The organism is Bacillus sp. BPN334 (assembly GCF_008368885.1).
GTDB classification, from domain to species: domain Bacteria; phylum Bacillota; class Bacilli; order Bacillales; family Bacillaceae_G; genus Bacillus_A; species Bacillus_A wiedmannii.
The window spans coordinates 115,044-172,714 of record NZ_QOZW01000003.1; the positions used below are offsets into that span (position 1 = coordinate 115,044).

Below are 57,671 nucleotides of genomic sequence, written 5' to 3' on the forward strand. Positions count from 1 at the left end.
AAAGCAACAGCAATTCTCTTTAAACGCACTCCAGCTAATCGAATACTATAAGAGCTTGTTTCAACCGCATGAATAACAATTGTGAAAGCCATTATAACAATTAACGTAATTGACATTAGATTCACCAGTTTCTATTAAAATAATTGTAACTTTTTTACTTTATCATATGTATTACATTTTGTAACTGAAAGTATGTGACATAGAAGAAAAAATTTCGAAAAGATAAATAATGATAGTATAGTAAAAGGTGGCCATGAAAAAGCCTTCCATATAATATGTAAAGTAAATAGGAGCGGGGGATTAAATGTGTATACAACATTTCTATTTGATTTAGATGGAACATTGACGGATCCGAAAGAAGGAATTGTAAATTCAGTATTGTATGCATTAAAAAAGCTTGGAATTGAAGAATTACATGTAAATGAGTTAGACTCATTTATCGGTCCGCCCATCCAACAATCATTCGTAGAGAGGTACAATATGAATGAAGGGGAAGTTGAAAGAGCTGTTTTTTATTTCAGAGAGTATGTAAAGCAACGTGGATTGTTAGAAAATAATGTGTACGATGGTATTCGAAATCTTTTAAAACAATTAAAAGATACCGGAAATCGTTTATTTATAGCAACTTCCAAGCCTACTATATTTGCTGAACAAGTACTAGATCATTTTCAACTAACGAATTATTTCGAAAGTATCATTGGAAGTAACTTAGATGGTACGAGAATAAAAAAAGAAGAAATCATTGCTCATATTTTACAAACAAATGAAGATTTTAATAAAGAAGAGATTGTTATGATTGGAGATAGAAAACACGATATAATCGGTGCGAATTATAATGGAATTTCCTCAATAGGCGTTTTATATGGCTATGGTAGTGAAACAGAATTGACTGAAGTTGGTGCGACTTATATAGTAAATGATGTAAAAGAACTACGGCATTTTTGTGCAGAAAATAGTTTGGTAAAGAAGTAAATATAGAGACTAACAATCCCTTTATAACGTATGACGATGAAATCGTTTATGTTTAAAGGGATTTTTCATATGTAATCGAATACTTATAATTAGACATTTTTAGCATGAAAAATTTGTATGAATAAGAGGAGGGATGTCAAAATCAAAAGATTAGTAGAATTATATTTATAAAAGTTTGAATTTTCTGTTTAAACGGAGGGGTATAATTGGAGCTAGTTATTATATTATTAGCACTTAGTTTACTAATGTTTGTAGCATATAGAGGGTTTTCTGTTATTTTATTTGCACCGATTTTTGCTTTATTTGCGGTATTTTTGACAGAACCTAGTTTTGTATTACCTTTCTTTTCGAATATCTTTATGGAGAAAATGGTAGGTTTTATTAAACTATATTTTCCTGTATTTTTACTTGGTGCAATATTTGGTAAAGTAGTAGAAATGTCAGGAATTGCGGACTCGATTGCAAAAACAATTATAGAGTTAGTTGGTGAAAAACGTACGATTTTAGCGATTGTATTAATGGGTGCTATTTTAACGTATAGTGGTGTTAGTGTGTATGTAGTAGTGTTTGCTGTATATCCGTTCGCAGCTAAGTTGTTTCGCCAAGCGAATATTCCAAAGCGTTTAATCCCTGGAACAATTGTTCTTGGAGCAGTTACGTTTACAATGGATGCGCTACCTGGATCACCACAAATTCAAAATGTAATACCTACAACCTTTTTTAAAACGGACATTTATGCTGCGCCGATACTTGGTATTGTAGGGGCAATTTTTGTACTCACGTTAGGTTTACTATATTTAGAGAGTAGACGTAAGAAGGCGAAGGTAGCAGGAGAAGGGTATTTTGGTTTTAACGATGGGAATACTGAAATGGCAGCTTCTTTGCAAGTAGAACAAAAAGATATGCCGATGCTTAAAAGTATTGAAATTACAAGAGTACAGCAAGTGATTGCTTTTATACCACTTATTTTAGTAGGTGTAATGAATAAAGTTTTTACTATTATGATACCGAAGTGGTATCCGAATGGTTTTGATTTTTCTGCAATTGGTATGAGAGCATTTGGAAAAGTAGAATTAAGTGCAGTAGTTGGAATTTGGTCAGTAGAATTAGCACTTATTATAGGTATTGTAACAACGTTATTATTATATTGGAAACGAGTAGTAACAGGATTTCAAGCTGGATTGAATACAAGTATTGGTGGAGCGTTACTTGCAACGATGAATACAGGTGCTGAGTTTGGATTCGGTGGGGTAATTGCAGCACTTCCAGGTTTCGCAATTATGAGAGACGGCATTTCTGCCACATTCACGAATCCTTTAGTGAATGGAGCAGTAACGACGAATATTTTAGCTGGAATTACAGGTTCTGCATCAGGAGGAATGGGAATTGTTTTAAGTGCGATGGGAGATAAGTTTATTGCAGCGGCCAATCAATTTGATATTCCATTAGAAGTAATGCATCGTATCGTGTCAATGGCATCGGGAGGAATGGATACATTACCACATAACGGGGCTATTATTACTATTCTTACAGTCACAGGTTTAACACATAAACAGTCGTATAAAGATATTTTTGCTATTACAATTTTGAAAACGGTTGCTGTATTTTTAGTAATTGCATTCTATACTGCAACAGGAATTTATTAAGTCGGTATTTTATAAACTAAAATATAAATTAGGGTAAGAAGGGGTGGAGTACTTGCAAGATGTTGCTGAGTTTCGTATGCCGAAGTCTGTATTATATGGAAGAAATTCGCTTGAAAAGCTGGGGGAACAATCTAAGAAGTTGGGGAAAAGAGCGTTTATAGTTACGGATACAATTATGGAGGATTTAGGATATGTTGAGAGATGTATACAACAATTAAATACGAAAGGTATAACTGTTATTACATATAATAAAGTAAATGCTGAGCCTACAAATATACACGTGTTAGAAGCGTTAACACTTTGTAAAGAAGGAAAGTGTGATTTTATTATCGGTATTGGTGGTGGAAGTTGTATTGATGCTGCGAAAGCAGTTGCGGTGTTATATACAAATGGTGGAGAAGTGGAAGATTACGTCCAAAAAGATATGGAAATAGAAAACGATCCGCTACCACTAATTGCAATCCCAACAACTTCTGGTACTGGATCGGAAGTAACAAGTGTAGCAGTAATTACGAATAAACGAACAGATGTAAAAATGATGATGAAGCATCCGAGTTTTACCCCACAAGTAGCGATTATTGACCCAATTTTAACGCGTTCGGTACCACCTCATATTACAGCAGCAACAGGGATAGATGCATTATGTCATGCAGTCGAAGCATATATATCTAAAGTTTCACAATCGCTTACCGATGTACTTGCACTTTCCGCTATTGAAAGTATTATGAAATATTTACGTATTGCATATGAAGATAGAGAGAATATGGAGGCAAGAGAAGCGATGATGATTGCTTCCTTACAAGCTGGAATCGCATTTTCAAATGCATCTGTTACGTTAGTTCATGGAATGTCAAGGCCGGTAGGAGCGTTATTTCATGTACCACATGGTATATCGAATGCAATACTATTACCTACAGTTTTAGAATATACAAAAGTTAGTGCAGTAAAAAGACTAGCAGAAATTGGACGTTGTATAAATAAAGATTTGTATTCCTATTGTGATGAAGAAGTAGCCGACTACACGCTGAGGGAAATAAAAAAACTTTGTTTTGATCTTCGTATCCCAAATTTAAAAGAATACGGAATTGGTGAAGTTGAATTTGAAACAGCTATTTCTAAAATGGCATTGGATGCAATTGAAAGTGGAAGTCCAGCAAATAATCCACGTGTGCCATCATATGATGAAATTAAACAGTTGTATCGAGAATGTTTTCATTATCAATATGAAGATTCTATAAAAACATCCAATAATTAATTTCAGAATATTCTTATAAAATTCCCTTGGAAATAGTTAAAACAAGACTTTATATTATAAACGTAAAGTCTTGTTTTATTATGTATAATATACATAATAAAATGTTGTGATTAGTTTTATAAAACAGTATAAGGTGGGTTTGTTGTAATGAAAACAATAGGTTTAATTGGTGGTATGAGTTGGGAATCAACTTCTGAATATTATCGAATCATAAATGAAGAAATAAAAGAGAGATTGGGAGGGTTACATTCAGCAAAATGTATGATTAATAGTGTGGACTTTGAAGAGATTGAGCGATTCCAGTCTAACGGAGATTGGAATGGAGCAGGAGAAATATTAGGAAATGCAGCATATTCGTTACAGAGGGGAGGAGCAGATTTTATAATTATTTGCACAAATACAATGCATAAAGTAGTTGAGAAAATAAAGAAGAATATTCATATTCCAGTCTTACATATCGCTGATGCAACTGTGAAAGAAATTAAAAGGAAAGATATTCAAAAGGTTGGTTTGCTTGGAACTAAATATACAATGGAGCAAGATTTTTATAAGTTACGCATAGAAGAGAATCATATAAAAGTAATGGTTCCATCAGAAAAGGATAGAGATAAAATAAATGAAGTAATATATAAAGAATTGTGTTTAGGAAAGATAACATCCCAATCTAGAGAGTATTATAAAAGAGTTATAGAAGAGCTAGTAAAAGAAGGGGCACAAGGAATCATATTAGGTTGTACAGAAATAGGGTTATTAATAAAACAGGAAGACATATCCATTCCGGTATTCGACACAACTTATATACATGCAGTTGAAGCAGTTAATTTCGCTTTACGAAATAGATCATAATTATATTATGTAATCTAGTTCGTGTTTGTGGAAAACATTCTGAAAATACTTTATAATGTAAGTGGTTACATTTAAGGAGGAATGCGTATGTTTTCAGTTCAACCAATCGCATTTGTACATAATAAAAGAAAGGAAATAAAAGATGATGAGTGGGGAGAAGTAAGATCCTATATTACTTTAACTGAAATATATACAGAGGAAAGTATACAAGGGATTGAAGATTTTTCTCATATTGAAGTTGTTTTTTATTTTCATAAAGTAACTGATGAACAAATTCAATATTTTGCTAGACATCCTAGAAATAATAATGATTATCCTAAAGTAGGCATTTTTGCACAGCGCGGGAAAAATCGTCCGAATCGCATAGGAACCACAATTGTAAAGGTGATCAAAAGAGAAGGTAAATCAATTATTGTTGAGGGATTAGATGCTATTGATGGCACCCCTATATTGGATATAAAGCCGATAATGAAAGAGTTTATGCCGAAAGAAGAAATTGTACAGCCTAAATGGGCAACAGATATAATGAGAGAGTATTGGAAGGGGAATGGAGTAAAATGAGAATATATGAGGCAACAATTGCAGATTTAGATGGACTAGCATCAGTTTTTAATAACTATCGTATGTTTTATAGACAAGATTCCGATTTAGAAGGAGCAAAAGTATTTTTGCGAAATCGAATAGAGAGAAAAGAATCCGTTATTTTTGTAGCAGTTGAAGACGGTGAATATATAGGCTTCACACAATTATATCCATCATTTTCTTCCATTTCGATGAAAGAATTATGGATATTAAATGATTTATTTGTACAAGCCACTAAGCGCGGAGCAGGAACAGGTAAAAAATTACTAGAAGCTGCTAAAGAATTTGCATTAGAAAATGGTGCAAAAGGTGTAAAATTACAAACGGAGATTGATAATTTATCAGCACAGCGATTATATGCTGAAAATGGTTATTTGAGAGATAATCGTTATTTCCATTATGAATTAACGTTTTAAAAAAATATAAGATTAAAAGAGATGCTTTCATTGTGAAAACGTCTCTTTTAATTTGTATTATTGTTGATTTAAAATCCAATTTGTAGCATCTTCAAAGTTTTCTGCAATGTAGTTTGGTTCAATATGTGCCCATTTGTCTCGGTACGTATGTAAAGCATCATATCCAGCGCCTGTTCGAACTAATATCGTTGTCGCATGTACTGTTGCTCCTGCAGCGATATCAGTCCAGCGATCACCAATTACAGCGCATTTTGTTAAATTAAGCCCGTGTTTTTCAGCCGCTTGCAGCAGCATACCTGTACTTGGTTTACGGCATTCACAACCATCACCGTGTTTATGAGGACATACGTATATATCATCAAAACCGAAGCCTTCTAATTCTTGTACAAAATCAGCTACAGTCGCTATCCCATCTGCGATACCTGGTTGATTTGTGAAAGAGAAAATTTTTATATTTTGAGCTTTTAGTTTTTGCAGAGCTGCTTTTGTGAAAGGAAATAATGTAAAAGAGCCTGGATAATGTATTGTAGTGTCACCGCCAATTGTACCGTCACGATCAATAAAAATAGCTTCGATGTTTGTCATAGTTTTAGTCCTTTCCATTTATAAGTAGTTTAAAAATGTTTTACAAATCGATATCCATTTACTTCATATCCTAATTTTTTGTAAAAAGGATGTGCTTCTACTCTTTTTGTTCCACTGACTAGCCATGTGCCGATACAATTATGTGTCTTTGCTAATTGTTCTGCATAATCCATTAATACTTGTCCAATGCCTTTCCGTCGTATTGTAGAATTAACGCTAATAATTGAAATCTCCCCATAACGAGTTATATCTTCTAAATTTTCACGTATACGAAACCCAAGTAATCCACATATGGTTTCTTCTTCCTCATAAACATATAAAAAATCAAAAGGACTCATTTGTACGAATTGCAATCGGTTGTTCATATCTTCATAGGAAATAGAAGAACCTTTTAATTCTTTCGCTAAAGAACAAAGTGCATCTATATCGTCCATTGTAGCTTCGCGAATTTGAAAAGACATATAATCCACTCCAATAAAATGTAATCAAACATTAAATATTCTGTTAAAAAGTATGTATTCCTGCTATGAAAATAAATATTTTATAATGATATATAGATAGTTATATGTTATTCTTTTCCTTGATTTTATTGGAAATGGAAAGAAGGGGAATGTATGTTAGACGTGAATATTCGCTCTGCCGGATATGATATAGGGGAAAAGACAATTCATGATATTGCCTTTTCAATTGAAAAAGGTGAATTAGTTGCACTTATTGGTGCGAATGGTGCTGGGAAGAGTACGACGATTAAAACGATGCTCGGTTTACTTGTAAATATGAATGGTGAAATATCATTTGGTGAAAAGAAAAATCCTTATGCATACGTGCCGGAACACCCGACATATTATGATTATTTGACGCTTTGGGAACATATCGAACTATTAATGGATGCTCGCGAGAACGAAGTAGGAAGCTGGGAAAGAAAAGCAGAAGAGTTATTACATATGTTTCGAATGGATAAACATAAACATGAGTATTTATCAAAGTTTTCAAAAGGTATGAAACAAAAATCGATGCTCATTTTGGCATTTTTAACTGAACCAGATTTTTATATCATTGATGAACCTTTTATCGGTTTAGATCCAGTAGCTACGAAAGAGTTTTTAAGTTATTTATATAAAGAAAAAGAACGTGGCGCAGGTATTTTACTTTGTACGCACGTATTAGACACAGCTGAAAGAATTTGTGAGAGATTTTTACTCATTTCACAAGGTACATTAGTCGCAGATGGAAATCTAGAATCTATCCAAGCGTTAGCAGAAATGCCAGGGAGTTCATTATTAGACTGCTTTGATGTAATAGTAAGGCGTGAACAGCATGATTAAACAACAATTTTATAAAAGATTGCGCCATGAACTGGGGCGTAAATGGAAGTCCATACGTTCTATAACGGATTGGACGGTTGCACTATATATTATTATTCCTGCACTTATATTTATAGGGATTTATTATCGTTCACTATGGATGGAAGAATTATCGATGGGAGAGACAGTTTATTTCGGATTAGGTTTACTCGCATTTTATGTGATTACATATTCTAGAGGAGTTCGCTCATTTTTTGAACAAGCGGATAGTTTATTTTTAATTTCTTATCCCGCTCACATGCAAAAGTTAATCCAGTATGGCATGACATATACGTTAATTCGAATAGCGATAACGAATGTAGTGGTAGTAGTTGCTATGTTACCAGTGTTGATGAAAAGTATTGGAGTGGCGCAGGTACAAATCATATTATTTTGGCTATTTTTTACTGCATTTCGATTTATGTTGTCGTTGTTAACGAGATTTATTCATATACGTGTGGGGAAACGATGGCTACTATGGATTGTAAAAAATGTGATATTTTCTATAAGTCTATCCTTTTTTGGATTGAGTCTGTTTCTTATTTATAAAAATTCCTTTTATTCTATACTATGTATCGGTCTAGCAGTTTTATTAATTATCGTATTGATAAAAGAAAAACTAAATTATAAAAATTGCTTTTTTAAAGAAGTTGAGAAAGAGAAAGAAGAAAGTATGCGCTGGACGAGTGGGATTATGCAAGTTGGTGGTCATGCGGCTAAACCGAGTAGTTCGAATAAAAAGCCGTGGATGTTTCCATGTTCTAAAAAGTTTTTAGGGAAGAAAAAAGATTCTCGTATTGTTGAATCCTTTTTAAAAGAATTTTTCCGTACAAGTAGTGCACGAATATTTTATATTCAAATTGTATGTATAAGTACTGTAAGTATTATCATGAGTCCGAGGTGGATTGTAGCTATTATTCTTGTATTTTCTTTAGTTGCAATTTCTCGTTATGCGCGCGATTATTGGAATGAATTTACGAAAAAAATGTTTCTTCATTTATATTGTGATGAAGGAAAATTACTACTGTTAAGATGGAAGGCAGATCGCTATTTATTACTTCCAGTACTGCTTTTGTATGGAATAGTTATACTTTCTCATTTTTATTTATTACCTGCTGTAATTGCCGGGATTATTTTTATAGTATGGATTGGTTGGATTGTATTTTTACCATAGAAAAAGAGCCGGAAAATGGCTCTTTTTTTAATCTGTTACACATTGATAAAGGAAATATACTAAAACGAGTATGCTTGCGGCGGAATACATGACATCTAAAGTCATCTGATTGCCTCCTCATTGTTGTTGTACTTATATTGTATGAAATCTTACAATTTCATATTCAAGTGAAAAATATGTGAACGTTAACAAAATTGTAAAGTGCAAAAATTACAATCATTTTGTATAATAGAAGAAACAACCGTTATATAAAATATAATGAGTGAAAGGGAGGGAACATAAATGCCAAATTGGTTTAGAAAAACCTTAGTCGCATTAATTACCGTATTTACATTTGGTTTAGTGACGCCTCCTTCCATATTGCTTGATAATGCCAAAGCTGCGGACAAGCCTACGAGTACAGCTGGGCAACAAAATTTGGAGAGTACGTCCTATACATATGAAGAAACGAATGACAGGTTAACCACCGATACTTTTATTACTTATGCAATGCTAGAAGCAGAGAAGCAGTCGATGCAAAAGTTTGGCACTAAAATTGGTCCAGTAATTGAAGATGAGTTTAAAGATGTAATATTACCGAAAATTGAAGAGGCAATTGCTCAGCTTGCCAATGATGTACCAGAAGATTCGCTGCAATCATTAGCGATTTCTCAAAGGCCAGCTGGCGGAAATAATGAAAAGATTTTTCATGTGTATGACACGAAATCAGGAAATGACTTATTGCGATTTCATGTAAGAAGAGATCATCCACCGCAAGATGGTTACTATTTTAATTTCCACTATCATCGATTTGATGATGGGTACTCAGGACACCATGAGTTAGGAAATATTTATTGGAATACGAATGTACCGCCAAAATGGCTTTCTTAAAAAGAACAAGAGAAAATCTTGTTCTTTTTTATGCTTATAGAAGGGTAAGACAACTATATTGTTGAATAAAATAGGTTTAGGAAAAAAGAAGTAAGGGAGTATGGGAATGCAAAAATATATTGTTTTTGACTTTGATGGCACATTAGTAGATTCACAAAATATATTTGTACCAATTTATAACCAGCTTGCTGAAAAGCATGGATATAAAACCGTAAGGGAAGAAGAAATTGAGTATTTACGTAAATTAACGATGCCGGAGAGATGTAAACAACTCGATGTACCACTGTATAAACTACCGATATTAGCATTAGAGTTTTATAAATTGTATCAACCTGCTATAAAAGATCTCATTTTGTTCCATGGGATGAAGGATGTATTAGATGAACTACATAAGAAAGGCTACGGAATTGCAGTCATATCATCGAACTCAGAAGAGCATATTCGAGCATTTTTACACAATAATGATATAGAAAATATTCAAGAAGTGTATTGTTCAAAAAATTTGTTCGGAAAAGATAAAATGATAAAACGGTTTTTAAAATCCAAAAAGATAACAGAGAAAGATATGTTATATGTTGGTGACGAACAGCGAGACGTAGCAGCATGTAAAAAGGCTGGGGTAAATGTAATTTGGGTATCTTGGGGATATGATGTCATTGAAACAGTGAAAAAAGATGCACCAGATTATATGGTCAATACACCGATGGAAATTGTACAAGTAGTACAAGGGGCGTATTCTTAATATGAATACACTTCGAGCAGGTATTCATCATATTGAATTTTGGGTAGCAAATTAGAGGAGCCCATTTCTTTTTACGATCCGAATGGTTTTATAATAGAAGTAGCGTATACACCAAATGTAGAAATGTAAGGGGAGTATATATGAAGACAATTACAGCATGGCAAAACAATATACAAATAGTAAAGGATGCAGTTAATATTGAAGAAATCTCCAAAGGTTTCTCACCAGATAAGAAATATATAATTACGTGTGCGAATAACGAAAAATATTTATTGCGGACAGGCGATATGAAAGAGTATGAAAGAAAGAAAATAGAGTTTCAAATTTTAAATGAAATGCAAAACCGTAGTGTGCAAGCACAAAAACCAATTGAAATGGGTTTGTTGGCAGAAAAAGGTTTATGCTATGGCATTTTTTCATATTTAGAAGGGGAAGATGCGAAGAAGCTATTGCCTACGTATTCACCAAAAGAACAATATGAAATTGGTATAGAGGCAGGAAAAGATTTAGCAAAAATGCATACATATGAAGCTCCTAAGGATATCCTTCCATGGTATGAAAGAGCAATGAAAAAACATCGAAAATATGTAGAGGCATATAAAACATGTGGAATAAAAATAAAAAAAGATGATAAAATCATTAAGTTTATAGATGAAAATGAAATATATTTACAAAGCCGCCCAAATCGATTTCAACACGATGATTTTCATTTAGAAAATATAATTGTACGTGATGCGAAATATGTAGGTGTTGTTGATTTTAATGGCTACGATTGGGGCGACCCACTTCATGATTTCGTAAAAATTGCACTATTTGCAAGGGACATTAGTATTCCGTATTCAATCGGACAAATAGAAGGATACTTTAACGGGAGAATACCAGAGGAGTTTTGGAAATTATATGCGGTTTACGTTGGCATGACGGTTTTCTCTTCAGTTGTCTGGAGTTTACGAGCAGCACCGCACATGTTAGATGATACGTTAGAGCGTCTTACTATAGTTTTAGAAGATCATAAAGACTTTGAGTCATTAAAGCCAATTTGGTTTCAACCAGAAAAATTAATATGAAATAGAAAAGGTAGGTGTGATTCACATCTACCTTTATTTTTTTACCATTCTTCGTTTTGAAGCAGTTGTAATGCTAATTTTAAATCAACATCTTCTTGTAGATGTTCCGGAGTCCACGGGATATGTATATGCGGCTGTATACCAATTCCGGACATTCCTTCGCCTTTATCTATAATAGAGAGCCGTGAAGTAGGGTAGTAAAGTGCAAATGTATCAGCCCATTCCATTACCGCTAAATTAGAATAATCATTTAAACCAGCAGTAGGACGACCAATTACTTTTACTTTCAATGATTTTTTTGCTACTTCTACAAAAGAATCACCAGAACTTCCACATGTAACATCTGTTAATATAACTACTCTACAAGGTGATTTTCGTCCGTGTATTTTTAATGATTGAAGTTCTTTTGGTAACTCAGAAGTATCAAATGTAACGAATCCTTTTTTATAATTCTTTTTTAAATTTTGAATAAATATATCTGTGAATATTTTGGAAAGTTCGTCTAAAGAATCATAATCTTCCATTTCGATGTCTTTCATGCGTAAATGAAAGTTTCGTTCTGTATGATTTAATTGCATTGTATCTGAAGAATCTAAAAGGGAAATCTCTTTGTCTTCGAATAAGTAAGGAAGTAATTTAAAAAATGCATCATCACTCCCGCCACGATTCAATCGCACATCTATTATTAAGTTCGGAAAAGTATTAAGCTCATCTTTATGTAAGTCTAATAATTTATTAATAGCATCAGTATTTGCGAAATCCGTCAAAGTAATTAAGAGTGTATCTTTATTCTGCTGTTTAAATGAATAAATAGGCGTATATTCGCTTTGTTTATACTTTTGTAAAGTAATGGTTTCGGTTACGCCATTTTCATCTATAAGTGTACAATTTGATGATTTTAATAAAACATAATCCCATTTTTCACGTTCATATGTATTCTCATTTAAATACTTCTTATATTTTATTAATAACTCTGGAATTTTCATATTATCTAATGCTAGAATAGTCTGTCCTTTTTTCACTCTTATTTCTTGTGAATTGGATGTAATATATAGGCGGTCTTCGTATCTTTTCACCTGGAAGCCAACACTGTTAAGAGGTTGATTTTTAGAGTGCATTTTGAAAAACATATGATTATCTTTAAAGTCTAGTAAGTAATCACGTACAATTTCAGTAAATTGTACTGGTGTTAGTTCTCCTTGTCTCTCTAGTTTTTCAACTGTCTGTAAATAAGTAGCAGGATCGTCCCATCCTTCCTTATCTATACAACCTGAATAATCGTGATGAGTAATCGAAACAATTTCTTTGGAAATTTCTGTGTACACAGCTTTTCCTCCTGGTAATTTAATTAGTTGAATAATAGAATTCTGTATCCTTTACGTATTATCCTTTTTTTCGGATGGATAATTTAAAGGGAAATAGAGGGAAGTGTTATCTTCCCTCTATTAAAATATTTATTTAATTTTCTTAAATGCAAGCGGCTGCGTGCTTAACATAGTTGGTACATGTAACTGAAGGGATGGGAATTCACCACTAACACTCATTTCATAAGCCAATAATAAACTCATTTTCATTTGGAATAAGTCAACTTTTGCAGAGAAGATGTCGTAATGATGATGCGCTAATTGAATGTCCATCTCCATAAATTTTACAAATAATGAATCATCTCGTTTGTATACTTGTAATGTTCCATATGCAGGATGCTCGAAAGTACCGGTATAATCTTCTAACTTGTGAGAAGGTGTAGTCCCTTTAATTTGTTCAGGAATGGATTCAGTTGCTTCTTTCATCATTTCCTTCATTTTTTCAGTATCTTCTACAGCACGTTTATGCCAATCAATGGATTCTAATTCAAGTAGTTCGTCATAAATTTGATTAGCGAGATAAGTAGGTAGTAATGTACCTCCAGCATTCGTTAAAATGACAAGGCCTATGTTTTCTGTTGGTATGAATGAAACAAGCGCTGAAAATCCATCAATATTACCACCATGATGAATCACCTTATTACCACGATAAGCGCTAATAAACCAACCAAGGCCGTAACTATTTAATGGAGATTCAGGTAGTGATAAAACCGGTTGATCTGGAATTGAATTGTGCGGTGTATACATTTGTTGTAATAATTCAGGAGAAATTAATTCATGCTCTCCAAATTTCCCTTGTTTTAAGTGAAGAAGGACCCAATTGGCCATATCTTCAATTGTAGAATTAATACAACCAGCAGCGCCAACCGTATCAATATTGCGGAATGGAACTTCTTTTATTTCACCTTCATTTTCAATGTAAGGTAAAGCATAATCATCTGTAGTTTGTGAATCTGTAACAGAGAAATTTGTATGTCTCATATTTAAAGGTTCTAAAATATGTTCTGTAGCGTATTGCTCCCACGTTTGATTTGTAATGTTTTCAACAATGTAGCTAATTGTTGCATACATTAAGTTGTTATAAAGAAATGCTGTGCGGAACGGTGCATCAAGTTGTAAATGTTTTATTTTTTCAACGAGATCTTTTCGAGATAAGGAAGAGCTGTACCAAAGAGCCTCATGACGGCTTACACCAGTTCGATGAGAAGCTAAATCTCGTCCGGTAACTTGTGAGCTAGCAAGTAGTTCAGATAAAGAGAAGTTAGGTATATAAGACTGGACAGGAGTATCCCAATTAAACTTATTTTGTTGTGCTAACAAGCTTAATGAAAGTGTACCAAAAGCTTTCGTTGAGGAACCGATTGCGAACCGAGTATTCGGTGTAACAGTGTCTTTTGTCCCTAAATTTCGATAGCCAAATCCTTCTGAAATAATAACTTCACCGTCTTTTATAACAGCTACAGCAGCTCCAGGAACATTTAAATCCTTCATCATTTTTTCAACCGTTGTTTGTAAAGAAGTCATAACAGGAGTTTCAATTTTAGACATACTTCTAACCTCCAAATATAAATTTTGTTCTACCGCACTATACTTTCGGTAATAGAAAATGAAAACCTTTATAAATTTGGAAAGTTAATAATTTTGTAAGAATGAATGAAATTATTATTTGTTTAGAATTTTATTTTTATTATAATTAATTTAAATTAAGATATAGAAAAGATGGTGAAGAAGTGTGCTAACAATAAAGGGAGTGCTTTGCGATAATAAAAAAAATCCGATAGGTATAGATTCAAAAGTTGTTAAAATGAGTTGGCTGCTTGAGTCGAGTAACCGAAATGTAAAACAACTTGCTTATCAATTGCAGGTTGCGAAGGATATAGACTTTGAAATTATCATGTTTGATTCGCAAAAAGTAGAAACAGATCAAAGTTTACATATACCAATCAATTCATTTTCATACAGAGCGGAAACGCGTTATTTTTACCGGGTAAAGGTATGGGATAATTACGGAGAAGAATCATCTTGGTCAGAAGTAGCATTTTGGGAGACTGGATTACAAGGGCAAGATAACTGGAGCGGGAACTGGATTGCTGCGAAAAAAGAACGAACGCAAGTTATGTCCTTTAATAAAAATTTTACTATTAAAAAAGTAGTTAAAAAAGCGCGTTTATATATCACAAGTTTAGGATTATACGAGGCTTCTATAAATGGAGAGCGCATTGGAGATTGTTATTTTACCCCTGGATGGACAAGTTATGATAAGAGAGTACTGTATCAAACGTATGATATAACGCATTTATTAAAGGGTGAGCAGAATACTATTTCGGTTCTGGTAGGTAATGGCTGGTATAAGGGACCACTTACCATGCATCATGTACGTAATTATTACGGTAGAAGACGTGTGATAATTGCTCAAGTACATATAACGTATGAAGATGGAACGAAAGAAAAAATTGTAACAGACGAAACATGGAAGGTAACACCAAGCCCAATTTTGTATTCAGAAATTTATGAAGGGGAGGTTTACGACGCTAGGCTAGAAGAAAGTGGGCAAAGGCTAGAAGATGTTGAAGTAATTGAGCATTCCAAACAAATACTTGTTGCGCAAGAAAACGAAGCAATTCGTAAAATGAAAATTATAAAACCGATTTCTATTTCAAAACTACCGAATCACGAATGGCTCATTGATATGGGGCAAAATATGGTAGGTTGGGTTCAATTTACAGTCCGTCATGTTTATATTGGCCAAAAGATAGAATTGCATCATGCTGAAATATTGAATAAAGACGGTAGTTTTTACACCGGAAATCTCCGAAAGGCAAAACAAAAAATAGTGTATATAGCAAAAGGAGAAGAAGAGGAAACGTTTGAACCTCATTTTACATATCAAGGCTTTAGGTATGTGAAAATAAGTGGATTAACCCAGCCACCTCAAATAACAGATTTTGAAGGGATTGTATTACATACGGATATGGAAAAAGCGACTGAATTTGAAACGTCTAATCCATTAATCAATCAACTTCATCATAATGTGGAATGGTCTCAAAGAGGGAACTTTTTTGATGTGCCAACAGATTGTCCGCAGCGAGATGATCGACTTGGATGGACCGGAGATGCACAAATGTTCATTGGGACAGCTACGCAAATTATGAATGTACAATTGTTCTTTAAAAAGTGGCTCCAAGATTTATCATTAGATCAAAATGTTAATGGAGCTGTGCCTTTAGTTATTCCAGATGCTTTTGGGAAAAGAGCGGATTTTGATTTACATACTTCTGGTGGTTGGGGCGATGCAGCAATTATATGCCCGTGGGTTCATTATTTACATTACGGAGATGTATCGATTTTAAAAGAACAATATAACAGTATGAAGAAGTATATAGATTACATACGTTCACAAGGTGAGAACGAGTATTTATGGGATACAGGCTATCATTTAGGAGATTGGCTTGCATTAGATACGAAACCAGATGTATATGAAGGCGGAACAGACAAGCATTTTATTGCGACAGCTTATTATGCGTATTCTACATCGCTTTTACGAAGAATTGCTGAGATTTTAGATGAAACTACAGATGCTAAGTTTTATGCAGAGTTACATGGAAATATTGTTCAAGCGTTTCAAAATGAATTCGTTACACCGAATGGAAGGTTAATTTCAAATACCCAAACAGCCCACATATTAGTACTTCTTTTTGAACTAGTGAAAGATGATGTGAAGGAGAAAGTATTTAATCGCTTAATTGAGCTATTAAAAGAAAATAAAAATCATTTAACAACAGTTTTTTTAGGAACACCGTATTTGAATTTAATATTAAGCAAGTTTAACAGGCATGACCTTGCTTGTAAGCTTCTATTTTATGAAGATTATCCATCATGGTTATACCAAGTGAAAAAAGGTGCCACAACGATTTGGGAACATTGGGATGGCGTGAAAGAGGATGGAACACTTTGGAATGATAGTATGAATTCTTATAATCATTACGCATATGGCTCTATCGTTGAATGGATATACCGATATATTATTGGATTAGAAATGGATGAGACAAAACCTGCATATAAACATTTTTATGTACAACCACATTTTGATTCGAATTTAGAATGGATTAGAGTAAAACGTGAGACAGCTTATGGAGAAATTAAGATTGAGTGGCGTGTAGAAAATGAACAAGCCTTTCTCAAGATTTCTGTACCACCAAATACAAGCACTACATTGCGGATAGACGAAACGAATTGGAAAGCAGAACATAACATTGAAAAGGATTTAGGATCAGGCGATTATAAATTTACCTTTTGTAAAAATATAAAGGGGTAGAATTCTGTTAATATAGAAATATTTTTTATTGATTAGGATGATTAAATTTACTATTTTTCATGTTATGATAAATTTCATACACGATTGAAAGAAGGTTTTACTACATATGAAACATGCTGAAAATGAATACTTAAATTTATGCCGCCATGTAATGGAGAATGGTACGAAGAAAGAAGATCGTACAGGGACAGGCACTGTATCTGTATTTGGATATCAAATGCGTTTTGATCTAAGTAAAGGTTTTCCTTTATTAACGACAAAGAGAGTGCCGTTTCGCCTTGTAGCAAGTGAACTGCTTTGGTTTATGAAAGGTGATACAAATATTCGTTATTTATTGCAGCATAATAATAATATTTGGAATGAATGGGCATTTAAGAGCTGGGTAGAAAGCGATGAGTATACTGGTCCTGATATGACTGATTTCGGTCTTCGCTCACAACAAGATGAGGAATTTAAAGTGCAGTACGATGAGCAAATGGAATTGTTTAAAAAGAACGTTTTAGAAGATGATGATTTCTCAAATAAATATGGTTATTTAGGAGACGTATACGGTAAGCAGTGGCGTGCTTGGAAAACGACAGCTGGTGAGACACTTGATCAATTAAAAGATGTAATTGAAATGATTAAAAAAACGCCAGACTCACGTCGCCTAATTGTTTCTGCTTGGAATCCTGAAGATGTACCAAGTATGGCATTACCGCCTTGTCATACGCTATTCCAATTTTATGTAGCGGATGGCAAACTTTCTTGTCAGCTATATCAAAGAAGTGGAGATATATTCCTTGGAATTCCATTTAACATTGCAAGTTACTCATTACTAACACATTTAATCGCACATGAATGTGGTCTTGAAGTGGGAGAATTTGTTCATACAATTGGAGATGCACACATTTATACGAATCATTTTGAACAAGTAGAAAAGCAATTGGCACGTAAACCACGTCCATTCCCGGAACTTACATTAAATCCAGATGTGAAATCTGTGTTTGATTTTGAAATGGAAGATTTAACGATTGAAGGATATGATCCACACCCAGCAATTAAAGCACCGGTTGCAGTATAATTGTAGAGGAGATGAAAAAATGATTGTTTCATTTATGGTCGCAATGGACGAGAATAGAGTAATTGGCAAAGATAATAATTTACCTTGGCGTTTACCGAGTGAATTACAGTATGTAAAAAAAACAACGATGGGCCATTCACTTATTATGGGCAGAAAGAACTACGAAGCGATTGGTAGACCACTGCCTGGAAGACGTAATATTATTGTAACTCGTAATGAAGGGTATCATGTTGAAGGTTGTGAAGTAGCACATTCTGTAGAAGAAGTGTTTGAACTATGCAAAAATGAAGAGGAAATCTTTATTTTCGGCGGAGCACAAATTTATGATCTCTTTTTACCTTACGTAGACAAGTTATATATAACAAAAATCCATCATGCATTTGAAGGAGATACATTCTTCCCAGAAATGGATATGACAAATTGGAAAGAAGTTTTTGTTGAAAAAGGTTTAACGGATGAAAAGAATCCGTATACGTACTATTATCATGTATATGAGAAGCAACAATAATAATAAGGATTGATGTGAAATTCACATCAATCTTTTTATTTGTATTCGTTAATATAAGTTTATAGATGATATTCAATAGTGCTATAATGAAATCTAGCATGTAAAAATGCTAAAATTTTCAAAAGTATTCATATAGAAAGAGGAGGAGAATCGATTGAGAAAGATATGGGGGATTCTTTTTCTTTGCTTAACGTTCATGTTAGTTGGATGTGGTAAAGAAGAAAAACCACAAGAAGCGTTTGATACATATACAAAAGCATGGAATAAACAAAAATTTGCAGAAATGTATGATCAATTATCCGAAAAGGCAAAAAAAGATATTTCAAAGAAAGAGTTCACTGAGAAATATGAAAAAATTTATTCTGGCATTGAAGTGAAAAACTTAAAAGTAGAAGTAGGAGAACTAAAAGAAGATAAAAAAGATGAAGGTCCTGTTCCTTTTAAAGTAAGTATGGATACAGTTGGTGGTAAAATCACTTTTGGTCATGAAGCAAAAATGGTGAAAGAAAAAGATGGAGATAAAGAATCTTGGAAAATAGATTGGACTCCTGATTTTATATTCCCAGGTATGACAAAAGATAGTAAAGTGCGTATGCAAACAACACAACCAAAACGTGGTGAAATATACGATCGTAATGGAAAAGGTCTTGCGACGAATGGGAAAGCTTCTGAGATTGGAATTGTTCCAGAAAAATTAGATGAAACTGCTCCGCAAACGAAAGAAGCAGTAGCGAAGTTGTTAAATATGTCTGTAGAAGAGATTGATCAAAAACTAGCTGCGAAATGGGTAAAACCAGGGTATCTCGTACCAATTGGAATTTTGCCTGAGGGAGCAACGCAAAATACGTACATCAATTTACCAGGTGTTGCAGCAAAACCTGTAAATGTTCGTACATATCCGTTAGGGGAAGCAGCAGCGCATCTTACTGGTTATATCGGAAAAGTAAATGCTGAAGATTTAAAAACGCTTCAAAAGAAAGGCTATCAAGCCGATGAGCCAGTTGGTAAGGCTGGATTAGAGCAAGTATTGGAAGAACAGCTACGCGGGAAAAAAGGTGGCCGTGTCTTCATGGAAGATGCACAGGGAAAAGAAATTAAAAATTTAGCGAAGACAGATGCTGTTGATGGAGAAAATGTAACTTTAACTATCGATAGTGTTGTTCAAGAAAAAACGTATAATGAAATGAAGGGAGAAGCTGGTTCAAGTGCGGCAATTAATCCGAAAAGTGGAGAAACTATTGCTCTTGTAAGTAGTCCAGCTTATAATCCTAATTTAATTGCACGAGGAACATCAAAAGCACAACGCGAGGCTTGGAATAATGATCCGAAAAAACCGATGACGAATCGATTTACACAATTATCGGTACCAGGTTCTGTATTTAAGCCGATTACAGGTGCAATTGGTCTTGAAACGAAAACAATCGATCCAAAAGAAGAATTGAAAATTGAAGGACTGAAATGGACGAAAGATTCTTCTTGGGGCAATTATTACGTAACACGTGTAAAAGATGCGAATCCGATTGATTTTGATAAGGCAATGAAATACTCGGATAATATTTATTTCGCACAAGAAGCTTTGAAAATTGGAAAAGATAAATTTATGGCTGAGGCGAAAAAATTCGGATTTGATGAGAAATTACCAATTGAATACGGATTCCCAGCTTCTAAAATCGCAAATGATGGAATTAAAAATGATATTCAAATGGCAGACACAGGTTATGGACAAGGGCAAGTATTAATGACGCCACTCCATCTAGCATTAACGTACGCACCAATTGTTAATGATGGAAACATACCTTCTCCATATATTATTAAAACAGATAAGCAACCAAAAGTTTGGAAAGAGAATGTAATTTCAAAAGGCAATCAGGATATATTAAAGACTGCTATGACGAAAGTAATTAATGATCCAGATGGTACTGGAAAAATTGCTAAAATTGATGGTAAGACGCTTGCTGGAAAAACAGGTACAGCGGAATTGAAAGTATCAAAAGAGGCCGAAGGAAAAGAACTAGGCTGGTTCGCTGCATTTGATTTAAATTCACCAGATATGGTCATTACAATGATGATTGAAGATGTAAAAGGTAGAGGCGGAAGTAATATTCCGGCTGAAAAAGTGAAACATGTGTTTCAAAAATAACATGTAATAAAAGGCTATCTCTATAATTTGTAGAGATAGCCTTTTTGTATGAAAAAATTCTTAATATCTATATACTGAATTTTAAAGAAACAAAATAAATCATTAACTTACGAAAAAAAAGTAGCTATTTTTTATTGACATCACACACGACTTTTTGTATTATACTTACATAAGGTAAGTTATTTACTTTCGAATTATAAATCTCAAATTAAAGATAAAGTGTGTAAAAGGGAGAGAATACAATGACAAAAGTACTATTTATTACAGCAAATCCAAATTCAGCAGAAGGTTCTTTCGGAGTGGCAGTAGGGGAAGCTTTCATCGAAGCTTATAAAAACGAACATCCACAAGACGAAGTTGTAACAATTGATTTATTCAACACTACAGTACCAGCAATCGATGCAGATGTATTCGCTGCTTGGGGTAAATTTGCAGCAGGTGAAGGCTTTGAAACTTTAACTGAAGTTCAACAACAAAAAGTTGCAGCAATGAACACAAACTTAGAAACATTTATGCATGCGGATCGTTATGTATTCGTAACTCCAATGTGGAACTTTAGCTATCCACCAGTAGTAAAAGCATACTTAGATAACTTAGCAATCGCAGGTAAAACATTCAAATATACTGAAAATGGACCAGTTGGCTTATTAGAAGGCAAAAAAGCACTTCACATTCAAGCAACAGGTGGCATTTATTCTGAAGGAGCGTACGCAGCTGTAGACTTCGGCCGCAATCACTTAAAAACAGTATTAGGATTTATCGGTGTAAATGAAACTGAATATATTGCAGTTGAAGGTATGAATGCAAACCCTGAAAAAGCACCAGAAATTAAAGAAGCAGCAATTGCTAATGCTCGTGAATTAGCAAAACGTTTCTAATATAGAATACTTAAAAATGTCCAAGCACTTGTTGTTTGGACATTTTTTCTTCTTTTTCCTTCGTTTGTCTAGTATAATGAAGGTCGGAATGATAATAGGTGGGGGTTCTGTATGATTCAAACGTTTTTTAAAATCTTTTATTTAATTTTAATCGTAATTGCGATTACACCGAGAATGTGGCGTCTGAAAAAACAAGTAAATACGATGTCGCCACAAGAAAAAGATAATGTTGTGTATAAAACGACAAATTGGTTTGGTAAGAAAATGGTACGTGTAGCTGGTGGGGCAGTTGAAGTAAAGGGACTTGAAAATGTTCCTAAAGATAAGCCGGTACTAGTTGTAAGTAATCATCAAAGTAATATGGACATTCCCGTATTATTAGGTTACTTAAATAAGCCAATTGGATTCGTTTCAAAAGCAGAGATTAAGAAGTTTCCAGTTGTACCAACTTGGATGGAACTTATGAATTGTGTATTTATGGTTCGTAATGATCGTCGTCAATCTCTTCAAGCGATTAAAGATGGAATTGAACTATTAAAGAATGGACATTCTATCGTAATTTTCCCAGAAGGGACGAGAAGTAAGGGTGGCGAAATCGGAGAGTTTAAGGCTGGGAGTTTTCACCTTGCAGTAAAATCTGGTGTAGCAATCTTACCTGTAACATTAGATGGGACATATAAAATGTTTGAAGCGAATGGCAACCGTATGAAACCAGCTCATGCAACAGTAACAATTTCTAAGCCGATTACACCTGAAGAGTATGCGAATATGGATATTAAAGAGTTAACGAAACATACACAGGACGTTATCGCATCACAATTACATAAGTAATAAAAAAGGTTTCAGCTTACATTAAGCTGAAACCTTTTTATTACGCTGTAGGTAAGACATAAAAGAGTACGCAGAAGAACATCATCGCACTACCACCTAAAACGAAAAGATGCCAAATGGCATGATTGAAAGGTAATTTTTCCCAAAGGAAGAATATAGCCCCTACAGAATATAAAATTCCGCCTGCTAAAAGTAGTGAAAAACCATGTCCAGTTAGATTTTCATAAAGTGGTTTAATAGCAACGATTATGAGCCATCCCATTATGATATAACATAATGTTGATGCTTTAATAAAGCGACGTACAAAGAAAATTTTGAAGATGATACCCCCGATTGCTAGTGTCCATATAATAGCGAGTAACGTCCAGCCTAATGGTCCACGAAGTGTAATCAGTAAAAAAGGAGTATATGTGCCAGCGATTAATAAATAAATGGCTGAGTGATCTAGTATAGTAAATAATTTTTCTACTTTTGGATGGTGAATGCTATGTAACAATGTAGAAAACAAGTACAGTAAGAACATGCTTACACCATAAACCGTAAATGCAAATACAGCAGATGCGGTACCATGCTTAGAGGCATGAATAATTAATATAATTAAGGCAGGGATGCTTAAAATGGCACCGATACCATGGGTAATTGCATTTGCAATTTCTTCTTTCACAAATTGCGTCATTCGTGTCATTTTTTCAGTCATAATGCAAATCCTTTCTACTATCATAAAATAATATGTCGTTTCCCTTACCATATCATACACAAGGGCAATAGAAAATGAAATTTGTATAATTGATTATATTTTTGAATTTTTTTGACAAAAGGCAATGGATTTGTTGACGTTTTCAAACTTTTTTGACAAAATAAAATTATGCAATAGTAGGACAAGGAATCTACTAATAAAGGGGATGGAGAAATGTTTTCAAATATTGGCTTTCCAGGATTAATTTTAATTTTAGTAGCTGTACTTATTTTGTTTGGGCCGAAAAAATTGCCGGAAATCGGAAAGGCTTTAGGGGAAACGTTAAAAGAATTCAAGAAATCAACGAAAGAATTGACTGATGATGCATTTCAAGACAAGGAAAAGAAAGAAAAAATGTAATGGATTTTCCTCGAAATGGATAAATAAAGTGTGGTGAACGAGATGGAAGATCGGGAAATGAGCGTAGTAGAACATATTGTTGAGCTTCGCAAACGAGTAATATATACAGTGCTATCCTTTGTCCTATTTTTAATTATCGGATTTACTTTTACGAAGGATATTTATTTTTGGCTAGTAAAAGATTTACCAATGAAATTAACAGTTCTCGGTCCAAGTGATGTATTATGGATTTTTTTCTCGATTGCTACAGTATTTGCTATCGTTTGTACAATTCCTTTTGCTGCTATACAAATTTGGTTATTTGTAAAACCGGGTTTACATCCAAATGAACAAAAAATGACAGTAATGTATATACCGGTATTGTCTATATTATTTATTGCAGGTTTATGTTTTGGATATTTCGTTGTAATGCCGTTTTTATTTCATTTTTTAACTACGATAGGTAATGAAATGTTTAATACGATGTTTACGACAGAAAAGTATTTTCATTTTGTACTTAATTTAACAGTTCCATTTGCTGTGATTTTTGAATTACCTGTAGTTGTCATGTTTTTAACGAGTATTGGACTGTTAACGGCGGAATTTCTAATAAAAATAAGAAGGTATGCTTACGTAGCATTGATTATCATTGCATCGTGTATATCACCGCCTGATTTTTTATCTCATAGTTTAGTAGCGGTACCGCTTATTTGTATTTATGAAATTAGTATCGCTTTATCAAAGATTGTTAATAAGCGAAAAAAGAAAAGAGAAGAAGAAATACAGTCGAAAAGTGCCTCGTTATAAAGGCACTTTTTTTATTTATTTGTTATACTTTAGATATAAACGTATACAATATATAGAAGAAAAAAATTATAGAATCTCCAAAATTTAGACAAACTTTGCGCTTTGCTAAGTTTATACTAAAATTATTAAGCAATATACGGATAACGGGATTCCTGTCTTATCGGATATTTAGGACGGAGGATGAATAGAGTATAAATCTTCTAACCAAAAGGACTACAGGGATTGACTAAGGATACTTTTGTATTCATAGAAGTCTCCACTTTAAACAACGTGTTACAGCGTAAAGTAGAGGAAGTTCAAAAATCCAATGAAAAAGAGGATTGATATTGTGATTACGAAAAGTTTTTATTTCACTCATTCAACAGGGGATTGTATTAAAATATTCGAAATCCCTGTCCTACAGGCACAGCATCCATTATCGTTTCTAATTCAGTCTCGTCTTCAATTATTTATTGCAAAAATTCAAAAACAAAAGCACCCAAGATTTTCGTATTCTTTCCGTGAATATTTGCAAAATTGTTTGAAGTGGAATGATTATTTAAATGTATATAAAACAAATACCCTTGAAAAAAATGCATGATACAGAGTATGGACAGGGTTAGTAAACTCTGTCTTTTTCATTTTAGGTATAAAAATATAATTAATTTGGTGAAATTTGTTCGAAATTGTTGAAAGCACAGGGAATGCTAGTATAATAACAAGGAGAGCGTATTGGAAAGGGAAGAATATAATATGCAAAAAATTAAAATTGTAACAGATTCAACTGCGGATTTAACGCAGGATGTAATCGAAAAGTATGGCATTCATGTGCTACCATTATCAATCTCTGTAAATGGACAAACATATTTAGATCGCGTTGATTTACAACCTGATGAATTTATTGAAGAAATGATTAAATCAGAGGAATTACCAAAAACATCACAACCGGCAATGGGTACATTTGTAGAAATGTATGACAAGTTAGGTGAAGATGGAAGTGAAGTACTTTCCATTCATATGACAAGTGGAATGAGTGGTACTGTGGCAACTGCCAATAGTGCTGCATCAATGACCGACACAAAAGTAACAGTTGTTGATTCTCAATTTATTACACATGCTTTAGCATATCAAGTAATAGAAGCTGCGAAAATGGCAAATGAAGGACGCTCACTAGAAGAAATTTTAAAACGTGTAGATGAAGTGAGAAAGAATACTCGTTTATATGTAGTAGTAGATACATTAGAAAATTTAGTGAAGGGTGGGCGTATCGGTAAAGGAAAAGCGTTTATCGGTTCGCTACTTAATATAAAGCCAATTGCTAGCCTTGAAGATGGTGTTTATAACCCTGTTACGAAAGTGCGTAGCCAAGGTCAAATTGTAAAAACGTTAGCTAAGTTATTTGAGGAAGATACAGCTGGAAAAGTTGTAAAAGCTGTTGCAATTCCACACGCGAAAGCAATTCCTTTAGCTGAAAATGTAAAAGCGGCTGTTGAAAAAGTGAGTGGATTTGCTCAATCAGAAATTTTCTTTACAACGCCTATTATTAGTACTCATACAGGTCCGGGTGCGATCGGATTTATGTATTTAGCAGAGTAATAAAAAAGCTACTTGAAATGAATTTTCAAGTAGCTTTTTTATGTGAATAGAAAGTAAGAAATAAGAAGGGTTATACAGGCACTCCCGCTAATGATATAGCGAGTCTGTAAATATTCATTCATAGAAAACACCCACTGATTAAAGTTTTACTTTATGATTTTCTATAGTATATGTTGGATATAGAAAATAAGTAGTTACGTTATACGTGTAATGTTTCAATTTTTTCATTTACTTGCTTATCGTTTGTTGCGCTATTATAAGTAAAAGTTTGGCCTAAAAAGAGTACATGCAGTTGTTCCCACGGTAACATACGTAAATTCCAATTATTTCGGAGCTTTGTTACTGCCTCGCGGGGTGTTTCATCGGCGAGGGCAAAGGCTCCGTAATGCATCGGTATAAAGTGTGTAGCGTTTAAATCTAAATAAGCTTGCACTGCCTCTTCAGGTGAAACATGAGATACTTTCATAAACCATTCTGGTTCATAAGCGCCAATTGGCATAAGGGCAATATCAATTGAAAAGCGTTTGCCAATTTCTTTGAAACCTTGGAAATATCCACTGTCACCACAAAAATAAATGGTTTCTTTCGTTGTTTCATTGCTAATAATCCATCCACCCCAGTGAGATGTATTCATATCAAATAAGGATCTTCTCGTCCAGTGTTGGGCCGGTACGAAGTGAAAGGAAACATCATTAATGATTGTATTTTCCCACCAATTATGCTCTTCCACACGAGTAAATTTTTTGCGAGTAAATAGTTTTTTCAGTCCAATAGGTACAAGGTATAAAACATCATCATTTAGCTGGCGAAGCGTTGAAAAATCTAAATGATCATAATGACCGTGTGAAATGAGGACAATATCAATTTTAGGTAGTTCTTGTATAGAAAGACCAGGTTCAGTAAGTCTTGGAACTAATTTTAATTTAGTAGCCCATACTGGATCTGTTAATATATTTAGCCCATTCGTTTGGATAAGGAATGTGGAATGACCAATCCAAGTTACAGTCGTCTTTTCAAAGTTGTTTTGTAGGAATTTACTTTGTTTAACAGGTGATTGTTCTACTAAAAAAGAAAAATCCTTTTTATTTTGTTTTCGTTCTTTTCGCCAACGTATAAAGGAACGAATTGATTTTTTTGTACTCACATTATCCATGTTTTCATAACGTTTTGTCATGAACATCACCTCATTTAAAATCGTTGTAATTGTATTGTACCGAAATGTTGTTAAGGAATACAGTGTATAACATGGATGAATGTTTAAGGAATTGTTAAAAAATAGGGGGATGCGTTTACAAAAGTAACAATAAAATTAGTTTTGCAACTTCTATTTAGAGAAATAATAGTAAAAAAATAAATTTTGTCTAGTAATTAGCTTGAAATAAAGAAGTAACATACGTAAATTCGTACGATTTCGTGAACAAATGTAGTAAACAATTTTCTCGTAGTGTTAACTTTTGTTATGATAAACATAACCTATTTAAATTTAGGATAGAGAAAAGAGGTTTATAAATGAAGCGTTATCAAAAAATAATTGGTCTTATGGTTGTATTTTGTCTCTTTGTACTTGCTGGATGTAGTGGATCGGGTTCAAAGCTTCGTAAACCATTGAATTGGGATTTAGAAACTTTCCAATTTACAAATCAAGATGGAAAGTCATTTGGTACAAAAGATTTAAAAGGGAAAGTTTGGGTTGCTGATTTTATGTTCACAAATTGCCAAACAGTTTGTCCGCCAATGACTGCTAATATGGCAAAACTGCAAAAAATGGCAAAAGAAGAGAAATTAGACGTTCAGTTTGTTTCGTTTAGTGTAGATCCAGACCTTGATAAGCCGGAGAATTTGAAGGCTTTCATTCAAAAGTTTACAGAGGATACTAGTAACTGGAATTTATTAACGGGTTATTCATTAGAAGATATTACAAAGTTTTCAAAAGATAATTTCCAATCACTTGTAGATAAACCTGAGGATGGTCAAGTTATACATGGTACATCATTTTATTTAATTGATCAAAACGGAAAAGTAATGAAAAAGTATAGTGGTATTAGTAATACGCCGTACGAAGACATTATACGTGATATGAAGAGATTAGTGGATTAAAAAGAAGGGTGCACAGCACCCTTCTTTTTTTACATTAGTCTATGGATAAAATGTCATGTTGTTGTGGAAGTTTTGGTGCCCGAATTTCTAACACGCCGTTTTGATACGAAGCTTTCGCTGCTTTTTTATTAATTGAGTACGGTAATTTAATCAATCTTGATGCTTCTGAAATGGAACGTTCTCGGCGATAATAGTTATGAGATGTTTCTTCCTCGACCTCTTCAAGTATCTCTTCTTTTACAGAGACTTTTAAGTATTCACTTTGTATTTCAATTTGAATTTGTTCTTTTTGTATACCTGGTAGCTCAGCTGTAACAACGAGTTCTTCACCAACTTCATATAAATCTACGGGGAATGTTAATAAACGATTTCCTTTTTGGAAAAAATGATTTAAATCAGCGATTACATTGCGAAGTGGTGTTTGCTCGAAGAAATCATCAATTTGCTTTAAATAATTGCGAACCGGTGGGCGAGAAGAGTCTTTTTTTTCTTCACTCATGGTATTCCCTCCTAGAAATCAATTTGCAATATCATATGACAAAAGCGGAGAAAGGTGATTGCCTAGTTTTCATGTTTTCATAAAAAATTGTTAAAAATGTGAAATGGAGTGATTTTTTTATAGTTTTTGGTCGCCATATTCAATTGATTATGCTAGTATAAATAGGGTTGATATAGTAGTATATAGACAGAATGAAAACTGAAAGAGGGTAAGAAGTATGTGTGGTTTTGTAGGATGTTTATGTGAAAACCCTAGAGAGTTTTCAGAAACAGAAAAACATCAATTTGAAAATATGAACACGATGATTTTCCACCGCGGTCCAGATGACGAAGGATATTTTCGTGATGAACATGTACAATTTGGCTTCCGCCGTTTAAGCATCATTGACTTAGAGGCAGGACATCAGCCGCTAACTTATGAAAATGATCGATATGTAATTATTTTTAATGGTGAAATTTACAATTATGTAGAATTACGTGAAATGTTACTTGAAAAAGGTGCAACGTTTGCAACACAATCAGATACAGAAGTTATCATTGCATTGTATGCACATATGAAAGAAAAATGTGTAGACTATCTTCGTGGTATGTTTGCATTTATGATTTGGGATCGTGAAGAGAAGAAACTTTTCGGTGCACGTGACCACTTCGGTATTAAACCTTTATACGTCGCACAACAAGGTGATACTACATTCTTCGCATCTGAGAAGAAAAGTATTATGCATGTGATGGAAGATAAAGGCGTTAATCCAACGTCACTACAACATTACTTTACGTACCAATATGGTCCAGAGCCAGAAACATTAACAATTGATGTTAATAAAATCGAGCCTGGTCATTATTTCGTAAAAGAAATCGGTAAAGAGATGGAAATCCATCGCTACTGGAAACCTTATTTCAATGCTTCAAGCGCAACGAAAGAGGAGCATATCCAAGCAATTCGTGATGTGTTATATGATTCAGTAAAAGTGCATATGCGCAGTGATGTACCAGTAGGTTCATTCTTATCTGGTGGTATCGATTCATCTATTATCGCTTCTATCGCAAGAGAAATGAATCCAAATCTTTTAACATTCTCTATTGGTTTTGAACAACGTGGTTTCAGTGAAGTTGATGTTGCCAAAGAAACTGCTGAGAAATTAGGCGTTAAAAACCATAACGTATTCATTTCAGCGAAAGAGTTTATGGATGAGTTCCCAAAAATCATTTGGCATATGGATGATCCTTTAGCAGATCCAGCAGCTGTACCATTGTACTTCGTTGCAAAAGAAGCACGTAAGCATGTAACAGTTGTTCTTTCAGGTGAAGGTGCAGACGAGCTATTTGGCGGTTATAACATTTATCGTGAGCCAAACTCACTAAAAATGTTCTCTTACATTCCTAGCCCAGGTAAGAGCGTTCTAAAAGCATTAAGTGGTGCTCTTAAAGAAGGCTTTAAAGGAAAGAGCTTCCTAGAGCGTGGATGTACGCCGATTGAAGAGCGTTACTATGGAAACGCGAAAATCTTCCGTGAAGAAGAGAAAGTTGAATTAATGAAGTATTACAATGAAAGTGTTAACTATATGGATATCACGAAACCATTGTATAACGAAATTAAAGATTATGATGATGTAAGCAAAATGCAGTACATTGACATGTTCACATGGTTACGCGGTGACATTTTATTAAAAGCTGATAAAATGACAATGGCAAACTCATTAGAACTTCGTGTACCGTTCTTAGATAAAGAAGTATTCGATGTTGCATCTAAAATTCCAACTGAATTTAAGATTGCTAACGGAACTACGAAAGCTATTTTACGTGAAGCAGCACGCGGAATCGTTCCAGATCACGTATTAGATCGTAAAAAACTTGGATTCCCAGTACCAATTCGTCACTGGTTAAAAGACGAAATGCATGATTGGGCTATCAATATTATAAACGAGAGTAAAACAGAGCATTTAATCGACAAACAGTATGTATTAAACTTACTGGAAGCACATTGTGCAGATAAAGGCGATTATAGCCGTAAAATTTGGACTGTACTTGCGTTTATGGTATGGCATCAAATTTATGTTGAGCATAAATACGATACGAATAAGTTCCACGAAGAAACGAAACGTGCGTATAGCTTAGTTTAATTAGAAAAACCTTAAGATCGCATTTGATCTTAAGGTTTTTTTCATAAATGGAACGAATTATTGATACAATAATAGTAAAAGGATGGACAACATATGATTACGTTTGAAAAAGTAAATGTAGAAAATGAAAACGTTGTTAAAGAAATGTTTCGCTCACATAGTTTAAGTGAGAATCAGGTACAGTATTGTGTGAAAGTTGATGATACATATATTGGTGTAATAGATTATCGTGTTCAAGAGGAGAGTGCGGTTTTATCTCAGTTAATTATTCACTTTGATTATCAAAGTTACGGTTATGGGACAAATACGTATTTTACATTTGAAGCAATGATGAAAGAAAGAAATGTGAAAGAGATAAAGGTACTGCAAACGGAATTAACAGAACAAGCAAAATCTTTCATAGAGAGCTTTGGTTTTAATGAAGAAGATGGAATATATGTGAAGAAAATATAACGATGAGTAGTTATGCAGGATAAATATAAGGCAGGTGGATGTATGACGATGACTTCTGGTCTTTTATTAATTGGAGGGTGTTTTCTAGTAGCAGAGCTAATCCATATGTTCATTCGAAAAAGAATGAATAAGAAGAGAAAGCCGTATGAATTACAATATGCCCCTGTGTTTTTCCTTTTATTTTGTATGCTTATTACATTACAAAACATAACGAACTTTCCGCCACTTTTAAATGTTTTTTTAAAGTTCGGTTTGCTGTATAGTAGCACTGGAATAGCCCTTTTATTTCTTTTATTTTGCATACGTTATATTCACTATCAATCGTATATATTTATTTTAAATTGGTTAAAGCACAATGATAGAAACCGCCTTACATAAGGCGGTTTTTTTATTTGTAATTGTAATGGCCTTATGTGTTACTTATACATAATGATGGGCACGGGCTTTGAAAGTTATATTTTTCTAATTGTAGTTCCATATATCAATAACACACACAAATACGAAGTGCGATGGATGCAATCTGAAATGAAATATAAGTAATGGGATAACAAGATGTATATGTTTTTGTATATAAAGCTCAAAATCCCACTAGAATTTATAAAAATGATTAGATGATTTAACATATTATCTATTATTAGTATGTGATACTATATATTCTTGATCTATAACGTAAGTAGGTGAATAAATTTGAAATGTGAATCAACTAGTTTATCTTAAGTGCTAACAAATAGTAGAAGGTGTTTTTTAGGAGGTATCGTTTTTGTATGTTTAATATTGATATGTTATTTCTTGAGTGGATGACCAGTCTGGAGGGAAGTGTGCCTACAACATTTTTTAAACTTGTATCTAGTATTGCAAATGAGACGTTGTATTTAGTTATTATTTCGATTTTATATTGGTGCGTTTCTAAAAGAAAAGCGTTTCATATGATTGTTATGCTTTGCTTCTCTGGTTATATGGGGATAGTGGTAAAGGAGTTCATGAAAATCCCACGACCGTATACATACGAGGGAATTCAAGCTTTATATGAAAAATCAGCAGCAGGTTATTCTTTTCCAAGTACACACGTCCAGTTAGCTGCAACATTTTGGAGCTCATTCATGATTTTATGTAAAAAGAAAATCATTTGGGTCATTGGAATTATTTTTATAATATTGGTTGCTACTTCCCGTCTATATTTACGTGTACATTGGCTCAGTGATATAATAAGTGCCGTTTTAATTAGTGTCATAGTTGTTTATTTATATACGAAAGTAACAGGGGAATTAAGTGATAGGAAATTTATATTGTTACAACGAATTGTATTGGCAGTTTCACTCATTATGTATTTTATAACAGACCAAATAGATAATTTAAAGTTACTTGGAGTTGTGACAGGTTCTACGATTGGTATAATATTAGAAAATCATTTTATTAAAATGAATGAAAATGATAATTTAAAAATGCAAGTGATAAAAACAGTATTAGGCCTTAGTGTCATGCTAATAATGCAGTTTATACTAAAAAAAGTAATACCTGATATGTATTATGTACGTTATGCATTGATTGGAATTACAATTACTTTCTTATGTCCATTTATTTTTTATATGCTACGGTTAAAAAATGTGAGTAGCAAATAAGTAAAGAAGTATTTTGAATAAAGATGAGGTCTGAATTATATATATTAAAAAAGTTTTCTGATATATCTATTGACAATGTATGAGATATACATTACTCTTTAAAATGTAAATGATAATCAATTTCAACTAGGAGGACTTATGACACGCACTAAAAATATGTTTATATTTTGCATTATGTTACTAACGATCATAATTGCAGGATGTAGTAAAGAAGAGAAGAAAGAAAATGATACATCAGCTAAAGCAAAAGATTCATATACGATAAAACATGCAATGGGCGAAACGACAGTAAATGGTACGCCAAAAAGAGTTGTTGTTTTAACAAATGAGGGTGCTGAGGCACTTTTAAGTGTTGGAGTAACGCCAGTTGGAACTACAAAACCACGAGCTGGTGATGAATGGTATTCTCATTTAGCGAAAGAGTTAAAAAATACGAAAGTAGTAGGAACAGAGCGTGACATTAATTTAGAGGCAGTAATGAAGCTTAAGCCGGATTTAATTATCGGAAATAAAATGCGTCACGAAAAAATATACGAGCAGTTAAAAGAAATCGCGCCAACAGTATATGCTGAAACATTGCGCGGTGATTGGAAAGAAAACTTTACGCTTTATACAAAAGCTGTAAATAAAGAAAAAGAAGGACAAAATGCTCTTAATGATTATAAAAAGCGTATTGCAGGAATAAAAGAACAATTAGGTGATAAAATTAACTCTAAAGTTTCAATTATTCGCTTCGTCCCAGGTGATGTTCGTATTTATCAAAAAAATTCATTCTCAGGCGTTGTATTAAATGATATTGGATTTAAACGACCACCACTACAAGATAAAGATGAATTTGCGATAAAAGGAATTACAAAAGAACAAATTCCAAATATGGACGGGGACTATTTATTCTATTTCACATCTGATAAAGATGCGGATAAGAATAATGAAGGAAACACGTTAGCGAAAGAATGGATAGAAGATCCGCTCTTTAAGCAGTTACAGGCTTCTAAAGATAATAAAGTATTCCAAGTAGATGAAGTGATTTGGAATACAGCAGGTGGTATTGTAGCTGCAAACCTTATGTTAGATGATATTGAAAAATATTTTCTAAAGTAAATAAATGGTCAAGTACATCACTGTAAATGAGTGATGTACTTTTTTTATTATAAAATACAGAAAATTCCTTCTTTTGAGCGTGGATAAGTTGTACAATTAAACCAATTCTGGAATAAAGGAGTGGGAATGAATGAAAGCTACTCATAAAGATTGGATTTTGTTTAATGGAAGAATTGTAAATACGAAGGAAGAACAGCCGATGATTCCATTGGAGGAGAGAGGCTTTCAATTTGGTGATGGTATATACGAGGTATTCAGACTATATGATGGGAAGCCACATTTATTAGATCTACATTTGGAACGATTCTTTAATTCTATGGAAGAAATAAAACTAATTCCACCTTTTACTAAGAAGGAGTTAGTGGAAGAGTTGCATCAAATGATTGAAAAAAATCAATTTCAAGAAGATGGGAATGTATATTTGCAAATATCAAGAGGTGCTCAAGCACGTAATCATGTATATGAGTCAAATATGCAACCAACATATTTTGCAAATATTGTTTCGTTTCCAAGACCAATTGCTGCTATGGAACGAGGAGTAAAAGTTACTGTAGAAGAGGATATAAGATGGAAGTTCTGTCATATAAAATCTTTAAATCTGCTACCTAATATTATGATTAAAAATAAAATAAACGAACAAGGCTATCAAGAAGCGATATTAGTACGAGATGGAATTGTAACTGAAGGGTGTCATTCAAATTTCTTTATGGTGAAGAATAATAAATTGATTACACATTCGGCTGACAATTTCATTCTACACGGCATTACACGTCACTTCGTTATTACATTAGCGAAAGAGTTACATATTGAAGTAGAAGAACGAGAATTTTCACTACAAGAAGTATATGAGGCTGATGAGTGCTTCTTTACAGCGACACCACTTGAAATATTCCCAGTCGTTCAAATAGGTGATGAACAGTTTAGAACCGGCGAAAGAGGATCGATTACAAAGAAACTCCAAGTTGCATATGAAGAAAGTATTCGTTTGTTTAAAGTTACGAACTAATATTGAAGAAAAAAGCTGGTATTCCTCCAGCTTTTTTTCATGATATAATTCAAGCATAGGACCAGATTTGAAAACGCTGTAAAAAGGGGATTTAATGTATGAATTATGAAGATTTTAAAGAAGTAATTCACGGTAGACGAAGTGTTAGGAAGTTCACAGAACAAGAAGTATCCACTAGTGATATAAAAGAAATTATTGATTGTGCTCGTTATGCACCGAGTGATACAAACTCACAAACTTGGGAATTCTTGGTCATTATGAACCGAGAGAAAATTAAAGAAATTGAACAAATGACATGGGATGCATTACATAAACTTGCGGCAAAAGCGGCAGAAAACGGAGAAGAGAAAGCAGGGAAATTACTTACACGTTCTTTCGGACCATATGCAACAGCTTTCTCGGAGGCGCCAGTATTAATCGTATGTTTGGCAACACCATATGAATCAAAGTTTCGTGAAAAGATTTTTGATCCAATTGCTTTTGTTCCAGATTCAGTTTGGGAAGAAGAAGGAATTAAGAGTAGCTGTTTAGCGGCACAAAACTTAATGTTGGCTGCATATGCGAAGGGGCTTGGTACTTGCCCGATGACAGGACCGGTATTGTTAGCTCAAGATGAACTACGACAATATTTACAAATTGAGCCTGAAAAACAAATAAATATGGTTATTTCACTCGGTTTTCCAAAAGATAAGCCGAAGAAACTTCCAAGGAAAGAAGTAGATGAGATTACAACATTTGTTTTTTAAAGCCCAAAATAAAAAGACATTGAATGAACAATGTCTTTTTATTTTGGACAGGTATGTAATTCATCTGTTGGGCTAAAATGATAGATAAGAGGGAATTACTATTTATTTCATAAAAAAAATTAATGTTCTATTAAGGAAAGTATGATACATTAATCGTGAGCAATATTCTATTTGTTCATGAAAGTGTAAAAAGTAGTCTTAAAATTTAAAAGTTATTTTTGTATAATAAATTATAATGAAATGACAGGGGGGATGAATTTTGAAAAAATTCATAATCACTGGATTGTCTGTATTGTTATTAGTTGGTTGCGGTGCTCCGCAGGAAAAAGAGGGTACACAACCAAAGCAGGAAGAAAAAGTTGTAAACGCAAGTAATGAGAATATAGTTGTATTTCCTGAAGGAGCAGTGCCAGTCGGAGAAGGAAAAGTAAAAGTCATTACACCAGATGGCACTTCTGAGAATGGTAATATACCGGCTGTATTCATCAAAAAGGATACTTTAATTCAGCAAGTTGAATTAGAGCTTTCTAATTTTCAAAACGATAAAGAAACATTTATATTTGTAGACCAAGTGTATGCAGATAAACATCAAGTCACTAGTACAACACAGACAACAGTACAATTAAAAGAAAAGACGCTTGAGACAGGTAGTCATACGATTACTGCAGTTCAGTATGAAAACAATGACCCAAAAGGAAAGGTTATTAGTTTAAATCAAGCAACATTTGAAACAAAACCAGCGTCATAAGAAGAATAAAAAGTACATTACTCAAAAAGTAGTGTACTTTTTTGTTTATATTAGAGGATGTCATAGTAAATCACTTGTTTCTACTATGACAGAGAAAGAGGCTGAAGATGTGAATCGGTGTATTTGTATCGTCTTTATTCGTATAACGATGTCATTAATTTGGTTTACGATACAAGAAGTAATTCAAATTACGCTCAATTAACAAATTCATGATTTGTTAAAAGGAGCTATTTGTTTTACCATTGTTTATCTATCATATGATAAACTCAGATTAAAGTAAGTTTTGAGGGAAATATGTAGGTGTTTCATTTGAAATGTCGAATAGTACATACGATGTCGTAATAACAAATTTTCTATTGTTTACTGTGAAACAGAAGAAGGGGAGATAGTAGTTATGAAACGAGCGCTTATTAATATTGATTATACATATGATTTTGTAGCTGAAAAAGGTGCTTTAACATGCGGGAAACCAGGACAAGAAATTGAGAAGGAAATTGTCCATATAACGAAGCAATATATTGAAAATGGAGATTACGTTGTCTTTGCGATTGATAAACACGAAGAAAACGATGTATACCATCCAGAATCAAAGTTATTCCCGCCTCATAACATAGCTGGTACAAATGGGAGAGATTTGTTTGGTGAATTACAAGAAGTGTACGAAACATATAAAAATGCAGAGAATGTATATTATATGGATAAAACACGATATAGTGCATTTGCAGGAACAGACTTAGAAATGAAGTTACGAGAAAGAGGAATAGAAGAAGTTCATCTTGTAGGTGTTTGTACTGATATTTGTGTTCTTCACACAGCAGTAGACGCTTATAATAAAGGATTTAAAATCGTAGTTTATAAAAAGGCAGTTGCATCTTTTAATGCGCAAGGACATGAATTTGCACTTGGACATTTTAAGTCATGCTTACATGCAGAAGTGAAGTGAAAAAAAGAGGCCTTTAAAAAGGTCTCTTTTTTCGTTTAAATTGTGACGACGTTTTGCTCGATTAGTTTTTTTATGAATGGACTAATTTTTTCTGGTAATCCATTTAAATTAAAAAATTGTACATGCAATGATTCAAACCCATCAGCTTTTAACGTACCACCTGTAATATTTTTGCAAAGGTATGCGATTGTTATAGGGTAAAATTCATCTCCGTTCGGTAATTTCACAAAAAATTCTTTTCCGGAAAATACATGTATTAACTGTAAAGTTCCTATTTTAATCCCTGTTTCTTCAAGAACTTCACGTCTTCCGGCTTCTTCTGTTGATTCACCAAGTTCAACAAATCCACCGGGAACACCCCAAACACCATTTCGCCTTTGTTGTAGTAATATTTGTCCTTGTTCATTGAAAACAGCTACAGCAACGCCAGCTAGATTGAGTGGTCTTGATCCAATAATTTCTCTTAGTTCTTCGATATAGCCCATTGTTAGTTAACCTCCGCGAGTCAAAATATTTTCAAATGAACAATTCGGCGTTGTGTTAATATTCCCCTTTTTGTTTAGGTAAGTATTGAGGTCTTAACATAAAGGCATTTATAAAAAATTCTATTGTTATCTCCCTTTAGATAATAAAAAAGGGTATATTTATAGAAGAAAGTGTAACAAGTTTTAAGGAAATCAAAAGGTATGACAATAAATTAGTTTTTCATGAAATTTTCATTAGTTAAGGGTGTGGATGGATGAGTGTATTAACGTATACTGAAGAATTTTTTAATTATGTAAGAGAGTTTTTACTTTTAAGATTTTTACTATTTGCTTTAGTTTTAATCATTATCTCTTTTGTAATCAACCGAATTATTGATTGGTTTTTTAGGAAATCAAGTTTTTTTGATGAAGAGGTAGAGCAAACGATTCAAAGTGTGATTCGATCTATTTTTAGATATATCATTATCATCAGTCTAATCATATATTTAATTAGCCAATTTGTAGATATAAAAAGTATCATTGCAGGTGCAGGGATAGCGGGAGTTGTTATTGGTTTTGCTGCACAACAGATGTTAAAAGATGTTATATTAGGCTTTGCGAGATTAGCGGACAAAGAGTTTCGTGTTGGCGATTTTGTTACTTTTAACGGAACAAATTCAGGAACAATTGAGGAAATTAGTATTCGTTTTATGCAAATTCGTGAATGGTCAGGAAAACTCCTTACGATACCACACGGAGAGATTAGGACGATACAAAATTTTAATAAAGGATGGATGCGCGTAATTGAACGGATTACGGTAAGCTATCAGGAAGACCCTACAAGAGTTAAGGAATTGTTAGAAGAAGTTTGTGTTAACTGCAATGAAAAATTCGCTCCAAATCTTTATAAAGTAGAAGATGAAGCTGTGGAACCGTTTAAATACGTTGGTGTTACAGATTTAAATCCGAATCTTAAATACGTTGGATATGAATTTTGTATTACAGGTTTAATAAAGCCGGAAGATTATTTTGAAATTTCTAGACAAGTAAGATTTGAATTAATGTCTATGTTCCATAAGAATCAAGTGCAAATGCCATCAGCAAATATGTTCATTACTACTGAAAGTATACAGCATGCCCATGGTGGACAATCTTTATCGGACAGCTAAAATAGAATAGTTTGTTAACAAAAATCTAGCTTCCAACATTGGATAGAAAAACAATAATAAAATGATTAAAATAAAGAAAGAACTGAAGGAATTCAGTTCTTTCTTTATTTGTAGAATTTAGAAATTTCTTAATGTTATAATGATAGATGGTGATGAAAATGAACTTTGAAGAAAAAGAGATGTATCGTTTAGAAGCATTAAAAGCAATTGCAGAATTATTAAATGAAGCAACAGACTTACAAGACATGTTAGAAAAAGTGTTACATACATTGTTACAAGTTATGAATTTACAAACAGGGTGGATTTTTTTTATTGATGAAAGTGGAAAGCACCGTATGCTTGTAGATGAAAACTTACCGCCAGCTCTTACGTGGCAAGAGAAGAAGCCAATGTGTGGAGGAGACTGTTGGTGTGTAGAGCGCTTTGTGAATGGCAGATTGGAAAAAGCGACAAATATTATTGAATGTAAGCGAATAGAGGATGCGATTGAATGTAATTGGGGAGAGACCGAAGATGTTACGCATCATGCGACAATTCCCCTTAGGTCTGGATCGGAGAAATTTGGTCTATTAAATGTGGCCTCGCCTCAAAAAACACATTTTTCAGAGGAAGAATTAGCATTATTAGAATCGATTGCATTTCAAATAGGAACGACAATACAACGTATTCAGTTAGTGGAGAAAGAACGTAAATATGTAGTGGTAGCTGAAAGAAATCGATTAGCTCGTGATTTACATGATTCAGTAAAACAATTGTTATTTTCTATTATGCTAACAGCAAAAGGTACTTTAAATATGACGCAAGATAGAGACTTGCAAGAGATGTTGAGCTATATTGGAGAATTATCACAGGAAGCATTACAAGAAATGACACTTTTAATTTGGCAATTAAGACCGGAAGGATTAGAGAAAGGTTTAGCAGATGCGATTAAAAATTATGGTAAGTTGTTAGGGATTCACGTGGAAGTTCGAATTGATGGAATGGTTTCAATTGGAGATGAAATAGAAGAAGTTTTATGGCGTATTAGTCAAGAAGCAATACATAATTGTAAAAAACACGCTTTATGTGAAAAAGTAAATATTCTTTTGAAAATAGAAAATAATCAGTTGTATTTTTACATAGAGGATAACGGAATAGGATTTATACAAGATCACGTAAGAGAGTCAGCGCTCGGTTTAAAAAGTATGAAGGAACGTATTCAGTTAATGAGGGGATCATTTCAAATAAAAACTGAGCTGAAAAAGGGTACGAAAATTGAAATTCAATTGCCGGTTTAAAGGGGAGAAGAAGATTGAAGATTAAATTACTACTAGTTGAGGATCATCATATCGTTCGAAGAGGACTTGTATTCTTTTTAAAAACGAGAGAAGAATTTGAAATAGTTGGGGAAGCAGAAAATGGTGAAGAGGCATTAACATTCATTCAAACGGAAAGACCAGATGTAGTATTAATGGATCTATCAATGCCGAAGATGGATGGTATAGAAGCAACAAAACGGATAAAAAAATATGATGAAACAATAAAGATACTTATATTAAGCAGTTTTTCAGAGCAAGACTATGTTTTACCAGCACTGGAAGCTGGAGCAGATGGTTATCAATTAAAAGAAGTACAACCTGAGCAACTTGTTGCTTCTATCATTGCAGTACATCAAGGAAATGCGAATTTTCATCCGAAAGTAACACCGGCACTATTAGGACGGTCAGCAGAAAAGAAAGAAAAAGAAAACCCTTTTTCCATGTTAACGAAAAGAGAGCAAGAAGTACTTCGTGAAATCGCGAAAGGGCGAAGTAATAAAGAAATTGCAGCAGAGCTTCATATTACAGAACAGACTGTGAAAACACATGTTTCAAATGTTTTAGCTAAATTGGAAGTAGATGATCGTACGCAAGCTGCATTATATGCGGTGAAGCATGGAGGAAATAATAAATATGAATAATTATGTACCATGTAACGACAGAATACATAGGAGTATTTAAAATTTATCAAGCTATTTGCGGGCTTATAATCAGTGGGAGATGTACAATACTCTCACTGATTAAAGTTTCAATTTATAGTAGTGCCAAATAAAGGTTTTTCTTCTTTCGATAATTAGGTACAATAAAGCTACGATGGAAGGGGAAGATATGCTATGCCAGGTACAAGAAGTGGGATTGGTAAGATTCAGGCTTCGTTAAACGGTTTATCACCGAAATTGCGAAGTATTGCCGAACATATATTGAAACATCCACAAGATGTTGTACATAAATCTATTACAGAATTAGCTGAAGTTACGAATAGTTCTGAAGCTACGATATTCCGCTTATGTAAGCACCTTGGTTTTCAAGGTTTTCAAGATTTAAAGATTACATTAGCTCGTGAAATTGTACATACTCCGATGCAAAATATTCATGAAGAAGTATCGGCGGAAGATAGTATGGTAACTGTTGCTAAAAAAGTTTTTCATTCGCATATTACAGGACTGCAAGATACATTACATTTGCTAAATGATACAGCGCTAGAGCAAGCCGTAAAGGTATTACAAGACGCAAGTCGTATTGAGTTTTATGGAAATGGTGGTTCTGGTATTATTGCGATGGATGCATATCATAAATTTATGAGAACGGGTATTTCTTGTATTGCTCATACAGATTCACATTTTCAAATTATGGGTGCGGGTTTACTTACTAAAGAAGCAGTGGTCATTGCAATTTCTCATTCTGGTAGCAATAAAGGGTTACTGGAAGCGTTAGAAGTAGCAAAAGCAAGGGGTGCTAGCATTATTGCAATTACGAGCTATCAGAAATCAGCATTAAGTCAACTTGCTGATATTACATTATATACTTCAACACGTGAGACGGAATTCCGCACAGAAGCAAGTTCATCAAGATTAGCACAGTTAAGTTTATTAGATACTTTGTACGTTGGGTTATCGTTACAACGCCAAGAAGAGACGTTGCAAAATTTACAAAGTATACGTGAAACAATTTCGATGAAACGAATATAAAAAGTCCTTCAGTTGAAGGGCTTTTTATATTGGCCAATAGTCTTTTGTGAAAATTTGATGATTATAATTTCCTGTTTTAAAAAATCTTTATTAATTGAGTCTCATACTCCGCACATTGAATTCTAATAAGCTTATATATGGATGAAATTTCAGTTTTCCTTCAAATATAGTAAGAAAACATTTGGTTAATAATTCAAATATTGTTCAATATTTAACAATAGGCTTTTAAAATTACATGTTATGATGAACATGTAATGATGATTGAACACTTAAATTTGGCATAATGATTAGCCGAACCAGTGAAGACAGAAGTTGTGAGATGAACTCATTAAAATTCTAAAACACTAAAGGGGAGATCACATATGAAAGCAGTAGTAGTTAATAAAAATAGTAAAGCAAACATTGAAGTTATTGAAAAGGAATTACGTCCGTTACACTCAGGTGAAGCGCTAGTAGATGTAGAGTATTGTGGGGTTTGTCATACTGATTTACACGTTGCAAATCATGATTTTGGAAACACAGATGGCCGTATTCTTGGTCATGAGGGTGTAGGTATTGTTACGAAAATTGCTGATGATGTAACTTCACTAAAGGTAGGTGACCGTGTAAGTATTGCATGGATGTTCCAATCTTGTGGACGTTGTGAATATTGCGTAACAGGTAGAGAAACATTTTGCCGTGAAGTTAAGAACGCTGGTTATTCAGTAGATGGTGGTATGGCAGAACAATGTATCGTTACAGCTGATTATGCGGTGAAAGTACCAGAAGGATTAGATCCTGCTCAAGCATCATCAATCACATGTGCGGGCGTAACTACATATAAAGCGATAAAAGTATCAGACATTAAACCTGGTCAACCTATCGTCATCTATGGTTGTGGTGGATTAGGTAACCTAGCTATCCAATATGCTAAAAACGTATTTGGTGCAAAGGTAATTGCAGTAGATATTAATGACGATAAATTAGCGTTAGCAAAAGAGGTTGGTGCGGATATGACTATCAATCCAATTTCTCAAGGTCCTGCTGATAAGATTGTTCAAGATGAGTTTGGTGGTGCTTATGCTGCTGTAGTAACAGCCGTTTCTAAAGTAGCATTCAACTCAGCAGTTGATGCAGTACGTGCTTGTGGTAAAGTCGTTGCAGTAGGTTTACCAGTAGAAACTATGGATTTAAACATTCCGCGACTTGTACTAGATGGAATTGAAGTAGTTGGTTCTCTAGTCGGTACTCGTAAAGACTTAGAAGAGGCATTCATGTTCGGTGCAGAAGGAAAAGTAGTGCCGGTTGTTCAAACTTGTTCTCTAGATAAAGTACAAAATGTATTCGAAGAAATGGAAGAAGGTAGAATTCAAGGACGTATGGTAATCGATTTTAAACAGCATAATTGTGATTGCAAATAATTCACTTTAAATATAAAAAGCATGAGTCTAGCTAAAGACATGTAAAAAAGTTAGACAGCAGAAAGAAGATGATCCCTGCATTCAACAGGAATCATCTTCTTTTCATTCCACTACTATCAATGTCGACTAACGAGAAAGGATTAAAGGTTCACTTTATCTACAAACGAAAAAGAATCTTTACTTTTAACAAATTTTTTATGATTTGGAACGGTTTGAATTGCTACAACTTGCGAATCTCTTGCTTTCAGTGCATCTTGAATCCCGATTGTCATAAGCTTAATAAATAGAATCGTAATAAAGAATGAAACGAGAGTATACAAAATAATCCACCATGAAATATTCATTTCATAACGATTTAATCCAATAAGGCCTGCCCAATCATTCGATAGAGAAACAGGTTTGAGTACTCCGTCATAGAGTTCACGCATTTGTATCCCACCAATTATAATATCAAGCAACGCTAAATGGATAACGAGTATGAGAGTTTGGACGATATGTTCCATAAATAAAACAAATAAGCGGTCAAGTAATAAGACTCGTAAGTGTTTTTTGATAATATGAAAACGGCTAGCACCCAGTAATTGTGAACTTAAAATATAATCTTGTTTCATAAATTCATCAACCTCTGAGGATATATATAAAGAAAGTGTAGGCAGAGCGACGAAAATAAGTACAAGTACTTGATAAAATGCAAATGAAATATTTGGATCTAATCTATCAGCATTTGATATGATTACAATATTAACGGGCGTGATGAGTATAAATGCGATAAATAAAGTAGGAATATAGTAAAACACTTCTGAGCATGCCTGGAAAAATCTCTTGAATTTTGGAGCATATAAACTTAAGAGAATTCCTATACATGTTCCGAATAAAATTCGAAAGAAGCTAATTGCCACAGCTAATAAGATAGTGAATTTTGCTCCTTCTATAATTTGTAAGAAAACAGACTCTCCAAAACGATCAGATCCAAAAGGCGGTATTAACGATGGTGGAAAGGGGGCCTTTCCAAGTAATTCGTTATTGTCATTGTAAAGTAACTGAGGAGGTTTTGGGATGTTATCTTTAAAGAACCAACTATAAATAAAACTAGCTGAAACAAGTATGAATAAATAAGTAAAGCCGATTAAAAAGCGTTTTGATTTCCAAATAGATTTCATAAAGCTGCTCCTTTCAATTGCTTTTGCCATCTATTCATCATGAAAGAGATTATTTGAAAAACGGCATAAAACGGTAAGATAATCATGACAAGTATGATAAATGCAGCTGGAGGTGAAATAAACGCCTTTTTAAATAAAAATTGAATAATGCCTTGCATATTAAAAACAAATTCTAAAATAAATAAGTTAGAAAGTAAGAAAACAAAAATCGTTTTTAAATGGTGGAAGAAGTGGATAGATATATTTTTGAATAAATGAATGCATAGTATATAACTTGATGAAAACCCTTTTCCATATGCAACCTCTACGTAATGTTTTCCATGTTCTTCTTTTATGTATAACACCATCATCCGAAACATTTGTAATGTAGGTAAGACAGCTAAAGATAAAATAGGGAGTAAATAAGCTCGATTTTCATTAAAAGAAATAATGGTGACAGGTAATTCCCCGAATTTCCGCAGTAACCATATGAAAAATATTTGTAAACAAATCATCATCATCATATCAGGGACAGCTTCTAATATGAACACAATTCGGTTTATCCATTTTTTTATATAATCTTTTGCTAAAAAATAAAAAAATGCCATGCTAGATGAGATAAAGAGCGCAAGCAAAAAGGCTACAAATAATATAATAAACGAATATAGGTAAGGTTCTAAAACAGTTGGAAATAATGGTGTTGTTTTTAAATGACCAAACTTTGGGTCTGATCCTATAACCAACAATGATTCAGGTGAGAAAACCTGTTTTAACATAGTAACGATCTGGTTAAAAAAATAAATTGGTTGAAAGGTGAATCCTTGTTGAGTGATAAATAAATAAGGTAAATTTAATAATAGTAACAGTGATAAAAGAATGGATGAAAGCTTAATTGTGAATTGAGATATTTTATGTAACATTAAATCCCTCCGACATCTTTTTACAACATTATACAATAATGTCTAAAATATTGTTTTATTTTTCTGAAAAATATAAATACTATTTGATTTTATAGCATGGAACATATATTTACAAGTTAATAAAGTGATAGTAGGATACGCGCTCTAAGACTATTAAGAGAAAAGTACGAGAGAACTTAATACAATAAAAACGAGCAAAATGCACAAAGTTTCCATTGAGGAGGTAGTTGCTGTACAACTCCTTTTTCATGCAAATAAGTAGAATGTATGGAAGGAGTATATATGTGTTGTTAATAAAAGAAAAAGAGTGTGTTGCGCAACGAATAGAACGCAACTTTACCGCAGGGAAAAGCTAAATTTAGTATGTAAGTGAAATGGAATGAGGGGATTTATTTTTTGTGATGAAAAAAATTTTCTTTTTAAAACTTGATTAATGAAAAAATATTTTATATACTAATTCATGTAAACGGTTTACTAGTTCGTATTTTACTAGAAACGAAGGGAAGATTCGCATGGAAACAAGGGGGAGAGTAATCGGGATTGATATCGGTACCACAAGTACAAAAACGGTTGTGTTCACAGAAAAAGGAAAAGTCGTTGCATCACATGCAGTTGATTATCCAATTATTCAACCGAACGTCGGATGGGCTGAGCAAGATCCTGATGTAATATGTGCTGCTGTATACAAAACTGTAAGCGTTGCCATTGAAAAAGGTAACGTGTTACCAGAAGATATTTCGTCAATCGGTATTAGTACAGCGATGCACTCATTAATTGCAGTAGATGAAAACAGTACGCCATTAACGCGTTCTATCATTTGGGCAGATAATCGAAGTACGAAGCAATCAGAAAAATTATTACAACATATGAATGGGCATGAAATTTATAGACGAACGGGTACACCAGTTCATCCGATGTCGCCGCTTTCTAAATTATTGTGGATGAAAGAGGAAGAGCCAGAATTATATAGGAGCGCTTATAAATTTATTTCCATTAAAGAATATGTTATTTATCAATTATTTTCACGCTACGTAGTGGATTATTCAATTGCATCTGCTACTGGGTTATTTAATTTAGAAACATTAAACTGGGATGAAGATGTTTTAACGATGTTACATATGTCACCAGAACAATTATCAACACCTGTGCCAACTACATATATTTTATCGGGTATGAAACCTGAATTAGCACAGAAGATGGGCATTCGTGAAGATACGCCAGTTGTTATTGGTGCAAGTGATGGTGTTCTTGCGAATGTAGGCGTTGGGGCAATATCGCCTGGCTCAGCTGCAATTACAATTGGTACAAGTGGTGCAGTTCGAACAATTTCATCAAGTGTTAATACAGATGAAAAAGGAAGAACGTTTTGTTATGCATTAACAGACGAGCACTGGGTGATTGGCGGACCAACGAATAACGGCGGAATATTACTGAGATGGTTACGTGATGAATTTGGTAGCCCGGAACAAGAAGTTGCAAGGAAGCTTGGCATTGATCCGTATGATTTATTAATTAAGTATGCGGAAAGTGTACCAGCTGGAGCGGGTGGATTGCTATTTTTACCGTTTCTATCTGGAGAACGTGCACCTTACTGGAATGCAAATGCTCGTGGTACATTCTTTGGAATAAACCTTCAGCATAAACGAGAACATTTTATACGTGCAGTCATGGAAGGTGTTTGTATGAGCGTATATTCTGTTGCACTCGCAATCAGGGATTGTACAGGGCCACTTACTGAAATACGCGTTTCAGGAGGTTTTGCGAAATCTGCATTTTGGAGACAAATGTTATCCGATATGATGGGAAAAGAATTGCTTGTTCCTGAAAGTCATGAAGCATCTGCGCTTGGGGCAGCGGCAGTTGCTTTATATGCTGTAGGAAAAATTGATTCTCTTGAAGAGGTAAAGGATTGGATTGATATTGTTCATCATCATGTACCGAATAAAGAAAATACGGCTATATATTTAGAAATGTTTTATATGTATGAACGACTTTACAATCGCTTGAAAGAAGAATTTGATTGTATAGCTGCTTTCCAACGTAAACAATAGGGGGATTGGGAGAAATGGTAGTTGGAATCGTACTAGCGGCAGTTGTCATACTACTTTTACTTATTACGGTAGTAAAATGGCATCCGTTTGTCGCGTTAATATTAACAGCAATTGGTGTAGGGCTAGCAATGGGAATGCCATTGATTGGAACTTCACCAAAAGATCCAGGGATTATCGATTCTATTAAACTAGGGCTTGGTAATACGTTAGGGTTTTTAGCGATAGTTTTAGCATTAGGAACGATGCTTGGAAAAATGATGGCCGAATCTGGCGGTGCTGAACGAATTGCTACCACATTAATAGATCGTTTTGGGAAGAAACGTGTTCACTGGGCGATGATGTTCGTTGCATTTTTAGTAGGGATTCCAGTATTTTTCCAAGTTGGATTTGTACTACTAATTCCATTAGTATTTACAATTGCGTTAGAAACAGGGGTATCGCTTATTACAATTGGTATTCCACTAGTAGCAGGACTATCTGTTGTACACGGACTCGTTCCACCGCATCCGGCAGCGATGGCAGCGGTAGGTATTTTTAAAGCAGATGTAGGGAAAACAATTTTATATGCATTAATTGTCGGACTTCCAACTGCAATCATTTCAGGTCCGCTTTACGGGAAATGGATCGGTGCTCGTATACATAAAGAAGTACCATTAGATATAGCGGAGCAATTTATTGAAAGAGATAAGAAGAAGGAACTTCCTAGTTTCGGAAATACATTGTTTACTATTTTACTTCCAGTATTTCTTATGCTAGGTGCATCGATTGCGGAAGTAGGGCTAAGCAAAACAAGTCAACTTGCACAAGTATTGCACTTCATTGGAGATCCAATAGTCGCGTTATTAATTGCAACGATATATTCTTTCTTTAGTCTTGGTTATGCAAAAGGTTTCTCAAAAGATAAAGTATTACAATTTACAAATGATTGTTTAGGGCCAATTGCGAACATACTGTTAGTTATTGGTGCAGGCGGTGCGTTTAATAAAGTATTATTAGATTCTGGAATTGGAACGACAATCGCAGAAATGGCGAAAGAATCTCATATTTCACCGATATTATTAGGTTGGGGAATTGCGGCACTTATCCGAATTGCGACTGGATCTGCTACAGTTTCTATGATGACAGCAACTGGAATTGTAGCACCGATTGCAGCAAGTACACCAGGTGTAAATGTTGAACTACTAGCACTTGCAACAGGTGCAGGTTCATTAATTTTATCACATGTAAATGATTCTGGGTTTTGGATGATTAAAGAGTATTTCGGAATGACTGTGAAAGAAACATTATTAACATGGACTGCAATGGAGACAATATTATCTGTTGTAGCACTTGGGCTAATTTCATTATTAAATATATTTGTATAGAATGGGAGATTGATTAATATGAAACTAGGTTTAATTGGATTAGGAAAAATGGGATTCCCATTAGCAGAACATTTATATGAAGACAATCATGAAGTAGTTGTATATGACGTTAATAAAGAACTTGTTGAAAAAGCAGGGGCTTTAGGGATTACTGCTCGTCATACATTAAAAGAAATGATTGCTGAACTAGAAGCTCCTCGTAAAATTTGGGTAATGGTACCTGCGGGAGAAGTTGTTGAATCGGTACTAAAAGATGTATATCCATTATTAGAAGAAGGCGATATCGTTATTGAAGGCGGAAATTCATTCTATAAAGATACGTTACGCCGTGCTGAAGAAGCGGAAAGCTTTGGTTTACATTACGTAGATATCGGTACATCAGGCGGTGTAGAAGGAGCTAGATACGGTGCTTGCTTAATGGTTGGTGGAGAAAAAGAAATTTACGATCAATTAGAACCTTTATTTAAAGATTTAGCAGTAGAGAATGGGTATTCGTATGCTGGTCGCGTCGGAAGTGGTCATTTCTTAAAAATGGTTCATAACGGTATTGAATACGGTATGATGCAAGCAATCGCTGAAGGCTTTGAAGTGTTAGATAAAAGTGATTTTGATTTCAATTATGAAGATGTTGCAAAAGTATGGGCAAACGGATCGGTTATCCGCGGTTGGTTAATGGACTTAACTGAAAAGGCATTTGCAGATGATCCAAAACTAGATGGCATAAAAGGTGTGATGAACTCTTCAGGAGAAGGGAAATGGACTGTGGAAACGGCACTTGAACTTCAAGCGGCAGCGCCGGTAATTGCAATGTCATTATTTATGCGCTACCGTTCTCAAGAAGATGATACATTCCACGGAAAAGTAGTTTCAGCTCTTCGTAATCAGTTCGGTGGACATGAAGTTGTGAAAAAATAGGAAATGATTTTTGAAAGAAACTTGTGCAAAGGCGCAAGTTTCTTTTTTATAGTGTAAGAAATTTCTAAATTGAAAATACCAATCAATCATTATTTATTTGTACTGGATGTATCAAATATATAGTGAAGCATGAAAGATGTCCCAACATAAAAATAAGAATAAATAAAATGAAATTTTCATAAATAGTAAAAGGATGATTATGTCATCAATGTAGCTATGAAGTGGTGTTACATATGAAAAGAGCGTGTTAATAAAATATGAGGTGGTTAAATGGGAAATGAGCAAGTGAAGAATGCAGGGAAAGAAAAAAAGTTATGTCTTTGTATGATTGTTAAAAACGAGTCTAGAATTATGGAAAGATGTTTAAATGCTACAAAATCAATTGTAGACTTTGTTTCTATTTGTGATACGGGATCAACTGATCATACACCCGAAATTATTGAAAATTGGTGTAAAGAAAATGAAATCCCAGGAACAGTTCATCATGAACCATTTAAAAACTTTGGTTATAACAGAAGTTTAGCTGTTTCATTGGCACAAAAAACATATCCAGAAGCAGATTATTTATTAATATTAGATGCAGATATGATATTAGAAGTTAATCCTGAGTTTGATAAGACTAGTTTAACGGAAGACCATTATCTTACATTGCAATATGATATTCATATTAAGTATTGGCTTACACGCCTTTTGAAAGCTTCTTTACCATGGAAATCTGTCGGTGTTACTCATGAGTATTGGGATATAGATCGTTCCAAAGTTGGTGCGAATTACAATACGAGAGTAGCAAGGTTAGAGACGCTTGTCGTTAACGACCCTGGTGATGGTGGTAGTAAAGCTGATAAATTTGAGAGAGATGAGAGATTATTGTTAGAAGGGATTAATGATCCAGAAACAACGCCTGATTTGCATATAAGATATTTATTTTATTTAGCCCAAACTTATTTTCATTTAAGTCAATTTGAAGATTCGATTAAATGGTACAAAAAAAGAGTGGAAGCAGGGGGATGGGTTGAAGAAGTTTTCTATTCGTTATTGCGAATAGGATTTTGTTATGAACAATTAGCAAACCGTTCGGCAAATCAGCAACATGAAGTAACAGAAGCGGAAGAAAAAGAAACTATGAAGAAGCAAGAAGAACAATATACAGCATTAGCAATTCTTTATTTTCAAAAAGCGTGGGAATACCGACCAACTAGAGCTGAACCATTATACCAACTTGCAAGAATGTATCGATTAAAATCTCAAAATAATATTGCTTTGATGTATGCCTTGCAAGGGAAGGAAGTTCCTTTTCCGAATAATGATCTTCTATTTGTAGATTACCATGTGTATGATTACTTATTTGACTATGAGATTTCTATAAGTGCTTTTTATATACCGCATAAAAAACATTTAGGTGCAGTGTCACAAAAATTTTTGGAATCGAAAAAAGAAGAGTTACCGTTGCATATAGCAAATATGGTAGAAAGTAATGCGAAATTTTATTAAATACAATTTCGGTTAAAGGAGTAGTGGAGTAATAATGGAATTAATACGATGGGCGCTAGAACTAGGAGAATCTGTGCATGGAAATACGTATGAAGAATTGATGCCACTACTAGATTATTATTATGATCGTGATCATTTAAAAGCGTATTGTATTGCAAATCTGCTTTTAGACATGGACGTAGCAGATGAGCATCGGCAAAGGATTGAATTAAGAAGGTGCATTGCTGCTTATTATGCTGGATTATATAAAGTAGCAAAAAAACATGCAAATGAGCTTTTACTTAAATATCCGGATGTGGATTTGTATAAAAATAATTTAAGGCTAATGGAAGCTTATTTGAATAAAGAATATGATTATTGTCTTTTTATATGCCCAAAGACGTATGGTAGTTTCATAGATGTCGCGCGAGCTTTGAAATGGCGATTGGAGCAGGAGGGAAATACAGCAATTATTTCAGAAACAATACTAGAAAATGTGAAAAATACAATTGTTTTTGGAGCGCATACATATGCACATAACCCGAATCTACTTCCGAAAAATGCAATTATTTATAATTTAGAACAGCTATATGAAGGAAGCCCTTATGCGCACCCCCTTTATTTAATGTTATTAAAAGATAAGGAAATTTGGGATTATAGTAAACAAAATATAGCATGGTTAAAACAAAAAGGTGTAGGAAAAGAAATAAGACATATAGGAATGAACTATGCCCCAACTTTGGAAATAAAAAAAGATGCATTTGAAGATGAGGTAACTGAAGACATCGATATACTGTTTATAGGTGCTCTTAATCCGAGGCGGCAAGCTATTTTAGATCAATTAAAAGCAGTTGCCCCCAATTTAAATATTGTTTTTAAAAATAATGCGTGGGGAATTGTTAGAAATGAGTTGATCGCTAGGTCTAAAATTATATTAAATATTCATTTTTACTTATCAGGAATTCTTGAAACACCTCGAGTTTCTTATGCGGTGGCAAATAAGAAATTTATTATTTCGGAAAATAGTAATCCAGAGGACGAGATAGAGTGGCCAGGAATTGTGTTTACTCCATACGAAAAAATAATAGAAAATATTATGAAATATGTAGCTTTACCAGAAGAGCGTATTAAATTAGCAGAAAAAGCGTATAACCATTTTGAAGCGAAAGGAAACATTGGCATACTGTGTCATAAAGAGGAGGAAAAGTAATTGTGAAGAACTCATACTTTCGTATGAGTTCTTTTTTTCGTCTATCATACTATTTTATCAAGCTAGTTCCCTCTTTATATTGTGTTTTGTATAGAAATTTCTGATAATATATAAGTATAACTGAAAAACAAAGGAGAGAAATAATTATGAAACTAGTCGTTATTAACGGTACTCCAAGAAAATTCGGTAGAACTCGTGTGGTGGCGAAATATATTGCTGATCAATTTGAAGGGGAGTTATACGATTTATCAGTAGAGGAACTGCCTTTATATAACGGGGAAGAATCACAACGTGAATTAGAAGCGGTAAAAAAATTAAAGGCATTAGTGAAAACTGCAGACGGTGTAGTACTATGTACACCTGAATATCATAATGCAATGAGTGGGGCGTTGAAAAATTCGTTAGATTACTTAAGCAGTAGTGAATTTGTTCATAAACCTGTCGCATTACTTGCAGTTGCTGGAGGCGGTAAAGGTGGCATTAACGCATTAAACAATATGCGTATTGTTGCTAGAGGGGTGTACGCAAATGCAATCCCAAAACAAGTTGTGCTTGATGGACTTCATGTACAAGACGGTGAACTTGGAGAAGATGCAAAACCATTAATTCATGATTTAGTTAAAGAATTAAAAGCATATATGAGCGTATATAAAGAGGTGAAAAAACAACTAGGAGTTGAGTGATATGTCATCTCTGTATAAAGATTCACGCTTGTATTTCATTCTAGGGGCCAATAGTCTATCAGCTATTGGCTCCGGTATTGTTATGATAACGATTCCGTGGTTGTTAATTAAAGAGAATGGAGGAGAGACAACGTTTGGTTATGTCTCCATCATCGCAACTCTTATTATGTTTTTATTAACACCGTTTATCGGGCAGAGTATTGATCGTTTTTCAAGAAAATCTTTATTATTATGTAATGAAGGTATTGGGATAGTCATTATAGGGATGATGGCTATATGGGGATTTACTGGGCAACCTTATCATTCTATTCACTATATTCTTATATATATAGCAGGGTCATTTTACTATTTATTATTTTATCCTACAATATTTGCGTTTAACCAAGAGATATTTCAAGCAGAACATTATAAAAATTTAAGTGGAACAATGGAAATACAAGGACAGTTAACTCAAGTTATTTCAGGAGCGGCTGCTAGCTTCCTTATTGAAATCATTTCTTTAAAATGGATTTTGTTAGTAGATATGTTAACTTTTGCAGGAGCATTTTTCCTTTTCTTATGTATACCGTACGTAAAGAAAAAGGAAGTAAAAAGGAAAGTAACATTTAAGAAGCAATTGTTCGAAGGGATTCACTTTATGCAAAAGCGTCCGAAGTTCTTTTGGTTTTTACTGGCGACTTATATGCCGTTTATCGGTGTCATGATGGCAAATTATTTAATCCCGGTATATATTTCAGATCTATTAAAAGCCAGTGCCTCAGTATACGCAATAGAAGGTATGATGTACGGCGTCGGAGCGGTTCTTGCGGGAATAGGTATTCCAATTATGATGAAATATATAAAGATAGAAGTTTCAATCGTCATGACGATGCTCATTTATGTAATTTCAATTACCGCAATGATTATTGAACCTTCCGTAATGTTGTTATATGGACTTGCAATTTTTCATGCAATTGGCAATGCAGGTACAAGAGTGGCAAGAAATGTATTGATGATGGAGGAAATTCCAAACGAAGTAATGGGACGTGTAGACAGCTTATTTCGATTAATTGGTACAGGAATACGAATTGTATTATTAATGCTGTTTACAGCTGGTGTATCTAAAACTGGGGTAATGCTCCCTTTTTACGTATTAAGCTGCATATTGATTTTTTCATTAGGAATCGCAATTTATTATGTACTTTCACAACGTAAAGTAGGGACGAACGTTTCAAATAAATCAATCGTATAAAGTGAAACTTTATACCGTGGGGGTTCTGTTCACCCCTCACCAATCGGGCTTTTACGGGCAGCCCGAATCCCACCTAACTTCTTTGCTTTCGCTGAATTTTGAGTTGGGGGTCTTACTGCCCAGCAAATAGCGGGATAAAAAATACTTCTGCCTCCCTATCTTTTTCTATATAATAAAAAGAAAGGGAGTGCAAACTTATTTATGAACAAATGGATATTGCTTATAATCTTATTACTACCGCCACTATACATTCTTTATATGACGTTTCGAATGAAGAAAGTTGCTCGTGAAAAATTGAGTAATCACTCTCCATACGTTCTTATATTAGGCGCAAAGTTATTTGGAGATAGACCGTCTTTATCTCTTCAAAACCGTTTGGATGTAGCGTTGGAATATTTATATTCCCATCCTGAAGCGAAAGTAATTGTTTCAGGTGGTCAAGGGGAAGATGAAGATATACCGGAAGCTCATAGTATGAGAAACTATTTAATGGTACATGGTATAGATGAGAATCGTATTTTAATAGAAGATCAATCTACAAATACGTATGAGAATGTAAAGTTTAGTATGGATTTATATGATGTGAAACATGCGGTAGTTGTAAGTAATACGTATCATTTATATAGAACGAAAATAATCGCAAAGCGTTTAGGCATGAAGATGGAGGCACTAGCTGCTGAAACACCAATGCGCTCTAAGAAAAAAATGTATGTACGTGAATATGCTGCAATAATGAAAACAATATTGTTCGACCGTTAGAGCTCAAATGTGGGCTCTTTTTTAATTATAAAGCGTATCATTTGAAATGAATGCCGTATTCCATCAAAATAAAGGAAACAACATTAAAGGAGCTGTATTTGTGATTCAATTTAATCATGTGTCAAAAGCGTATGAAGATGGCACGAAAGCAGTGGATTCATTGCATTTAGAAATTAATAAGGGAGAATTTTTTGTTCTCATTGGTCCGAGTGGTTGCGGGAAAACAACGACAATGAAAATGATTAACCGTTTAATTGAAACGACTGAAGGATCTATTTTAATCGATGGAAAAGATATTCAACAATATAATATTAATGAATTGCGTTGGAATATAGGATACGTATTGCAGCAAATCGCTTTGTTTCCGCATATGACAATTGCAGAAAACATTGCAGTTGTTCCTGAAATGAGAAAATGGAGCAAAGAAAAAATAAAAGCTCGTGTCGATGAGTTGCTACAGATGGTCGGGCTAGATCCAGACGTATATCGCGATCGTATGCCTGATGAATTGTCAGGAGGACAAAAGCAGCGCGTTGGTGTCGTAAGGGCATTAGCCGCAAACCCGAAAATCGTTCTTATGGATGAACCGTTTAGTGCGTTAGATCCATTAAGTAGGGAACAGCTTCAGAAGGATATCGTACAATTGCAAAAAAAGATTCAAAAAACAATTGTGTTCGTAACACATGATATGCAAGAAGCGTTATCGCTTGGAGATCGTATTTGTATTATGAAAGAAGGAAAAGTTGTTCAATTAGATACACCAGAAGGTATTATACATAATCCGAAAAATGAGTTTGTAGAGGAGTTCATTGGAAATCGTGGACGACCTTGGTATGAGGGGAAAAGTATAGAAGATGTATTACCACTTGATAAAAGTATGCGGATAGAAGGGGATGCACTATCATTGCATTCTTCTTTACAAGAAGCATTAATTCGTGTACGAGCTGACGAAGTCGTTCCAGTTGAAGAAAATGGTCAATATGTTGGAGCTTTAACAAGTCGTCATATTGTTAATTACATTGTTGAACAAATGAAGGAAAGAGGCTAAACAGTGACTGATTTTATACAAACGTTCCAAGAGCGAAAAATAGAATTACTAACTGCATTAAGTGAGCATTTACAAATATCGCTTATTTCACTATTTTTTGCAGTAATTATTGCGGTGCCACTTGGCATTTTATTAACGAGAAAACAACGAATGGCTGAATTTATAATAGGAACTTCTGCAGTTATGCAGACTGTCCCATCACTGGCATTACTCGGACTTTTAATTCCGTTAGTAGGAATTGGAAAACTTCCTGCCATTATTGCATTAGTTGTGTATGCACTATTACCTATTTTACGAAACACATATACAGGAATAAGGGAGTTAGATGAATCTTTAATCGAGGCAGCGAGAGCTATGGGGATGAATAGCTGGAGAAGACTGTGGAAGGTAGAACTTCCTCTTGCTTTACCAATTATTATGGCCGGTATTCGTACGGCGATGGTATTAATTGTTGGAACAGCTACATTAGCAGCTCTTATAGGTGCTGGTGGGCTCGGAAAACTCATATTACTTGGTATCGATCGAAATGATCATGCGCTTATCATTTTAGGGGCCGTACCAGCCGCGTTACTCGCTTTATTTTTTGATGTAGTACTTAGAGTGCTTGAGAGTCCAAAACGCTCCTCTAAGCGTATTATATTGACGATATGTATTACTTGTATAATGATTGCTTCTCCCTTTCTTTGGAACACACAAAAGAAAGATATTGTTATTGCCGGCAAACTTGGATCAGAACCTGAAATTTTAATTCAAATGTATAAGCAACTTATCGAACAAGATACCGATTTACACGTAGAATTAAAACCAGGTCTTGGAAAAACAGCATTTGTATTTGAAGCATTGAAATCAGGAGAAGTAGATATATACCCTGAATTTTCAGGAACAGCTTTATCTACTTTCGTGAAAGAAGAGCCAAAAAGTACAAATCGGGATGAAGTATATGAGCAGGCTCGCATTGGAATGGAAAAGAAATATAATATGGTTATGTTGAAGCCGATGGAGTATAACAATACATATGCACTAGCAATGCCGAAAAAAATAGCAGATCAAAATAATATAAATACAATTTCTGATTTAGGAAAAATGGCACAGGATGCCAAAGTAGGATTCACATTAGAATTTGCTGATCGTGAAGACGGTTATAAAGGAATGCAAAAATTATATAACTATAAGTTTTTAAATGTGAAAACGATGGAACCGAAACTACGTTATAGTGCAATTCAATCAGGGGATGTTAACGTAATCGATGCATATTCAACTGATAGTGAACTTGAGCAGTATGGACTGAAAGTGCTACAAGATGATAAAGGGTTATTCCCACCGTACCAAGGTGCACCATTATTAAGAAAAGAGACGTTACAGAAATATCCTGAACTTGAAAAAGTATTAAATACATTATCTGGGAAGATTACAGATGAAGAAATGCGAAAAATGAATTATGAAGTAAATGTGAATGGAAAAAGTAGTGAAGAAGTTG

General features: G+C 34.0%; 57 protein-coding genes and 2 pseudogenes (2 of these 59 cut by a window edge). 48 read left to right on the top strand and 11 right to left on the bottom strand.

The genetic code is table 11. The features are described 5' to 3' along the window. On the bottom strand, window positions 1–116 hold the 5' portion of the coding sequence (locus DN393_RS02255) for a lipid II flippase Amj family protein (RefSeq protein WP_000028920.1). The gene continues 682 nt to the left of window position 1, outside the view; the window shows 116 of its 798 coding nt (coding positions 1–116); the start codon lies at window positions 114–116; the stop codon falls past the left edge of the window. Window positions 117–306: 190 nt separating this feature from the next. Here DN393_RS02255 and DN393_RS02260 point away from each other — a divergent pair, with 190 nt between their 5' ends. The 6 genes from DN393_RS02260 to DN393_RS02285 all read left to right on the top strand — a co-directional run bounded on the left by DN393_RS02260 (window position 307) and on the right by DN393_RS02285 (window position 5,717). Beyond that, a complete protein-coding gene (locus DN393_RS02260; RefSeq protein ID WP_064477379.1) occupies window positions 307–972 on the top strand; it encodes an HAD family hydrolase in 666 nt (221 codons plus the stop codon). A gap of 206 nt (window positions 973–1,178) precedes the next feature. Continuing rightward, the gene (locus DN393_RS02265; protein WP_064477378.1) at window positions 1,179–2,618 is read left to right on the top strand and encodes a GntP family permease; all 1,440 of its coding nucleotides are present in this window, start codon (window positions 1,179–1,181) and stop codon (window positions 2,616–2,618) included. Window positions 2,619–2,670: 52 nt separating this feature from the next. Next, window positions 2,671–3,873 carry an alcohol dehydrogenase EutG gene (gene eutG / locus DN393_RS02270; RefSeq protein ID WP_064477377.1) on the top strand — a complete coding sequence of 401 codons (1,203 nt, stop codon included), beginning with the start codon at window positions 2,671–2,673 and terminating at the stop codon, window positions 3,871–3,873. Between the two features lie 147 nt (window positions 3,874–4,020). After that, window positions 4,021–4,719: an aspartate/glutamate racemase family protein gene (locus DN393_RS02275; protein WP_142315419.1), complete on the top strand. Its 699-nt coding sequence runs from the start codon at window positions 4,021–4,023 to the stop codon at window positions 4,717–4,719. Between the two features lie 87 nt (window positions 4,720–4,806). Beyond that, a complete protein-coding gene (locus DN393_RS02280; RefSeq protein WP_064477375.1) occupies window positions 4,807–5,280 on the top strand; it encodes an SAM-dependent methyltransferase in 474 nt (157 codons plus the stop codon). Then, complete coding sequence (locus DN393_RS02285) at window positions 5,277–5,717, top strand: GNAT family N-acetyltransferase (protein WP_061679521.1); 441 nt, start codon at window positions 5,277–5,279, stop codon at window positions 5,715–5,717. The genes DN393_RS02280 and DN393_RS02285 overlap by 4 nt, the downstream gene beginning before the upstream one ends. A gap of 57 nt (window positions 5,718–5,774) precedes the next feature. On the opposite strand, the gene DN393_RS02290 is transcribed toward DN393_RS02285, so the two are convergent. Continuing rightward, window positions 5,775–6,302 (bottom strand): HAD-IIIA family hydrolase, encoded by a 528-nt coding sequence (locus DN393_RS02290; protein ID WP_149173290.1) that lies wholly within the window; start codon window positions 6,300–6,302, stop codon window positions 5,775–5,777. Window positions 6,303–6,331: 29 nt separating this feature from the next. Then, window positions 6,332–6,763: a GNAT family N-acetyltransferase gene (locus tag DN393_RS02295; RefSeq protein ID WP_149173291.1), complete on the bottom strand. Its 432-nt coding sequence runs from the start codon at window positions 6,761–6,763 to the stop codon at window positions 6,332–6,334. A gap of 153 nt (window positions 6,764–6,916) precedes the next feature. Here DN393_RS02295 and DN393_RS02300 point away from each other — a divergent pair, with 153 nt between their 5' ends. The 6 genes and pseudogenes from DN393_RS02300 (at window position 6,917) to DN393_RS02325 (ending at window position 11,498) form a co-directional block, all read left to right on the top strand. After that, the gene (locus tag DN393_RS02300) at window positions 6,917–7,627 is read left to right on the top strand and encodes an ABC transporter ATP-binding protein (protein WP_000887839.1); all 711 of its coding nucleotides are present in this window, start codon (window positions 6,917–6,919) and stop codon (window positions 7,625–7,627) included. Then, entirely contained in the window at window positions 7,620–8,819 is a 1,200-nt protein-coding gene (locus DN393_RS02305; protein ID WP_098103305.1) for an ABC transporter permease, read from the top strand. Before DN393_RS02300 ends, DN393_RS02305 begins: the two co-directional genes overlap by 8 nt. Before the next feature lie 282 nt (window positions 8,820–9,101). After that, window positions 9,102–9,689, top strand: coding sequence for a YpjP family protein (locus tag DN393_RS02310; protein WP_064477370.1), 588 nt, complete (start codon window positions 9,102–9,104; stop codon window positions 9,687–9,689). Window positions 9,690–9,795: 106 nt separating this feature from the next. Continuing rightward, window positions 9,796–10,431: an HAD family hydrolase gene (locus DN393_RS02315; RefSeq protein ID WP_001174998.1), complete on the top strand. Its 636-nt coding sequence runs from the start codon at window positions 9,796–9,798 to the stop codon at window positions 10,429–10,431. 1 nt (window position 10,432) lies between these two features. After that, window positions 10,433–10,542 (top strand): annotated as a pseudogene (locus tag DN393_RS32345) (aminoglycoside phosphotransferase); the annotation flags it as partial. A 29-nt stretch (window positions 10,543–10,571) separates the two neighbouring features. Then, window positions 10,572–11,498: an aminoglycoside phosphotransferase family protein gene (locus DN393_RS02325; RefSeq protein WP_098103303.1), complete on the top strand. Its 927-nt coding sequence runs from the start codon at window positions 10,572–10,574 to the stop codon at window positions 11,496–11,498. A 41-nt stretch (window positions 11,499–11,539) separates the two neighbouring features. Here DN393_RS02325 and DN393_RS02330 read toward each other — a convergent pair whose 3' ends face one another. Together DN393_RS02330 and DN393_RS02335 are read right to left on the bottom strand one after the other, a co-directional pair. Further along, the gene (locus DN393_RS02330) at window positions 11,540–12,823 is read right to left on the bottom strand and encodes a S41 family peptidase (RefSeq protein ID WP_088046796.1); all 1,284 of its coding nucleotides are present in this window, start codon (window positions 12,821–12,823) and stop codon (window positions 11,540–11,542) included. A 129-nt stretch (window positions 12,824–12,952) separates the two neighbouring features. Further along, the gene (locus tag DN393_RS02335; protein ID WP_098103302.1) at window positions 12,953–14,410 is read right to left on the bottom strand and encodes a serine hydrolase; all 1,458 of its coding nucleotides are present in this window, start codon (window positions 14,408–14,410) and stop codon (window positions 12,953–12,955) included. A gap of 184 nt (window positions 14,411–14,594) precedes the next feature. On the opposite strand from DN393_RS02335, the gene DN393_RS02340 reads away from it, so the two are divergent. From DN393_RS02340 to DN393_RS02365, 6 genes are all read left to right on the top strand, one after another. Next, entirely contained in the window at window positions 14,595–17,177 is a 2,583-nt protein-coding gene (locus tag DN393_RS02340; protein WP_149173292.1) for an alpha-L-rhamnosidase, read from the top strand. A gap of 106 nt (window positions 17,178–17,283) precedes the next feature. Further along, a complete protein-coding gene (locus DN393_RS02345) occupies window positions 17,284–18,240 on the top strand; it encodes a thymidylate synthase (RefSeq protein ID WP_149173293.1) in 957 nt (318 codons plus the stop codon). A gap of 19 nt (window positions 18,241–18,259) precedes the next feature. Beyond that, complete coding sequence (locus tag DN393_RS02350; RefSeq protein ID WP_000637214.1) at window positions 18,260–18,748, top strand: dihydrofolate reductase; 489 nt, start codon at window positions 18,260–18,262, stop codon at window positions 18,746–18,748. Between the two features lie 154 nt (window positions 18,749–18,902). Next, the gene (gene pbpC / locus DN393_RS02355; RefSeq protein WP_064477366.1) at window positions 18,903–20,888 is read left to right on the top strand and encodes a penicillin-binding protein 3; all 1,986 of its coding nucleotides are present in this window, start codon (window positions 18,903–18,905) and stop codon (window positions 20,886–20,888) included. Window positions 20,889–21,130: 242 nt separating this feature from the next. Further along, window positions 21,131–21,766 carry an FMN-dependent NADH-azoreductase gene (locus DN393_RS02360; protein WP_064477365.1) on the top strand — a complete coding sequence of 212 codons (636 nt, stop codon included), beginning with the start codon at window positions 21,131–21,133 and terminating at the stop codon, window positions 21,764–21,766. Between the two features lie 111 nt (window positions 21,767–21,877). Then, the gene (locus tag DN393_RS02365) at window positions 21,878–22,597 is read left to right on the top strand and encodes a lysophospholipid acyltransferase family protein (protein ID WP_064477364.1); all 720 of its coding nucleotides are present in this window, start codon (window positions 21,878–21,880) and stop codon (window positions 22,595–22,597) included. 40 nt (window positions 22,598–22,637) lie between these two features. On the opposite strand, the gene trhA is transcribed toward DN393_RS02365, so the two are convergent. After that, window positions 22,638–23,294, bottom strand: a complete 657-nt coding sequence (gene trhA / locus DN393_RS02370; protein ID WP_064477363.1) for a PAQR family membrane homeostasis protein TrhA — start codon at window positions 23,292–23,294, stop codon at window positions 22,638–22,640. Between the two features lie 213 nt (window positions 23,295–23,507). On the opposite strand from trhA, the gene DN393_RS02375 reads away from it, so the two are divergent. From DN393_RS02375 to DN393_RS02390, 4 genes are all read left to right on the top strand, one after another. Next, window positions 23,508–23,693: a twin-arginine translocase TatA/TatE family subunit gene (locus DN393_RS02375; RefSeq protein ID WP_064477362.1), complete on the top strand. Its 186-nt coding sequence runs from the start codon at window positions 23,508–23,510 to the stop codon at window positions 23,691–23,693. 42 nt (window positions 23,694–23,735) lie between these two features. Continuing rightward, entirely contained in the window at window positions 23,736–24,479 is a 744-nt protein-coding gene (gene tatC / locus DN393_RS02380) for a twin-arginine translocase subunit TatC (protein WP_000390124.1), read from the top strand. A gap of 328 nt (window positions 24,480–24,807) precedes the next feature. Continuing rightward, window positions 24,808–25,059, top strand: coding sequence for a DUF2535 family protein (locus DN393_RS02385; RefSeq protein ID WP_000629012.1), 252 nt, complete (start codon window positions 24,808–24,810; stop codon window positions 25,057–25,059). A 152-nt stretch (window positions 25,060–25,211) separates the two neighbouring features. Continuing rightward, on the top strand, window positions 25,212–26,054 hold the full coding sequence (locus DN393_RS02390; RefSeq protein WP_033657798.1) for a DegV family protein: 843 nt from the start codon (window positions 25,212–25,214) through the stop codon (window positions 26,052–26,054). A 199-nt stretch (window positions 26,055–26,253) separates the two neighbouring features. Here the strand turns inward: DN393_RS02390 and DN393_RS02395 are convergent, their stop codons facing one another. Next, window positions 26,254–27,228: an MBL fold metallo-hydrolase gene (locus tag DN393_RS02395; protein ID WP_088046797.1), complete on the bottom strand. Its 975-nt coding sequence runs from the start codon at window positions 27,226–27,228 to the stop codon at window positions 26,254–26,256. Between the two features lie 335 nt (window positions 27,229–27,563). Here DN393_RS02395 and DN393_RS02400 point away from each other — a divergent pair, with 335 nt between their 5' ends. Beyond that, window positions 27,564–28,151, top strand: coding sequence for an SCO family protein (locus DN393_RS02400; RefSeq protein WP_046959312.1), 588 nt, complete (start codon window positions 27,564–27,566; stop codon window positions 28,149–28,151). A gap of 34 nt (window positions 28,152–28,185) precedes the next feature. On the opposite strand, the gene DN393_RS02405 is transcribed toward DN393_RS02400, so the two are convergent. Next, entirely contained in the window at window positions 28,186–28,650 is a 465-nt protein-coding gene (locus DN393_RS02405) for an Hsp20/alpha crystallin family protein (protein ID WP_001288088.1), read from the bottom strand. 217 nt (window positions 28,651–28,867) lie between these two features. Here DN393_RS02405 and asnB point away from each other — a divergent pair, with 217 nt between their 5' ends. The 10 genes and pseudogenes from asnB (at window position 28,868) to DN393_RS02455 (ending at window position 37,385) form a co-directional block, all read left to right on the top strand. Continuing rightward, a complete protein-coding gene (asnB, locus tag DN393_RS02410) occupies window positions 28,868–30,769 on the top strand; it encodes an asparagine synthase (glutamine-hydrolyzing) (RefSeq protein ID WP_000333826.1) in 1,902 nt (633 codons plus the stop codon). A 93-nt stretch (window positions 30,770–30,862) separates the two neighbouring features. Continuing rightward, window positions 30,863–31,222, top strand: a complete 360-nt coding sequence (locus tag DN393_RS02415) for a GNAT family N-acetyltransferase (RefSeq protein WP_000627500.1) — start codon at window positions 30,863–30,865, stop codon at window positions 31,220–31,222. 48 nt (window positions 31,223–31,270) lie between these two features. Next, window positions 31,271–31,600 (top strand): hypothetical protein, encoded by a 330-nt coding sequence (locus DN393_RS02420; RefSeq protein WP_064477358.1) that lies wholly within the window; start codon window positions 31,271–31,273, stop codon window positions 31,598–31,600. A 386-nt stretch (window positions 31,601–31,986) separates the two neighbouring features. Beyond that, window positions 31,987–32,841: a phosphatase PAP2 family protein gene (locus DN393_RS02425; RefSeq protein ID WP_149173294.1), complete on the top strand. Its 855-nt coding sequence runs from the start codon at window positions 31,987–31,989 to the stop codon at window positions 32,839–32,841. 138 nt (window positions 32,842–32,979) lie between these two features. Beyond that, window positions 32,980–33,942, top strand: coding sequence for an ABC transporter substrate-binding protein (locus DN393_RS02430; protein WP_064477357.1), 963 nt, complete (start codon window positions 32,980–32,982; stop codon window positions 33,940–33,942). A 130-nt stretch (window positions 33,943–34,072) separates the two neighbouring features. Continuing rightward, window positions 34,073–34,948: a D-amino-acid transaminase gene (gene dat / locus DN393_RS02435; RefSeq protein ID WP_149173295.1), complete on the top strand. Its 876-nt coding sequence runs from the start codon at window positions 34,073–34,075 to the stop codon at window positions 34,946–34,948. A gap of 98 nt (window positions 34,949–35,046) precedes the next feature. Further along, window positions 35,047–35,694, top strand: a complete 648-nt coding sequence (locus DN393_RS02440; protein WP_064477355.1) for a nitroreductase family protein — start codon at window positions 35,047–35,049, stop codon at window positions 35,692–35,694. 259 nt (window positions 35,695–35,953) lie between these two features. Further along, a complete protein-coding gene (locus DN393_RS02445) occupies window positions 35,954–36,442 on the top strand; it encodes a hypothetical protein (protein WP_064477354.1) in 489 nt (162 codons plus the stop codon). Window positions 36,443–36,527: 85 nt separating this feature from the next. Continuing rightward, window positions 36,528–36,722, top strand: a pseudogene (locus tag DN393_RS02450) (hypothetical protein). Between the two features lie 114 nt (window positions 36,723–36,836). After that, a complete protein-coding gene (locus DN393_RS02455) occupies window positions 36,837–37,385 on the top strand; it encodes a cysteine hydrolase family protein (RefSeq protein ID WP_098102801.1) in 549 nt (182 codons plus the stop codon). A 35-nt stretch (window positions 37,386–37,420) separates the two neighbouring features. Here DN393_RS02455 and DN393_RS02460 read toward each other — a convergent pair whose 3' ends face one another. After that, window positions 37,421–37,870 (bottom strand): NUDIX hydrolase, encoded by a 450-nt coding sequence (locus tag DN393_RS02460; protein ID WP_098102802.1) that lies wholly within the window; start codon window positions 37,868–37,870, stop codon window positions 37,421–37,423. Window positions 37,871–38,124: 254 nt separating this feature from the next. Here DN393_RS02460 and DN393_RS02465 point away from each other — a divergent pair, with 254 nt between their 5' ends. The 5 genes from DN393_RS02465 (at window position 38,125) to adhP (ending at window position 43,404) form a co-directional block, all read left to right on the top strand. Further along, window positions 38,125–39,018: a mechanosensitive ion channel family protein gene (locus tag DN393_RS02465; protein WP_064477351.1), complete on the top strand. Its 894-nt coding sequence runs from the start codon at window positions 38,125–38,127 to the stop codon at window positions 39,016–39,018. 158 nt (window positions 39,019–39,176) lie between these two features. Further along, window positions 39,177–40,295 (top strand): GAF domain-containing sensor histidine kinase, encoded by a 1,119-nt coding sequence (locus DN393_RS02470; RefSeq protein WP_149173296.1) that lies wholly within the window; start codon window positions 39,177–39,179, stop codon window positions 40,293–40,295. 14 nt (window positions 40,296–40,309) lie between these two features. Further along, window positions 40,310–40,957, top strand: a complete 648-nt coding sequence (locus tag DN393_RS02475; protein ID WP_064477349.1) for a response regulator — start codon at window positions 40,310–40,312, stop codon at window positions 40,955–40,957. 192 nt (window positions 40,958–41,149) lie between these two features. Then, window positions 41,150–42,004 carry a MurR/RpiR family transcriptional regulator gene (locus DN393_RS02480; protein ID WP_048563126.1) on the top strand — a complete coding sequence of 285 codons (855 nt, stop codon included), beginning with the start codon at window positions 41,150–41,152 and terminating at the stop codon, window positions 42,002–42,004. 362 nt (window positions 42,005–42,366) lie between these two features. Beyond that, on the top strand, window positions 42,367–43,404 hold the full coding sequence (adhP, locus tag DN393_RS02485) for an alcohol dehydrogenase AdhP (RefSeq protein ID WP_064477348.1): 1,038 nt from the start codon (window positions 42,367–42,369) through the stop codon (window positions 43,402–43,404). Window positions 43,405–43,544: 140 nt separating this feature from the next. Here the strand turns inward: adhP and DN393_RS02490 are convergent, their stop codons facing one another. Together DN393_RS02490 and DN393_RS02495 are read right to left on the bottom strand one after the other, a co-directional pair. Further along, on the bottom strand, window positions 43,545–44,564 hold the full coding sequence (locus tag DN393_RS02490) for an ABC transporter permease (protein ID WP_000836586.1): 1,020 nt from the start codon (window positions 44,562–44,564) through the stop codon (window positions 43,545–43,547). Further along, window positions 44,561–45,463, bottom strand: coding sequence for an ABC transporter permease subunit (locus tag DN393_RS02495; RefSeq protein ID WP_149173297.1), 903 nt, complete (start codon window positions 45,461–45,463; stop codon window positions 44,561–44,563). The genes DN393_RS02490 and DN393_RS02495 overlap by 4 nt, the downstream gene beginning before the upstream one ends. Window positions 45,464–45,975: 512 nt before the next feature. Here DN393_RS02495 and gntK point away from each other — a divergent pair. The 10 genes from gntK to DN393_RS02545 all read left to right on the top strand — a co-directional run. Continuing rightward, window positions 45,976–47,514 (top strand): gluconokinase, encoded by a 1,539-nt coding sequence (gntK, locus tag DN393_RS02500; RefSeq protein ID WP_088046801.1) that lies wholly within the window; start codon window positions 45,976–45,978, stop codon window positions 47,512–47,514. Window positions 47,515–47,528: 14 nt separating this feature from the next. Next, a complete protein-coding gene (locus tag DN393_RS02505) occupies window positions 47,529–48,878 on the top strand; it encodes a GntP family permease (protein WP_149173298.1) in 1,350 nt (449 codons plus the stop codon). Between the two features lie 18 nt (window positions 48,879–48,896). Further along, entirely contained in the window at window positions 48,897–49,793 is an 897-nt protein-coding gene (gene gnd, locus DN393_RS02510; protein ID WP_064477345.1) for a phosphogluconate dehydrogenase (NAD(+)-dependent, decarboxylating), read from the top strand. A gap of 270 nt (window positions 49,794–50,063) precedes the next feature. Next, entirely contained in the window at window positions 50,064–51,284 is a 1,221-nt protein-coding gene (locus DN393_RS02515; RefSeq protein WP_064477344.1) for a tetratricopeptide repeat-containing glycosyltransferase, read from the top strand. A 34-nt stretch (window positions 51,285–51,318) separates the two neighbouring features. Continuing rightward, window positions 51,319–52,473, top strand: a complete 1,155-nt coding sequence (locus DN393_RS02520) for a CgeB family protein (protein WP_064477343.1) — start codon at window positions 51,319–51,321, stop codon at window positions 52,471–52,473. A gap of 146 nt (window positions 52,474–52,619) precedes the next feature. Beyond that, a complete protein-coding gene (locus tag DN393_RS02525) occupies window positions 52,620–53,156 on the top strand; it encodes an NADPH-dependent FMN reductase (RefSeq protein ID WP_046955699.1) in 537 nt (178 codons plus the stop codon). Between the two features lies 1 nt (window position 53,157). Further along, window positions 53,158–54,387, top strand: coding sequence for an MFS transporter (locus DN393_RS02530; protein WP_088046803.1), 1,230 nt, complete (start codon window positions 53,158–53,160; stop codon window positions 54,385–54,387). Between the two features lie 201 nt (window positions 54,388–54,588). Next, window positions 54,589–55,146 (top strand): YdcF family protein, encoded by a 558-nt coding sequence (locus DN393_RS02535; RefSeq protein ID WP_064477341.1) that lies wholly within the window; start codon window positions 54,589–54,591, stop codon window positions 55,144–55,146. Window positions 55,147–55,246: 100 nt separating this feature from the next. After that, the gene (locus tag DN393_RS02540; protein ID WP_064477340.1) at window positions 55,247–56,194 is read left to right on the top strand and encodes an ABC transporter ATP-binding protein; all 948 of its coding nucleotides are present in this window, start codon (window positions 55,247–55,249) and stop codon (window positions 56,192–56,194) included. A 3-nt stretch (window positions 56,195–56,197) separates the two neighbouring features. After that, window positions 56,198–57,671 carry the 5' portion of an ABC transporter permease/substrate-binding protein gene (locus DN393_RS02545; RefSeq protein WP_048563114.1) on the top strand. It continues 38 nt past the right edge of the window, so 1,474 of the gene's 1,512 nt are visible here — the first part of the coding sequence; it begins with the start codon at window positions 56,198–56,200; the stop codon falls past the right edge of the window.

Bases quoted from the DNA above. Each gene is read 5' to 3' on its own strand.
- DN393_RS02325 (WP_098103303.1), top strand. From the start codon at position 10,572: ATGAAGACAATTACAGCATGGCAAAACAATATACAAATAGTAAAGGAT.
- DN393_RS02520 (WP_064477343.1), top strand. From the start codon at position 51,319: ATGGAATTAATACGATGGGCGCTAGAACTAGGAGAATCTGTGCATGGA.
- asnB (WP_000333826.1), top strand. From the start codon at position 28,868: ATGTGTGGTTTTGTAGGATGTTTATGTGAAAACCCTAGAGAGTTTTCA.
- DN393_RS02275 (WP_142315419.1), top strand. From the start codon at position 4,021: ATGAAAACAATAGGTTTAATTGGTGGTATGAGTTGGGAATCAACTTCT.
- DN393_RS02280 (WP_064477375.1), top strand. From the start codon at position 4,807: ATGTTTTCAGTTCAACCAATCGCATTTGTACATAATAAAAGAAAGGAA.
- gntK (WP_088046801.1), top strand. From the start codon at position 45,976: ATGGAAACAAGGGGGAGAGTAATCGGGATTGATATCGGTACCACAAGT.
- gnd (WP_064477345.1), top strand. From the start codon at position 48,897: ATGAAACTAGGTTTAATTGGATTAGGAAAAATGGGATTCCCATTAGCA.
- DN393_RS02420 (WP_064477358.1), top strand. From the start codon at position 31,271: ATGACTTCTGGTCTTTTATTAATTGGAGGGTGTTTTCTAGTAGCAGAG.
- DN393_RS02460 (WP_098102802.1), bottom strand. From the start codon at position 37,870: ATGGGCTATATCGAAGAACTAAGAGAAATTATTGGATCAAGACCACTC.
- dat (WP_149173295.1), top strand. From the start codon at position 34,073: ATGAAAGCTACTCATAAAGATTGGATTTTGTTTAATGGAAGAATTGTA.
- DN393_RS02480 (WP_048563126.1), top strand. From the start codon at position 41,150: ATGCCAGGTACAAGAAGTGGGATTGGTAAGATTCAGGCTTCGTTAAAC.
- DN393_RS02425 (WP_149173294.1), top strand. From the start codon at position 31,987: ATGTTTAATATTGATATGTTATTTCTTGAGTGGATGACCAGTCTGGAG.
- DN393_RS02515 (WP_064477344.1), top strand. From the start codon at position 50,064: ATGGGAAATGAGCAAGTGAAGAATGCAGGGAAAGAAAAAAAGTTATGT.
- trhA (WP_064477363.1), bottom strand. From the start codon at position 23,294: ATGACTGAAAAAATGACACGAATGACGCAATTTGTGAAAGAAGAAATT.
- DN393_RS02400 (WP_046959312.1), top strand. From the start codon at position 27,564: ATGAAGCGTTATCAAAAAATAATTGGTCTTATGGTTGTATTTTGTCTC.
- DN393_RS02525 (WP_046955699.1), top strand. From the start codon at position 52,620: ATGAAACTAGTCGTTATTAACGGTACTCCAAGAAAATTCGGTAGAACT.
- DN393_RS02505 (WP_149173298.1), top strand. From the start codon at position 47,529: ATGGTAGTTGGAATCGTACTAGCGGCAGTTGTCATACTACTTTTACTT.
- DN393_RS02415 (WP_000627500.1), top strand. From the start codon at position 30,863: ATGATTACGTTTGAAAAAGTAAATGTAGAAAATGAAAACGTTGTTAAA.
- DN393_RS02285 (WP_061679521.1), top strand. From the start codon at position 5,277: ATGAGAATATATGAGGCAACAATTGCAGATTTAGATGGACTAGCATCA.
- DN393_RS02360 (WP_064477365.1), top strand. From the start codon at position 21,131: ATGACAAAAGTACTATTTATTACAGCAAATCCAAATTCAGCAGAAGGT.
- DN393_RS02430 (WP_064477357.1), top strand. From the start codon at position 32,980: ATGACACGCACTAAAAATATGTTTATATTTTGCATTATGTTACTAACG.
- adhP (WP_064477348.1), top strand. From the start codon at position 42,367: ATGAAAGCAGTAGTAGTTAATAAAAATAGTAAAGCAAACATTGAAGTT.
- tatC (WP_000390124.1), top strand. From the start codon at position 23,736: ATGGAAGATCGGGAAATGAGCGTAGTAGAACATATTGTTGAGCTTCGC.
- DN393_RS02390 (WP_033657798.1), top strand. From the start codon at position 25,212: ATGCAAAAAATTAAAATTGTAACAGATTCAACTGCGGATTTAACGCAG.
- DN393_RS02300 (WP_000887839.1), top strand. From the start codon at position 6,917: ATGTTAGACGTGAATATTCGCTCTGCCGGATATGATATAGGGGAAAAG.
- DN393_RS02470 (WP_149173296.1), top strand. From the start codon at position 39,177: ATGAACTTTGAAGAAAAAGAGATGTATCGTTTAGAAGCATTAAAAGCA.
- DN393_RS02310 (WP_064477370.1), top strand. From the start codon at position 9,102: ATGCCAAATTGGTTTAGAAAAACCTTAGTCGCATTAATTACCGTATTT.
- DN393_RS02290 (WP_149173290.1), bottom strand. From the start codon at position 6,302: ATGACAAACATCGAAGCTATTTTTATTGATCGTGACGGTACAATTGGC.
- DN393_RS02335 (WP_098103302.1), bottom strand. From the start codon at position 14,410: ATGTCTAAAATTGAAACTCCTGTTATGACTTCTTTACAAACAACGGTT.
- DN393_RS02350 (WP_000637214.1), top strand. From the start codon at position 18,260: ATGATTGTTTCATTTATGGTCGCAATGGACGAGAATAGAGTAATTGGC.
- DN393_RS02305 (WP_098103305.1), top strand. From the start codon at position 7,620: ATGATTAAACAACAATTTTATAAAAGATTGCGCCATGAACTGGGGCGT.
- DN393_RS02440 (WP_064477355.1), top strand. From the start codon at position 35,047: ATGAATTATGAAGATTTTAAAGAAGTAATTCACGGTAGACGAAGTGTT.
- DN393_RS02295 (WP_149173291.1), bottom strand. From the start codon at position 6,763: ATGTCTTTTCAAATTCGCGAAGCTACAATGGACGATATAGATGCACTT.
- DN393_RS02345 (WP_149173293.1), top strand. From the start codon at position 17,284: ATGAAACATGCTGAAAATGAATACTTAAATTTATGCCGCCATGTAATG.
- DN393_RS02315 (WP_001174998.1), top strand. From the start codon at position 9,796: ATGCAAAAATATATTGTTTTTGACTTTGATGGCACATTAGTAGATTCA.
- DN393_RS02490 (WP_000836586.1), bottom strand. From the start codon at position 44,564: ATGAAATCTATTTGGAAATCAAAACGCTTTTTAATCGGCTTTACTTAT.
- DN393_RS02375 (WP_064477362.1), top strand. From the start codon at position 23,508: ATGTTTTCAAATATTGGCTTTCCAGGATTAATTTTAATTTTAGTAGCT.
- DN393_RS02465 (WP_064477351.1), top strand. From the start codon at position 38,125: ATGAGTGTATTAACGTATACTGAAGAATTTTTTAATTATGTAAGAGAG.
- DN393_RS02395 (WP_088046797.1), bottom strand. From the start codon at position 27,228: ATGACAAAACGTTATGAAAACATGGATAATGTGAGTACAAAAAAATCA.
- DN393_RS02495 (WP_149173297.1), bottom strand. From the start codon at position 45,463: ATGTTACATAAAATATCTCAATTCACAATTAAGCTTTCATCCATTCTT.
- DN393_RS02405 (WP_001288088.1), bottom strand. From the start codon at position 28,650: ATGAGTGAAGAAAAAAAAGACTCTTCTCGCCCACCGGTTCGCAATTAT.
- DN393_RS02365 (WP_064477364.1), top strand. From the start codon at position 21,878: ATGATTCAAACGTTTTTTAAAATCTTTTATTTAATTTTAATCGTAATT.
- DN393_RS02535 (WP_064477341.1), top strand. From the start codon at position 54,589: ATGAACAAATGGATATTGCTTATAATCTTATTACTACCGCCACTATAC.
- DN393_RS02530 (WP_088046803.1), top strand. From the start codon at position 53,158: ATGTCATCTCTGTATAAAGATTCACGCTTGTATTTCATTCTAGGGGCC.
- DN393_RS02455 (WP_098102801.1), top strand. From the start codon at position 36,837: ATGAAACGAGCGCTTATTAATATTGATTATACATATGATTTTGTAGCT.